This window comes from Tenacibaculum sp. M341 (assembly GCF_004337695.1).
Lineage (GTDB): Bacteria > Bacteroidota > Bacteroidia > Flavobacteriales > Flavobacteriaceae > Polaribacter.
On the sequence record NZ_SJXJ01000012.1, the window covers coordinates 57672 to 115342 of the forward strand.

A 57671-nucleotide genomic window follows, 5' to 3' on the forward strand; every position below is an offset into this window, starting at 1 on the left:
TGTAGAAGATGTTCCCTCAGGTTTACCATCGTTTTCTATTCCTGAGTTTGATATAGGTTCTATTAAAGAATTAATGACCATAGCTTTCACATTGGTAATGGTTGGGTATTTAGAAACTATTTCAATAGGAAAATCATTAGAGGCAGAACAAGATGAATATAGAATAGATCCAAATCAAGAATTAATTGCTTTGGGATTGAGTAATATTGTTGGATCTTTTTTTAAATCATATCCATCAACTTCTAGTTTTTCACGTTCAGCAATAAATGCCGAGGCAGGAGCAAAGACAGGAGTTTCAGCTTTATTGTCTTCAATAATGGTGGTTATAACATTACTGTATTTAACACCTGTTTTTTACTTTTTACCAAAAACAGTTTTAGCTGCAATTATAGTAGTAGCAGTATTTAGGTTAGTAAATGTAAAAGAAGCGGTGTTTTTATGGAAAGCAAATATTTTAGATTTTTGGCTTTTAATAGCAACTTTTATATCAACATTAGTTTTTGGTATAGAGTATGGCATTCTAATAGGAGTGAGTTTGTCTTTAATAGTACTAATATTTAGAACGTCAAGACCTCATGTAACTGAATTAGGAAAAGTGCCGAATTCAGATTTTTATAGAAATAAAAATAGATTTAAAGAGGTAGAATTAGACAAAGAAGTATTAGTATTTCGATTTGATGCTCAACTTTTTTATGCGAATGCAAGTTATTTTAGAGAGCAATTAGAATTAATGGTTGAAGAGAAAGGTGAAGAATTAAAATTGATCGTATTAGATGCTGAAAGTATTAATAGAGTTGATAGTACAGGAATTGAAATGCTAAAACAGCAGATCGATTTTTATAAGAAAAAAGGAATTATATTTTATTTAGCAGGAGTAAAAGGACCTGTTAGAGATGATTTATTTAGAGGACGTTTGTTAGAAATTATTGATATTAATCATTTTTTTATGAAAGCAAACGGCGCAGTTACATATTTTAAAACAGGAGATAACGAAAATCAAAAAAAATACGCACAATACATACATCAGGCGTATAATTAAAAATAATAGAAGATAATGAAGATTGAACAGATTTATACAAATTGCTTATCGCAGGGAGCATATTATATAGAAAGTAATGGAGAGGTTGCAATTATAGATCCTTTAAGAGAAGTACAACCATATATTGATATAGCTGAAAAAGATAAGGCTACAATTAAATATATTTTTGAAACTCATTTTCATGCTGATTTTGTTAGTGGTCATATTACACTAGCAGAAAAAACTGGGGCAAAGATTATTTATGGTCCAACGGCAGAAACTAATTTTGAATCATATATAGCAAAAGATAATGAATCTTTTAAGTTAGGAAATATTGAAATAATAGCGCTTCATACACCTGGGCATACTTTAGAAAGTACGACTTATTTGTTGAAAAATGAAGAAGGTAAAGATTATGCTATTTTTAGTGGAGATACATTGTTTATAGGAGATGTTGGAAGACCTGATTTAGCTCAAAAAGGAAACATAACACAAGAAGATTTAGCAGGAAAACTTTATGATAGTTTAAGAACTAAAATTATGGTACTTAATGATGATGTTATTGTATATCCTGCCCATGGTGCAGGTTCGGCTTGTGGTAAACATATGAGTAAAGAAACTGTAAGTACATTAGGAGCACAAAAAGAATCTAATTATGCTTTAAGAGAGAGTTTAACCAAAGAACAATTTATTAAAGAGGTAACAGATGGATTATTGCCACCTCCAGATTATTTTCCTTTAAATGTAAAGTTAAATAAAGAAGGATATGATTCAATTGATGCTATCTTAGAAAAAGGAACAAAAGCGTTATCTGTACAAGAATTTGAAGAAAAAGCAAATGCATCTGGGGCGTTAATTTTAGATGTACGCCATCAATTTGATTTTGTAAAAGGTTTTATCCCTCAGTCAATTTTTATAGGTTTAAATGGAACTTTTGCACCGTGGGTTGGTGCGCTTATTAAAGACACTGAGCAGCCTATTTTATTAGTAACTCCTGTAGGTAAAGAGGAAGAAACAATTACAAGGTTAGCAAGAGTAGGTTTTGATAACGTGTTGGGATATTTAAAAGGAGGTTTTGAAAGTTGGTTAGAAACTAAAAAAGAAATAGATACGTTATTATCAGTAGAAGCTACTGTTTTAGAAACGGCTATTCTAAATGAAGCTACTGTTTTTGACGTAAGAAAACCAACAGAATATGACGCAGAACATATAAAAGATGTAAAAAATGTTCCATTAGATTATTTAAATGATTATATTAGTGTGTTCCCTAAAAATACAGATTTTTACATTCATTGTGCTGGAGGTTATCGTTCAGTGATAGCTGCTTCAATTTTAAAATCTAGAGGATATCATAATGTCATTGATGTGGCAGGTGGATACAAAGCTATTAAACAAACAGGCATAAAAAGAGTACAGCTAGTAGTTTAAAAACATACTTATGGGGTATCGTATCATTTTAAAATTATTTACTATTATAATTTTACTTTCATGTGTAAAACATGATGAGAGGGTGAAAGATATAACCATTGAAGAGTTAAAATTAGTTTTAAAGGATAATAAAAATATTCAATTACTAGATGTTAGAACTACTTCTGAAGCAGCTGAAGGAATCATTTTTGATGCTAAGCAAGTCAATTTAATTTCTAATTCTTTTGAACAAGAAGCAATTGATGTATTGGATAAAACCCAACCAGTATATGTTTATTGCAGATCGGGTAGAAGAAGTAAAATAGCCGCAAATGTTCTAGTTGAAAATGGATACGAAGTATATAATGTAAAAGGAGGATATTTGGAGTGGGAGAAAAAAAATAAAGATAATGACTAGAGAGATTAATATAGAAAATTTGAAATGCGGAGGCTGTGCAAACACTATTACTAGAGAACTATCAGCAATGAAAGGAGTAGATGAAGTGAGTGTAGATGTAGAGAATTCTTTGGTGAAATTTAGTGCACCCGAAACTATTTTCAATTTAGTAAAAGAAAAATTATCAAAATTAGGTTATCCAGAAGTAGGATCTGCAAATAATGTGCTGCATAAAGCAAAATCATTTGTGAGTTGTGCTGTAGGAAGAATCAAATAGATATTCAATAAAAAACCGAGTTTATATAAACTCGGTTTTTTATTGAATATTCATTTTTAAATTAGAACTTTAAAGTAGCTCCAATTAAAAAGTTTCTTGTAGCTTGCGGATAAAAACCAGCACCATCAACGGTAGTTGTAGTACCAGGAGTAGTCCAAGTATCGTCAAAGAAGAAATAATATCCTCTGTCAACATATTCTCTATCAAAAATATTATTTACCAATCCGGTAAGTACAATAGATTTAAATATTTTATTAGTTTTAATTTCATAAACAATATTTAAATCACTAGTAAAATAACTATCTAATTTTTCATTATCAGAAATTCTACCACCTAAATTCCCCATAAACTGCTCGCCTACAAATTTTGATAAAAAGGCAAACTGTATATTTTCTGTAGGTTGATACACTAATGAATTACCAAGAATCACGTTAGGAGAAAAAGAAATATCAGTATTACCTAAATTCTCAAGAGTTCCATCAATAGAAGCATTAAAATCTCTGTTCTTATTAATACTAAAAGCTGCGTTTGGTTTTAAAGAAAGTTTTTCAGTTATAGAAATATCAGCATCAATTTCTAAACCAAATCTAAAACTATTTCCACTAGTTTCTCTAATAGGTTCACCTACGTCATTAATAGCTCCAGATAATACTAGTTGATTGGTATAATCCATGTAAAATAAGTTGGTGTTTAACTTAATATTTTCAGAATCATAACGCCATCCTAATTCAAAATCATCTAAAGTTTCGTGTTGAGAATTCCCTCCTTCAAAATCATTTCTATTAGGTTCTCTATTAGCACGTGCATATGAAACATAAAAAATATTACTATTATTTAAGTTATAAGTTAACCCTGCTTTTGGATTAAAGAAATTAAAATCTTTATCAACATTTAACGGAGCTCTGTCAGAAGTTAAACCTTGAGTTCTATAGCTTACAAATCTACCTTGAATATCTACATAAGCAGACAGTTGATCATTAACTTTAATATTTGTTTTAATAAACGAACTTAAATCATGTTTTTTTGCATCGCTAAAATAGTAACGATCTCTAATATTAGTGTTAGCAGCTAAATCGCTTCCCCAAATTACTTCTCCATAATGATCATTACTATAATTACTGTAAGAACCACCAGCTATAATTTCAAAACCATCTAATTTATAGGTTGCTGAAGCGTTTATAACATAAAAATGATTATCTAACCAACGTCTTCTTATAACATCTGTAATAGGAATAAGAGTTACACCATCATCATCTAATTTAGTGTCTGTAGCGGTAACAATACCATTATATAAAGAAATCTCATCTGTATCATCTTCAAACTGCTCAAAATATCCTTTACCACGAGTATAATTTAATCCGATAGTAGTAGAAAGCTTATCGCTGAACTTCTCATTCCAGTGTAATTGATAATGATCTTGCCAGTAATTATCAGTTTCGTTATCGTATAAATAATGATTATACCTTCTATCAGAGTTTCTAAGATTATCTGCTTGTGCTGGTGTTAAACCATTATTAATAATAAAATCTTCTATTCCTTGCTTATCTCCAGTTAAACGTGCTTTAGGTGTGCCAAACCATGCTTGATATGTTTTTTCTGAACCACCAAAAGCAAGTGCTTTTATAAGTGTATTTTCGTCAGTATAACTTCCCTGTAAAAAGTATGATTTTAAATCTGTAAAAGCTCTGTCAACATATCCATCTGAATAAATATTTGATAAACGTCCAGAAAACTCAAAATGATCATTTAACTTACCTGAAGTAAATTTAACAGTATGCTTGCGAGTACCAAAAGAACCAAAAGAATTTGATATTTCACCTCCCGCTTCTTCAGAAATAGCATCAGTTAAAATATTTAAACTAGCACCAAAAGCTCCAGAACCATTAGTTGAAGTTCCAACACCACGCTGTAATTGTAAACTTTGAGTAGAAGAAGCAAAATCACCTAAATTCACCCAAAAAGTTCCTTGGCTTTCTGCATCGTTGTAAGGAATACCGTTAATAGTAACATTTACTCTAGAAGCATCTGAACCTCTAACACGCATGTAAGTATATCCTACACCAGCACCAGCATCAGAAGAAGAGATAACAGAAGGTAAATAATTTAAAAGAACAGGAATATCTTGTCCTAAATTACGTTTTGCTATTTCTTTTTTAGTAAGATTAGAATAGGTAACAGGAGTGTTTTTGTTTGCTCTAATAGAAGAAACAAGTACTTCATCTAATACATTATCTTCAGAAGTTAATTGTATGATTAAATTAGAAGTATTGGTGTTAATTTGTTTTTTAACAGTTCTGTAGCCAACAAAAGAAACTTCTACCAAATGTTTGCCAGTAGGAACTTTAATCTTAAAGTTCCCATCAAAATCAGTAGTAGAACCTTTTCTTAAATCGCGAATAATAACCGTAGCACCTACAAGAGGTTCTTTGTTATCGTTAACTACTTGTCCTGATAAAATAACAGATTGTGCATTTACGAGTAAGGTTGTAAATAATACCATTAAAAAAGCTACTTTCTTCACTTTTTCAATAAAAGACATTGGTCTCATTTTTTAGTTTAACAGAATAAAAAGAGGTAATTATTCTTCTATTTTTCAATAATTAATTAAAATATATCAAAGCAGTTAACTTTGATATTTATTTTCCCTAAACAGCATTATCTGTTCTAGGTTCAATGGGTATGATCTCAGCTTTTATAATTACGAATTGAGATTTCTCTAAAATTTATAATCAATTGAAGCACCCCTTTATGAGAACATTGCAAAATTACGTTCAAAATTTAGAATAGCCATAGAAAAAAGGAGTATACTATCATATAAGACCATGCATTTAATAATTGATGTAGAAAAGTGTAAATCACGTTACTAATAAGAAAATTAATTTTAATAATTTAGCACAACCAATTTAAGTAATTTTATGAGTAAAACATACAAAGCAAAAGTGAATCAGACTCATGATTTCAGTTTTGATGAGAATAAAATTTCTGCCTTAAACTCAATAGAAAAATTAAACGATTCATATCATGTTTTACATGACAATACATCTTTTAAAGCTAAAGTAGTTACGGCTAATTTTAATGAGAAAAAATATGTAGTTCAAGTAAACGGAAATGATTATGAAGTTAATATTTCTAATGAACTAGATAGTTTAATAGCAGAGTTAGGTTTGGAAGCTTCTGTAGGAAAAAAAGAAAACGATGTAAAAGCACCTATGCCAGGTTTAGTTGTTGCAGTAAACGTTGAAGTTGGACAAGAAGTGAAAGAAGGAGAAGGTGTTTTAGTATTGGAAGCAATGAAAATGGAAAACACTTTATTAGCTCCTAAAGACGGAGTAGTTAAGTCTATTGTGGTACAAGGAGGAGATAAAGTAGAGAAAAATGAACTATTAATTGAAATTGAGTAATCGATGAAAAAAATATTAGTAGCCAATAGAGGAGAAATAGCGTTGCGTGTAATGCGTACAGCTAAAAAAATGGGTATTAAAACAGTTGCTGTGTATTCTGATGTGGATAGAAATTCACCTCATGTTGCCTTTGCAGATGAAGCTGTATGTATTGGAGAAGCACCTTCTAATCAATCGTACCTATTAGGAGATAAAATTATTGAAGTTGCGAAAACGTTATCGGTAGATGGAATTCATCCTGGATATGGGTTTTTGAGTGAAAATGCTGCCTTTTCTGAAAAAGTAGCAGCAAGCGGAATTACTTTTATAGGACCCAAAGCTCATGCTATTGAAGTAATGGGAAGCAAATTAGCAGCAAAGGATACCGTAAAAGCGTACGATATTCCTATGGTACCAGGTATTGATGAAGCGGTTACAGATGTTGCTTATGCTGAAAAAGTAGCCAATGAAATTGGGTATCCGATTTTAATTAAAGCTTCTGCTGGAGGTGGTGGAAAAGGAATGCGTGTTGTTGAGAAAGCAGAAGATATTAGAGAACAAATGGAAAGAGCTATTTCTGAAGCAGTTTCTGCTTTTGGAGATGGATCTGTTTTTATAGAGAAATATGTAGGTTCACCAAGACATATTGAAATACAAGTTTTAGCAGACAGTCATGGAAATACTGTACATTTATTTGAAAGAGAATGTAGTGTACAAAGACGTCATCAAAAAGTTGTAGAAGAAGCTCCTTCTAGTGTTTTAACTGATGAAATTAGAGCTAAAATGGGAGAGGCTGCTGTAAGAGTAGCAAAGTCTTGTGATTATTTAGGAGCTGGTACGGTAGAATTTTTATTAGATGAAAATAAAAACTTCTATTTCTTAGAAATGAATACTCGTTTACAAGTTGAGCACCCTGTTACGGAAATGATTACAGGAATTGACTTGGTAGAGCAGCAAATTAGAATTGCTAGAGGAGAGAAGTTATCTTTTTCTCAAGAGGATTTAAAAATTAAAGGTCACGCTTTAGAGTTACGTGTATATGCAGAAGATCCGTTAAGTGATTTTATGCCTAGTATTGGAACTTTAGAAGTATACAGAGCTCCAGAAGGAGAAGGTATTAGAGTAGATGATGGATTTGAAGAAGGAATGGAGATTCCTATTTATTATGATCCTATGATTTCAAAGCTAATTACTTACGGTAACTCAAGAGAAGAAGCTATTGAATTAATGAAACAAGCAATTAATAAATACCAAATAAAAGGAATTGAAACAACACTTTCTTTTGGTCAGTTTGTTTGTGATCATGAAGCGTTTATATCGGGGAATTTTGATACGCATTTTGTAAAGAAATACTATTCACCTGAAGCAATAGAAGCTACTTACAAAGTTGAAGCAGAAATAGCAGCCAAAGTAGCATTACAACAATATTTAAAAGAACAACAAATACTAAAGGTACCAAGTAGTGAATTCTAAAATACAAAAACTAGAAAGTAAGATAGCTGAAGCCAAGTTAGGTGGAGGTCAGAAAAGAATAGATCGTCAACATGAAAAAGGTAAATTAACCGCTAGAGAACGTATTGATTATTTACTAGATGAAGGATCTTTTGAAGAGATAGGTATCTTGGTAACTCATAGAACTACTGATTTCGGAATGGAGAATCAAAAGTTTTATGGTGATGGAGTTGTTACTGGGTATGGAACAGTAAATGGAAGGTTAATTTATGTATTTGCTCAAGATTTTACAGTTTTTGGAGGTTCTTTATCAGAAACTCATGCTGAGAAGATTTGTAAAATTATGGACATGGCAGTAAGAGTGGGAGCACCTTTAATTGGATTAAATGATTCAGGTGGAGCTCGTATTCAAGAAGGAGTTCGTTCATTAGGAGGTTATGCTGATATTTTTTACAGAAATGTTCAGGCTTCTGGAGTAATTCCTCAAATTTCAGCAATTATGGGACCTTGTGCTGGTGGAGCGGTTTATTCTCCTGCAATGACTGATTTTACTGTAATGGTAGAGAATTCTAGTTATATGTTTGTAACAGGACCAAACGTTGTTAAAACAGTAACTAATGAAGAAGTTACTTCAGAAGAATTAGGAGGAGCTAGTACTCATGCTACAAAATCTGGGGTTACACATTTAACTTCTGAGAATGATGTACAGTGTTTAGAAGATATTAAAACATTGTTGAGTTATATGCCTCAAAATAATCAAGAGGTAACTAAAAAGCTTCCTTACGAATTGCAAGATGAGTTTAGAGAAGAATTAGAGAGTATTGTTCCTGAAAATGCGAATAAGCCTTATGATATGCGTTCAGTGATTAATGGTATTGCTGATACTGATTCTTTCTTTGAAATACACAAAGATTATGCTGATAATATTGTAGTAGGTTTTGCTCGTTTAGCTGGTAGAAGTATTGGAATTGTTGCTAATCAACCAATGAGTTTAGCTGGTTGTTTAGATGTTAATAGTTCAAAAAAAGCAGCTCGTTTTACGCGTTTTTGTGATTGTTTTAATATTCCTTTATTGGTGTTAGTAGATGTACCAGGGTTTTTACCAGGAACAGATCAAGAATGGAATGCAATCATTACCAACGGAGCAAAATTATTATATGCATTAAGTGAAGCAACTGTACCAAGAGTAAGTGTTATAACACGTAAAGCGTATGGTGGAGCGTATGATGTAATGAACTCTAAACACATTGGTTCTGATATGAATTTTGCTTGGCCAAGTGCAGAAATTGCCGTAATGGGAGCTAAAGGAGCAAGTGAAATTATTTTTAAGAAAGAAATTTCTGAAGCAGATGATAAAGAAGCTAAATTAGCTGAGAAGGAAGCTGAGTATGCAGATTTATTTGCGAATCCATATACTGCTGCTGAACGAGGTTTTGTAGACGAGGTAATTTTACCTAAAGAAACTAGAAGAAAGTTAATTAAAGCTTTTGCCATGTTAGAAAATAAAAAGGTAGAAAGACCAAATAGAAAACACGGAAATATTCCATTATAATATAGATGTAACAAGGGGATGATTCCCCTTGTTTTTCTTTAAAAAACAAAAGAGAATGAAAAATACACACAAGTTATTTGAGGCATTTGGAGAGTTGCTATATGTGGTAGCTATAGCAGATGGGGCTATTCAAAAAGAAGAATTAGCTGTAATTGAAGAAAGATTATCAAATCATAAGTGGGGAAAAGACATCAAATGGTCTTTTGATTATGAGATGAGTAAAGAAAATTCTTTAGAGTTTTTATATAAGAAAGTAGTTGCATATTGTGAAGATCATGGACCAGATGAGGAATATGATTTTTTAGTTGAATTACTGAATGAAGTAGCAAAGTCTAGTAATGGAATAGAAAAAGAAGAGAAAGAAAGAATTGAAGGTTTTGTAAATGACTTAACGCAAAAGTTTAGAGAAGATTTAGATCGGATTAATAAACAGTATTAAATTCTAATAATTTAGCTTATTAAGTTTTGAAAAAAGAGGTAATCATATTTTTATTAATATTAATCTATTCTTGTAAAGGAGTTGAAAAAGAGAAAATACAGGCTATGAAAATAGAAAAAGAATTGAATCATAAAAAACATATAATATTACCAAATAATTTAAAAATTCAATTGAAAAGTAAAGATGGAAAAAATATAGAAAAAGAGAATATTCTTTGTCATCTTAATATTTATATTGATTCTACAAGTTATTATACTTACTCTTTTATACCTACAAATTCCAAAGGAATAGTCAATTTGACAAAAGAAGAGATAGTTCAGAACACTGAACTAAAACATTATTATGATGAAAGTTTGCCTTTAGACTTTAGACCTGTAAAATTTGATTTTTTTGTAATGGATAAAGCCATGATTGATAATTTAATTTCTACCATGAAAAATTATTTAGATCAAGACATAGAGTCGATTAAATATAATTTAAAAAATAATGGATTCACAGAGGAGCAAATTCGAAAGCAAGTTGTATTAATTGAAGAAAAATTAGAACTAGATAAAAAGCTGTACGAGCTTTTAAAGAAAAATCTAATTATCAATATAATTTAAACTAATCAATCTTAGGTTTCTTTCGAAGTGCTTTTTTTAAGCTGTTTTTTCGTTTGTTTTCTGCTTTCTTTTTTACAGAACTTCGAGTAGGTTTGGTTTGAATTCGATATTTTTTTCGTGTTAAATTTTCTTTTAATAAATTAAAAAAACGTTGAATTACTATTTCTTTATTTTTATGTTGAGAGCGAGTTTCTTGGGATGTTAAAATAAGTATACTTCCTTTAGCTATTCTGTTTGTTAATTTGTCAATAAGCATAATTTTTTCTTTTTCAGACAAACCGTTAGAAGCAAGAATATCAAAAGCTAATTCTATTTTAGAAGAAACTTTATTAACATGTTGTCCGCCAGCACCAGAACTTCTAGTTGCTTTAAACAGCAATTCATTTTTGATAATACTAAAATTCATAATTATAGCATAAAGCTATTAGCATCTATGTTTTGATGTAAAAAATGAAAATCTAAATCGATAAGTATATCTGAATAAGAGTATAAATTATCTTTTTTAGCAATTAAATCATCAATAATACTTGTAGCCTTTTTAAAACGAGTTTCTTTATCTCCTTTTAAAAGTATGTATGGTTTATTATATTTTTCAAGAGTGTTTTTAAAGGCGTTAAACATCTCTTCTCGTTGTTCTGGTCTATCTCTTAAATCATCTTCTTCCCAAGGAGTATCTATATAAGTTAAAAAATAGATGTCGTAATTATTCTTTACAGCAGCTTCATCTAGTTTAGGATCTACAAATCCTCCATAATATTCTTCAGAATATACTTTAGTTTCTAATAAATCAGTATCACAAATGAGTAGTTTATCAGCTTTTTTAGCCAAACTGTTTTCAAGATTCATTTGTCCTTCAGCAATCGGAATTAAATCATGTTGTTCACATGTTTTACGCTCATTATTCCATTTGTCTTGTAAATATTCTCTTGCATATTCTGGAGCCCAAACAGTATTGTAATGTCTGGCTAATTGACGAGAAAGTGTTGTTTTACCTGTGCTTTCAGGACCAAATAAAACTACTTTTACTAAGTTAATTGGTTGTTGTGTAAGTGTTTTTTCCATGCTAAACATCCTAGAATAGCTATAAAGGTAAATATAAAATATTGGAAACTAGTAAAAGTAAATCCTTTATAAAAGTATAAAGGAGCAGAAATAATGTCTCCAATAATCCAATAAATCCAATTTTCAATTTTTCTTTTTGCCATTAGCCACATTCCAACAAAGAAAATAGCTGTAGTAAATGTATCTACATAAGCTACCCAACTAGTCCATTTACCAAAACTTACGTACACTACGTAAACAAAAAGAAGTGTAGCTAAAAAAATGAAAGCACTTATTTTATGTTCTTTTAAAGTAGTTTTAGAAATAGGAGTTACAATATCTCCATCTATTTTATGAGTCCAGATATACCAACCATAAACACTCATAATAAAGTAATACGCATTAATCATCATATCACCTAATAACTCCCATTTTAATAGCAGATATACAAAAATAAGAGTACTTATCATTCCTGTAGGAAAGACAAGTACATTATTCTTTTTAGAAAACCAGACAGACAAAAAACCAAAGACAACAGCTATAATTTCAAGCCAAATGTCTAAAGGGGAATAGCCAGAATATTGACCGAATAAAAAATCAAAAATTTGGAGCATAATTACTTCTATCAGATTTTACAATTTTAAGTAAAATTAGTCCTTTATCTATTAATTCAAAAACATCTTTAATTTCATTAGTTAATAAGTCCATTACTTTATCGTATTCGCCATATACTTGTGTACTTAATGGATTTTCAAGAACAGTTAATCCTGAGTTTCTTAATTTTTTAATGAAATTGATAATTGGTTGCTCAAAATCGTCTTGAAGAGGTGTTAATGTTAATTCAACAGAAATTTTCATTTAAAAAGTAGTTTGGTTCAGAAAACAAATAAAGTGTAATCATTCTACTTTATCAAATATTTTTTTGATGCCCTCTTTTGAGATCTTTTTTAGGTTTAATTTGAGTTTTGAGTTGTGTAATGCTTTATTTAATTCAATTTGATCATAAAATATTCCATTCTTATTTTCTCCTATAACAGTTATTTTGACTTTTCCTTTAATAGGAATGTCATAAAAAAATAGATTATTATTAGTAATTGGATAATATAAGAAAGAGCTTAAATCTTGGTATGTTATGTATGTATTAAAACCAGAAAACTCTTTTTTATCATTATATAATTCAAAATTAATTTTAGAAGTAGTGTTAACTATTCGATCAATATTAATCCACTTTGAATTAATGTTTTGAAGGATGAATAAATTACTTTTTCTGATTAATTCGTTTTTTACAAGATCTTCTTTTTTAAGTTGATTATTGTATTTTTTTTGTTGTTGAATGTAATAATCTAAAGAATCTCTAGGAATTGTAATTAGTACTGTTATACCTCCGCCTTTGTATACATCAAAATTAATGTAATTCTGATTCGTAATTTTCCATTTGATTTTTTCTAAAGAGTCTAGTTCAGATAAAAAAATGTCGTTATTTCCTAGTTTTCCTTCAGGAGTTTCTATCATTAACTTTTTTCCTTTTTTAAGTTGTATTTCTTTTCCATCAACAGTGAATTTTATTTTTAATACTCCTGATGATTCTAGTAATTTATTATCGGTAGTTAATGTTTGAATGTTTTGATATAAAATTTCTTTAAAATCATATAATTCAATTAGCTCTAATTGAATTTTAGCATTTTCTTCTATATCAAATAAATCTCTATTGAAATTAATTTTTGTTCCATGTTTACCTTTTATTTTTTCAAAAGAAATTGTGTCTAAATCAAATATTTGTGATTTTTCAGTTTGAAATTCAGCTAAATGATTTTTAGGAATAAAAGGAGTTACAATTTCAGGTTTACAGTTAAATAAAAGAGCAGTAAGTATTAGAGTAAAAAATAAGTAATGTATTTTCATAGCCTTGTTAAGTTTTGATTTATGATGTGAAGTTTATCAAAAGACATACCAAATTTCGACTTCACTCTTTTTAAATTATCATTTATTGGTTATCAATTATCCGAGTAAAAATGAATTAAATAAAGTCGAAAAGGTGAAGCTTTATAAAATATCTTTTTGAGGTTTAAATTTTAGTATTTTTAATGTCAATTATCAACCTCAAACCTTTTGCCTTCTGCTCAAAAAAATAATATTTAATTTCGTACTTCTATTACTCATTCAAAACTCAACTAAATAGCATATACACAAGTAAAACCCTCAATTTCTAAAAAGTGAACATTGTGATTAGAAGTATGACCTTCATAAATGATTTTACCCGTAGTTTTATTAGTTTCAAAAGAGAAATCATCAATGTAAATATGATCTAAAAACAATAATTTTTTCTTACCATAAATTTTATATAAACTTTCTTTAGCTCCCCACACGATGGTTAATTTACTAACTAAAGCATCATGATTAGCAATAGATTTGTATTCTTCAATAGGCGTAAACTTATGAGCGATTTTTAAAATTTTATCACGACGTTTTTCAATATCAATACCCACTTCTTTATCTGAAGAAATAATTAATCCAGAGAAAATAAAAGAATGCGTAATTGAAATAAAATTACCATCTTTTAAATGAGGTTTACCAAACTCATCATATATCAAATCAAAATCGGAATAACCAGCCTCTTTTAATAAATGACGAACACTTAAAAAACCACGTTGGTGTAAGTCAGATCGCATAGAATTCACTCTTTCTAAACTGTTTTCAGAAAGACGAACACCTTCAAGTAGGTGTTCTAAAGATTCTTCAATCTTCCAAATCAACACTTTAGTGTTTTTATTAACCGTTAATGTTTTGTAAAGAGGCATGTATTAGAAAGTTATTTTGTAATTTTGCAACTCGAAATTTAAGAAAAATAAAGATACAAAAATATGAGCACAAAATCAGCTACGTATGTTCCTTACAAAGTTAAAGATATTTCTTTAGCAGATTGGGGAAGAAAAGAAATTGAGTTGGCAGAAGCAGAAATGCCAGGTTTAATGAGTTTACGTGAAGAATATAAAGATGAGCAACCATTAAAAGGCGCTCGTATTGCAGGTTGTTTACACATGACTATTCAAACAGCTGTATTAATTGAAACTTTACAAGCTTTAGGTGCTGAGGTAACTTGGAGTTCTTGTAATATTTTCTCTACTCAAGATCAAGCTGCTGCTGCAATTGCTGCTGCTGGTACTCCAGTATATGCTTGGAAGGGGATGAACGAGGAAGAGTTTGACTGGTGTATTGAGCAAACTTTATTCTTTGGTGAAGATAAGAAGCCATTAAACATGATTTTAGATGATGGTGGTGATTTAACAAACATGGTATTAGATAAATATCCAGAGTTAGCTGAAGGAATCAATGGATTATCTGAAGAAACTACTACTGGAGTTCACCGTTTATACGAACGTGTTAAAAACGGAACATTACCAATGCCAGCAATCAATGTAAATGATTCTGTAACTAAATCTAAGTTCGATAACAAATACGGATGTAAAGAATCTGCAGTGGATGCTATCCGTAGAGCTACTGATGTAATGTTAGCAGGAAAAAGAGTTGTAGTTTGTGGATATGGAGATGTTGGTAAAGGTACTGCAGCTTCTTTCCGTGGAGCTGGATCTATTGTAACTGTAACAGAAATCGATCCAATATGTGCTTTACAAGCTGCAATGGATGGTTTTGAAGTTAAAAAATTAGAAACTGTTGTTGGTAACGCTGATATCGTAATTACTACTACAGGAAACAAAGATATCGTTCAAGGTCAGCATTTTGAAGCATTAAAAGATAAAGCGATTGTTTGTAACATTGGTCACTTCGATAACGAGATTGACATGGCTTGGTTAAACGAAAAGTATGGAGATACTAAAGTTGAAATCAAACCTCAGGTAGATAAGTACAATGTTAATGGAAATGATGTTATTATTTTAGCAGAAGGGCGTTTAGTAAACTTAGGTTGTGCAACTGGTCACCCAAGTTTTGTAATGTCTAACTCATTTACAAACCAAACTTTAGCTCAAATAGAGTTATGGAACAATGTAGAAGCATATAAGAATGATGTATACATGTTACCAAAGCATTTAGATGAAAAAGTAGCAAAATTACATTTAGCTAAAATTGGTGTTGAATTAACAGAATTACGTCAAGACCAAGCAGAATATATTGGTGTTACTGTAGAAGGACCATACAAGCCAGAGCACTACAGATACTAGTAAAGAAACTTATCAATTTGATAACTAGATAAAAAACTCGCAATTTGCGAGTTTTTTTATTGTTAAATATTTACATTTGCAGCAAATTTGCTATTTATGGAAAAGAATTTTCCTGATTTAGCTATGTTTAATCACAATCAATTATTACAATTTTATATAAAGAAGTTATTTTTAGGATTAATGTTGTTATTTGGAGCAACAATATCTTTTTATGGACAAGAAAATCATTTTGAATGGGATAAAAGTTTAGGAAGGTTTCAAAATGGATTAGAAGATCAAGTAGCATATATCAATTTTGGTGATGCTAAACTTTGGGGATATATAGAAGTAACTATTACAGGTGGTTATGGATATAGATTAACTACAGGTAAATATACTAAACGTTTTCAGGTAGCTAAAAATCCTGGAAGTGGATATTTTTCTCAGTCTTCTGAAGTACCTGCAAGTTTCGGACATATTGGAGCGGAATGGAAAATTGGAGAACTTGAATTTGTTGACGGTAATTTAAGAATACCAGTTTATCATCTTTTGAGTACAGGTAATACTCCACATGTACATATCGAAGGGGTAACAGTAGCTTCTTATGACACCAATAATATTACTATTACTGCACCAGTAACAATTCCTAATGATGAAGTGAGAGATTATGTTAAAGTTAGTAATAGAATAAATTTTGAAAATGCTATAAATTTTAAACCTTTGCAGAGCACTTGGATTACAGGGAAGAATGATTACAGAGGAATTAATGCAACACAACAAAAACAAGGACATTATCAATCTTTAATAAGGCAAAAAACTGCTAGCGGTCATGTTGTAAACATTGGAGGTATAGGAGATCTTTTTGGTTTTTGGGGTTTTGATAAAAATAGAACAGCGAATGCAACAGATTACCAAATGATAATGGACTTAAAAAATGGAAATGTAGGTATTGGAACTTTTACACCGGGGGCTAAGTTGCATATCAATAACGGTAATAATAGCTATGGCGCTATTTTAGCGAATGCTGATGAATCAAAATTCTCCTTATATACAAAAACCTTATCTACTCAACCAGCAAATATAGAGGCTTTTAGATTAGGATTAAAATATGATACAAACGAAAACAATGGATTCATTTCTTTTTATAGAGGTTCAAGTTCAGGGGATGGTTATTTAGGTTTTTCTACAAGTGGTAAGGAGAGAATTAGAATTGATAAATTAGGAAATGTAGATATAGGTACTCAAACAACAGGGGTTAAATTGGAAGTGAAGGGTTCTATGAAACTAAATACAGGTACTTCTGATTTATTATTATATAGAGATAATGATGTAGGAAATTGGTCTTTACTGAGAAGTAATACAGGGGAAGGAATTGCTATTATAGGACAACCAGATAGAGTTGCTTTATCTGTGTCAAGAAGTATAGGTAATGTTGGAATTGGAACCAAAGTTGTACCAGCTGGTTTTAAGCTCGGAGTAAATGGAAAAATGGCTGCTACAGAAGTAAAAGTAGCTACATATGAAAATTGGGCAGATTTTGTTTTTGAAGAAGATTATGCTTTACCAACATTGAAAGAAGTAGAAAAGCATATTGAAGAAAAAGGACACTTAGAAAACATTCCTAGTGCTGAGGAGGTAAAAAAGGATGGTTTCTTTTTAGGTGAAATGGACGCTAAATTATTACGTAAAATAGAGGAATTAACGCTGTATACAATTCAACAAGAGAAAGATTTAGAGAGTCAAGAATCAAGAATAAAGAATCAAGAAGAGAAAATACAAATTCAAAAAGAAGAATTAGAAAAAACAAATTCAAACAATAGTAAACTACTTTCCATTATTGAAAAGTTAGAGAAAAGAATAGAAAAGTTGGAAAGTAAGTAAACTTATTCAGTTGAAGATTAGAATAAAAAAACTCGCAATTAGCGAGTTTTTTTGTTGTTAAATATTTACATTTGTCGGAAAATTGCTAATTATGGAAAAAGACTTTCCTGCTTTAGCTATGTTTAATTACAAATTATTTAAAATTTTATTTTTATGAAGAAGTTATTATTAATTGCTTTATTCCTTTCTGGGTTGATGGGAAATGCGCAGAATTACAATCCTATTATTAATTATGAGTTCAACGGAACTCCTACCAAAGGTATCAAAATAAAAACAAATATTCCTTACGCTAACGGATATCAAATGCCAACATTGATTATCGAAGGATACCAATATGGAGGTAAAAGAACTATAGGTTTATTGTTAAATTGGTATATTTATAATAGTAATTTTTATAACCCAACGCTTTCATCACATGGTGGTTATACACCAGAAATAAAGTTGTATAATGAAAATGGAAAGGTTGTTGTTTTTATTAATGACAAACAATATTATAATAGATTTTCTATAAGAGGGTATTCAGGAGGGTTACGATTAACAGATGCTCATTTTCAAAATTGGTCAATATCAGATGAATTGCCAACAGGAACAAATGAAGTGTTAGTTCCTTACAGAAATAAATTTGCTGGAGATGTTGAATTTACTAATGGTATTTGGGATAAAGATGGAAACGTAGGTATTGGAACTACTACACCTAAAGAAAAGCTACATATTGCTGGTTCTCTAAGAGGGAATTTAGGAGGTGGAGCTTTGAGAGTAAAAACAGATCATGGTTACTTAGATTTAGGAGCACAAAATACTGAATGGGCACATATTTATACTGATAGAAAAGCAGTTATTTTTAATAAGGATGTATATACTACTACTAATGCATTTTCTTCTTATAACAATAGTTTATTATTTAAAGTTAGAGGTACAGAAAAATTAAGAATTGAAAATAATGGAAACGTAGGTATTGGAACTACTACACCTAAAGAAAAGCTACATATTGCTGGTTCTCTGAGAGGGAATTTAGGAGGTGGAGCTTTGAGAGTAAAAACAGATCATGGTTATTTAGATTTAGGAGCACAAAATACTGAATGGGCACATATTTATACTGATAGAAAAGCAGTTATTTTTAATAAAGATGTATATACTACTACTAATTCTTTTTCATCATATAATAATAGTTTACTTTTTAAAGTTAAAGGAACTGAAAGACTTAGGATTGAAGATAATGGAAATGTAGGAATTGGAACCTCCAACACCAAAGGTTTCAAATTAGGAGTAAACGGAAGAATTGCTGCTACAGAAGTGAAAGTAGCTAAATACGAACATTGGGCAGACTTTGTTTTTGAAGACGATTATGCTTTACCAACATTAAAAGAAGTAGAAAAGCATATTGAAGAAAAAGGACATTTAGAAAACATTCCTAGTGCTGAAGAAGTAAAAAAGGATGGTTTCTTTTTAGGAGAAATGGATGCTAAATTATTACGTAAAATAGAAGAGTTAACATTGTATACAATTCAGCAAGAAAAAGAATTAAAAAAGGCGTCTTCAAATAATGAAAAGTTACTTTCTATTATTGAAAAGTTAGAGAAAAGAATAGAAAAGTTGGAAAGTAAGTAAACTTATTCAGTTGAAAATTAGAATAAAAAACTCGCAATTTGCGAGTTTTTTATTGTTAAATATTTACATTTGCAGCAAATTTGCTAATTATGGAAAAGAACTTTCCCGCTTTAGCTATGTTTAATTACAATCAATTATTACAATTTTATATGAAGAAGTTATTGTTTACAATTACAATGTTTTTAATGAATTTAATTGTGTTTTCTCAAGTAGTAACAACAAATACAAATGCTGTTGGTATGGAACATAATATGTTATTTAATGCTCAAAGTAGATATAAGGTAGAACAAACAGGTGATGCCAAAGTTAATTTAAATATGATCTTTGACGGTAAAATGGTCCCATCCTATCCAAGTTTAGCTCCTTCAAAAAGCTCTCCAACAGTTATTACAATTTCAAACTTACCAGCAGTTCATACACAAATTGGAGGTTGGATTGGTTGGGCAACTAGATATTGGGAAGCAAGACATTTCAAAATTAGAGGATATAATACTTATGGCGGAGCTAATGAATGGGTTGTATTTGCTGACTATGAAAATACCGCACATCCTACTGGAAGTAGAAGTTTTCATATTAAAGTACCAGGGGGAAGTTATACAAAATTAGAATTTACATTCTACGAAGCTAATGGAACTAACGGTAGACTAGGTATTTCTGAATTATTCTTTTTACACCCAGAAGCAACTACACCATATAAAGGTCTTCTTGGAAAAGAAGTTTGGAACTCTAATGGAGATAATATTAGTTTTCAAAATGGAAGTGTAGGAATTCGTACAAATACACCTGGGGCTGTTTTAGATGTTAATGGTAGTCTAAGAGCAGGAGATGGTAACTGGGGAATAATGACTGTTAATGGAAAAGATAAAAATGACTGGGCATTTAATGCTCATAGTGATGGAAAATCTTTTCATATTAGAAGTCAAACTGATGGAGGTACTGTAAATAGTAGACTTGTTATGACTATGGATCGTTTAACAGGTAATATAGGAATTAACAGCCCTACTCCTAAAAGTAAGCTTCATGTGAGAAATGGAACTTCAGGTGCAATTCCTCATGATTATTCGGATTTAACTATTGAAGACTCTAGTCATGGAATGATATCTATACTAACACCAAATGATAAAAAAGCTTATTTTGGTTTTGCAGACCCACAGGATAATTATGTGGGAGGAATGGAATATGAACACAGTAATGATCGTTTAATTTTTAGATCAAATAATCACAACGCAGATATGGTTATTGATAAAAATGGTGATGTTGCCATCGGAACCACAGATACCCAAGGTTTCAAATTAGGAGTAAATGGAAGGATAGCAGCTACAGAAGTAAAAGTAGCTAAATATGAACATTGGGCAGATTTTGTTTTTGAAGAAGATTATGATTTACCAACGTTAAAAGAAGTAGAGAAACATATTGAAGAAAAAGGATACTTAGAAAACATTCCTAGTGCTGAAGAGATAAAAAAGGATGGTTTCTTTTTAGGTGAAATGGATGCTAAATTATTACGTAAAATAGAGGAATTAACACTATATACAATTCAGCAAGAAAAAAAGTTAACAGAGCAAGATGAGGAATTGAAAAAGACATCTTCAAATAATGAAAAGTTACTTTCTATTATTGAAAAATTAGAAAAGAGAATAGAAAAGCTAGAGAGTAAATAAACTTATACTGCTGGAAATTAGAATAAAAAAACTCGCAACTAGTGAGTTTTTTGTTTTTAAATATTTACATTTGCCGGCAAAATTGACTATTTAAGAAAGAGTTTTTTTAATTAGTTATGTATTATATCACAATCAATTATTAGAATTTATTATATGAAGAAGTATTTTTTATTATTAATGTTATTAGGGGGAACATTAATAACAAATGCTCAAGAATGGAAAAGTACTGGAGATAACAGTACAACAGGAAAAGTTACTGCTAAAGAGTATAACTTCCCATTAGTTAGGTATGATTTTTCAAAAATGCCAAGAACACAATTAAATCCAATGAGTATAAAGCTTTTTGATGATTATCATTCATTTAGACCAGGAGGAGTTTCACCGGATAATAATGCTTATGGAACATTGTTAGCTATTAATGGTTTTACCAATCATTGGGAGAATAACTTATATTTTGGAGCGCAAACAAATAAAATGTATTTTAGAATAAGCAGGTATCGCTTACATAATGCTGAAAATGGCGTGCAAGGAGACTTTAATGATTGGAGAACTCTGTTAGATAATAAAAGTGATGTAAAATCTTCTAAATTATTAAAAATAGAGGGAGATGGTAATCATTATATTTCTCAAGGAAGGTTAGGGCTTGGTACTAAGTCTCCAACTCAAAATTTAGAGATAGAAAGTGGTAGTAATGATGGAAGTAATGCACCTGTAATTAGGTTAACTAGTAAAGATGTTAATGCTGTTAATAATCAATTATTGGGAGAGATTCAATTTTACAATAAAGATGCTGATGGGGCGCATATAAGTTCATATATAAAAGGATTGGCTGCCGAAACTTATGGTAGACAAGGTCAATTAAGCTTCGGAACAACAGCAGGTAATAGTTCTAATGCTGTAGAAAGAATGAGAATTAATGATAAAGGAATTGTAGGAATAGGTACTATCACTCCCGGAATAGGAACTGCGCCAATGGATGATGTTAAATTACATGTAAATGGAGGAGCTACAGTAAGTTCTGGTAAACGAATTTCTTTGGATCATAATTACTTTGTTCATGCATATATGCAATTTGATAGCTCATTACCTAAAGCACGTTTTAAACATTCAGGATATTATGGACATCGTTTTGATGATAATGGAGGTACTAGAATGGTTATTCAGCAAGGAGGTAATGTGGGGATTGGTATTGCAACTCCAGAGGCTGGTCTAGATCTGAGAAGTGTAGAAAGAAAGGCCTTTAGAATTTATAAGAAAGGTTTAACAGATAAGTATTTGAGTGTTTGGCATGGTACTTCAGGAGCTGTTATTGAACCAATAAAAACAAATGGAACATTATCTCATCTTTATTTAGGAGGATATGATAATCCAACAAATGTGTATTTGTCTAATAAAGCAGGAGGAACTGTTGGTATAGGAACCACAAATACACAAGGTTTTAAATTAGGAGTAAATGGAAAAATAGCAGCTACAGAAGTAAAAATAGCTAAATACGAACATTGGGCAGACTTTGTTTTTGAAGAAGATTATGATTTACCAACGTTAAAAGAAGTAGAGAAACATATTGAAGAAAAAGGACACTTAGAAAACATTCCTAGTGCTGAAGAGGTAAAAAAGGATGGTTTCTTTTTAGGTGAAATGGATGCTAAATTATTACGTAAAATAGAGGAACTGATGTTATATACAATCGAGCAGGAGAAAGAGTTGAAGAAGCAAGAAGTTAGAGCTAAGAGTCAACAAGAAAAAATGGAGCAACTCGAAAAAGAGAATGTAGTACTGAAAAATAGACTTGATAAGATTGAAGAATTACTTAAAAAGTTAAAGAATAATTAGTAAAGAAAAGCTCGCCAATGGCGAGCTTTTTTATTGGTATTATTCATAAAGTTAATGTTTCCAGAGACTAACCTTGTTATTAAAAGATATTGAATTTTTATAGGTTGATTGATTTATGGATAGATCTTCAAAAATGAGCTAAAAAAGAATTTCTTACATTTATGTCAACCAAAATAGATATAAATGAAACCCTTATTAGTAATAAGTGTCATAGTGCTTATGTGTTCTTGTAATAAAAAAGAAGAAACTAAAAAAACAACAGATTCAACTAAAGAAAGTGTAGTTGAAGTAGTGAAAATTGATAAACTGAATTTAGCACAAGCTAATAAATTAGCAACGTTACCTGTGGGTTGTATTACTGTAGAATATCCAAATAAATTAAACCAAACTATTGGAGGTGGAGAAGATTTGAAATCTCCAAAAGAGTTGCATCCTGCTTTTTATGGTTGTTTTGATTGGCACTCATCTGTACATGGGCATTGGAGTTTAGTGTCTTTGTTAAAACAGTTTCCTAATTTAAATAATGCAGAAGTTGTAAAATCTCAATTACTTCAAAATATATCTAAAGAGAATATAGAGAAAGAAGTAGCTTATTTTCATGGAAAACATAATAAAAGTTATGAGCGTACTTATGGTTGGGCTTGGTTGTTAAAATTGGCAGAAGAACTACATACCTGGGATTCGGAGACCGCAAGACAATTGGAAAATAACTTACAACCATTAACAGATTTAATAGTTCAAAAGTATATTGATTTTTTACCAAAACTTCGTTATCCAATTCGTGTAGGAGAGCATACAAATACGGCTTTTGGATTAACCTTTGCGTGGGATTATGCCATTACAGTGAAAAACTCAGAACTTAAAAGCTTAATACAGAAAAGTGCAGAACGTTTTTATTTAAATGATGTAAGTTGTCCGTTGTCTTGGGAACCAAGTGGATATGATTTTTTATCACCTTGTTTGCAAGAAGCAGCAATTATGAAAAGAGTATTGCATAAAGAAGAATTTAAAAAATGGTTAGCAGAATTTCTTCCGCAGCTAAAGAATAAAAATTTTCAATTTCCTGTAGGAGAAGTATCAGATAGAAAAGATGGTAAACTAGTGCATTTAGATGGAGTTAACTTTTCTAGAGCTTGGGCAATTAATAAAATTATTAAAGATTTACCAGAGTACAATCATTTACAAAATATAGCAAATCAACATATACAATATTCATTACCTAATTTAGTAGGAGATAGTTATGAAGGCGGACATTGGTTAGGGAGTTTTGCTATTTATGCTTTAAATTCATTACCGAATGATTAAATGGTTTAAAAACTTAGGACCTGGAACTTTAGTCGCAGCAGCATTTATTGGTCCGGGTACCGTTACTATATGTACTTTAGCAGGAGTAAACTTTGGATTCAATTTGTTGTGGGCGATGTTATTATCGATTGTCGCAACCATTGTTTTACAAGAAATGGTAGCTCGTTTAGGAATTATTTCTCAGAAAGGATTATCAGAAGTTATTAGAAATGAAATTAAAAATCCTGTTGTTAAACAGTTGTGTATTGCGCTAATTTTAGTAGCTATTGTTATAGGGAACTCATTGTATGAAGCAGGAAATATTGGAGGTGGAATTTTAGGTTTAGAAACTGTTTTTGGAAAACATACGGTTTCTGTGTCTGGCTTTTCTATGAATCTTTTGAGTTTGCTTGTTGGGGGGATTGCTTTCGTTTTATTATACATTGGTAATTATAAATTTATAGAAAAGGTATTGGTAAGTTTAGTATTAGTAATGAGTGTATCGTTTTTAATAACTGCTTTAGTTACAAAACCTAACATACTAGAAATATTAAAAGGGTTATTAGTGCCTAAATCTCCTGAAGGAAGTTTATTAACAATTATAGGATTAATTGGAACAACAGTAGTACCATATAATTTGTTTTTACATGCTTCTTTAGTAAAAGAAAAATGGAAGTCAGAGGATGATTTATCTTTAGTAAGAAAAGATACAATTATATCAATATTACTCGGAGGATTAGTTTCTATGGCAATTATTATTTCAGCAGCAGCTATTTCATCAACAAACATAAATAATGCAGCAGATTTAGCAGAAAGTTTAGTGCCTTTATATGGTAGTTTTGCTAAATACTTTTTAGCGTTAGGTTTGTTTGCAGCAGGAATTACATCTGCAATTACAGCTCCTTTAGCGGCTGCTTACGTAGCAAAAGGCTGTTTAGGTTGGAAAGGGGAAATGAAATCTAGAAGCTTTAGAATGGTTTGGATGTTTATTTTATTATTAGGTGTGTTGTTTTCATCTTTCGGTATAAAGCCAATTCAAATTATAAAAATAGCGCAAATTGCAAATGGACTTTTATTGCCTTTGATAGCGGGAATTTTATTGTGGATAATGAATAATGAAAATGTATTAGGTAAATATAAAAATACCAAATGGCAAAACTTTATAGGGCTGTGCATTCTTACATTCAGTATTTTCTTAGGATTAAAAAGTGTTTTAAAAGTATTTAATGTTTTCTAAATATAGTATTGATATTAACTGTGATGTAGCAGAAGGTGTGGGGAATGAAGCGCTTTTAATGCCTTTTTTATCATCGTGTAATATAGCATGTGCAGCTCATGCAGGAGATGTTGAAACGATAGATGAGGTGATTCGTTTAGCAAAATTACATCAAGTAAAAATAGGAGCACATCCGTCTTTTCCAGATAGAGAAAACTTTGGTAGAAAAATAATGCCTATATCTGATGAAGACCTACAAAAAAGCATTGAGAATCAAATTCAGTTATTAATTGATAGGGCTAGTGCTCAAAAAGTAAGTTTACATCATATAAAGTTACATGGAGCTTTATATAATTTAGCAGCAAAAGATCAGAAAACAGCTGAAATAGCAATTTCAGCTATTCAAAATGTAATAAAAGATGTAGTGTTATTTGTTCCTTATAATTCTCAAATAGCTCAGTTAGCTTTAAGTAGAGGTTATAATTTAATGTATGAAGCTTTTGCTGATAGAAATTATAATGACGATTTATCATTAGTTGCTAGATCATTGCCAAATTCAGTTCTTTCAAATAGAAAAGATGTATTAGCTCATGTTTTAAGAATAGTGAAAGAAAAAAAAGTACTTACAATCTCAGGAAAAGAATTCAATATTCAATCAGATACACTTTGTGTACATGGAGATCATAAAAATTCAGTTGAAATTTTGGAATACTTATACGAAGGGTTAAGGAATAATGAAGTTGAAATAAAGTAAGCTTTTGAAAAAATATTAGAATTTTGAGTATCCAAACATCAAAAAAAATAACATACAAGCCTTACGGAAGCTCAGCTATATTGATAGAATGGGAAGCAAAAATAGATTTAGAAATCAATAAAGAAATTGTTTCTTTTAAAAATAAAATTTTAGAATATAAAGGAGAAGAAATTGAGGATGTAATTATTGGGTATCACTCTATTTTACTAAAGTTTAAAGAAGCGCTAAAAAGCTTTTTAAATGAAAAAGAGTTATTACAAGAAATTTATAAGAATTCAAGTGTTTTAAAAATATCTAACAATTACTTATGGGAAATACCTGTTTGCTATGATGTAACGTTTGGAGTGGATTTAATAGAAATGTCTAAAAAACTTAATCTAACTCCAGATGAAATTATTCAAAAACATTCTGAGTCAGTTTATACAGTTTATTTTATAGGTTTTTTACCTGGTTTTTTATATTTAGGAGGATTGGATGAATTATTACACATTCCTAGAAAAGCTACGCCTAGGTTAAAAGTACCAAAAGGATCTGTAGCTATTGGAGGTGCTCAAACAGGAGTGTATCCACAGGAAAGTGCGGGTGGTTGGAATCTTATAGGGAATACACCAATATCGTTTTTTGATATCACTAAAGAACAACCTTGCTTTGCTAATTCAGGAGACCAAATTCAGTTCAAACCAATTTCTAAATCAATGTATTTTGAAATGAAAGAGCAAGTGAATTTAGAACCAACTAAAACGATGATTTAAAGTAGTATGATAAAAGTAATTTCATCGGGTATTTATACTTCTATTCAAGATTTAGGAAGAAAAGGTTTTGCATCTATGGGAATTCCTTTAGCTGGTGTTATGGATAGTTATGCTGCTAAATTTTCGAATTTATTGTTACATAATAATGAGAATGACGCAGTAGTAGAAATTACTTTTGGAGCCTCGAAGTTTGAGTTTTTAGAAGATACTGTTATTTGTATTTCAGGAGCAGATTTTTCGCCTCAATTAAATTCTGAAGATATAAGTATGAATAGTTTATTGGCGGTGAAAAAAGGGAGTGTTTTAACTTTTGGAAAAAGAAAATATGGTGTAAGATCTTACTTAGCAATTAAAGGAGGTTTTGTGGCAGAAACGGTTTTGAAAAGTAAAAGTTACTCTAAAGGAATTACAGAAAAAGTAGTTTTAAAAAAAGGAGATATTATTTTTTCTAATACGAATAGATCTATTGTAAATAACAACAACGCTAAAGTTCGATTTCAAAAAGAGTATTTAGAAACCAAAACTTTGGAAGTTAGTGTTGGGCCTGAATATGAATTGCTTTCAGAAAAACAAAGAACATCAATAGAAAATAGCATGTTTACTATTTCGTCATCAAGTAGTAGAATGGGGTACATTTTAGAAGAAAAATTAGAAAATGATTTTTTGTCAATGTATTCATCAGGAGTGTTACCAGGTACAGTTCAATTAACTCCTTCTGGTAAATTAATAGTATTAATGAGAGATTGTCAAGTTACAGGAGGGTATCCTAGAGTATTGCAATTATCAGAACAAGCAATTAATACTTTATCACAAAAAACAACAGGAGAAAAAATACAATTTAAAATAAAAATGCTCTATAAAATATAGAGCAGTAGATATTGTATTTAAATTTTTAAAGAATCAAATAGTTCAATCAGTAGAGGATTTGATGGAGAAGGAGCATCTGGTGTTACAATATTCCCATCCGGATCAATTAAAATAAAACGAGGTATGCTATTAACAGCGTATGCACTCGTAAATTCAGTATCTCTATTTGCATATAGTTGAATACCTGTAAGTTCTTTGTCTTTAACCATGTTTTTCCATGCATCATGATCTTCTTTATCGTCTATAGAAATACTTACAAATTCAATGTTTTTATCATGATACTTTTTTTCAACTTCTTTTAAAGAAGGTATTTCAGATAAGCAAGGATTACACCATGTAGCCCAAAAATCAATGTATACATATTTGCCTTTAAAATCATCTAAAGAACTTTTTGTTCCGTCAAAGTTTTCATAATTCACAAACTTAGGAGATGCTGTTCCTTTCTCTAATTTTAGTAAAGGAGTTATGCTAGCGTCAAAAAATAATTTGGCTTCTTCAGCAAATTTTTTCATTTTTTCTTTTTCAGAAGTAATGAATTGAGCGTCTAAATTTTCATTTGTTAACATTTCATCTACTTTAGCCATATAAGTGTTTATTTTATCAGTAAAAGCAGCTTCTGTAATTCCATTCATAGTAGTTTGTAAATCTTCAAAGAAAACACCTTCGTTAGAAATAAAATCTTGTAAATATTGGTTTTCGTGTTTTCCATCTCCTAAAAACTGAATAGTTTCAGTAAAGTTTTGAACATCAAAATTCATTTTAGAGTTAAAACCATTTTTTAGGTATATCATATTAGAAGCTCCCTCTGTAGCATAATGAAAATTACCTGTTTCAATTTTTAAAGTGTCTTTGAAACTACCATCCTTATTAATTATAATAACCTTTCTGTAACTATCGTCAGCATTTACAATAAGAAGAGAATCTGAAGTATTGTTAGTGATTTTTCCAGAAAGTGTAACATAGTCCTTTTTTTTACAAGAAATAACAGCAAAACTTATAAAGAGTACATAAAATATTTTTTTCATTGTATTAGTTTTTGAAATGAGGGGTCAAAACTAATACAAGTCTTTAAATCAATTGATTAATAGTTTCTTAAAACAATCGTAATAAATTATTAAAGGAGGTTAAAAAGTTTTTATCAACGTTAAATTGTAAAGCTTTTTACAAAAAAAGCGCTCTATTTTAAAATAGAGCGCTTTACTTTAATTTTATATTTATTTTCTAAATTTCTAAAGAATCAAATAATTCAACTAATTTAGGGTCAGAAGGTCTTGGTGCTTCAGAGCTTACAATATTTCCTTCTGGATCTACTAAAATAAAACGAGGAATTTCACTAATTCTGTATGCTTTAGTAAAGCTTTTATCATCATTAGCATATAATTGAATTCCGCTTAATTGCTTTTCTTCTACCATATCACTCCAAGTAAAATAATCATCTTTAGAATCGATAGAAATACTTACAAACTCAATGTTTTTATCATGATAGTCCGCTTCAACTTTTTGTAAGAAAGGAATCTCTTTTTTACAAGGAGGACACCAAGTAGCCCAAACATCTATATATACATACTTTCCTTTTAAGTCATCTAAAGAAACAGTTTCTCTGTCTGGTTTCTCATAGTTAACAAATTTAGGAGAAGGCATTCCTTTTGCAAGTTGAGTTTTTACATATAATTTTTCAGCATGCATTTTTTTGATTTGCTCTTCAAAACGTGAAATTCCAGTTTTTTGAATAGCAACAAAAGCAGTATCAAGCTCTTTATTGTTTAATCTTACGTTAAACTCAGCTACATAAGCACTTATTTTAGAATCGAATTCTTCTTTAGGAAGATCATATAAATCCTTTTGGCTAATAAGTTTTTGTTGGTTTTCTTTAGTTACTAATAAAAAGTTGTTTTTGGCAGCACCTTTACCAGAAAAAGAAAGACTTTTATCAAAATCATTAGCGTCAAAATTAATTACAATTTCATCGCTGTTATTTAAGTTAATAGTAGCTCTATTTTTATTGTCAGAAAGAAAAAAGTAACCATTTTCAACCTTTAAAGTATCTTTAAAATTACCATTTTCATCAACATTAATAACTCTTTCAAATCCTTTTTGAGGGTGAAAAATAACGAGTGAATCAGAAAACTTATTTGCTATTTTTCCAGATACAGTTACGTAATCTTTTTTCTTACATGAAACTACTAAAACAGTAATTATAAGTAGATAAACTAATTTTTTCATGGTGGTTATTGGGGTTTAAAATTCCAGCAATTTAATAAAATAATATTAGAGCAACGATATTTAGTATTAAGAAGTTTAGACTTATAAACATGAAATACTGTTTTTTAGATGAAAGTAATTGATGTTAGAAGTTTTAGGGTAGCGTAAATATGTTATAAGATAAATGAAGATTGAAAAAGAAACATATTTATTAATCGTTCTCAATTACGAATTTAAATGAAGAAGGTTAAATGAGCTGTTAGTAACTTGTCTTCAATAATAGATTTAAAAATTGTAAATTTACAACCTGAAAAAATCACAACAATTTTAGCGGAATGTACTTAATTTTTGATACCGAGACTACAGGTTTACCTAAGAGTTGGAACGCGCCTATTACCGATACTGATAACTGGCCAAGAGCTATACAAATTGCTTGGCAGTTACATGATGAGCTAGGGAATTTAGTAGAGCATAACGACTTTTTAATTCAGCCAGAAGGATTTAATATTCCTTATGATGCTGAAAGGATTCATGGTATTTCTACTGCATTAGCAGAAGAACAAGGAATTAAGCTAGATGAAGGTTTACAACTTTTTAATGAAGCTTTAGCTAAAACAAAGTTTGTGGTTGGTCAAAATGTTGGATTTGATGTCAACATTATGGCTTGTGAATTTCATAGATTAGGTGTTGAAAATAACCTAACAGAGTTACCTGTATTAGATACCTGTACCGAGGCAACAGCTAGCATGTGTCAAATACCAGGAGGTAGAGGAGGAAAATTTAAGTTACCTACACTTACAGAATTACACAAGCATTTATTTGGAGCAGATTTTGCAGAAGCTCATAATGCAACAGCCGATGTAGAGGCAACAACAAGATGTTTTTTAGAATTAATTCGTTTAAAACATTATACCGTTGAACAGTTAGATGTAGCTGAAGATTATCACCAACGCTATTCAGAAAATAACCCAATGCCAATTAAATTAATTGGGTTAAAACATTTGAATTTAAAAGCAGAGAGTGATAAAATAAAAAAACGTTCATCTCAAGCTTCGGGTGCTGCAACTGCTAAATCAACATCAGAAGGTTTAGAAGCGTTAGAAAATGTACAGTTTGCACATTTACATAATCACTCTCAATTTTCGGTATTACAGTCTACCATTCAAATTAACGGATTGGTAAGTGCAGCAGCAAAAGACAATATGAGTGCTGTTGCAATAACAGATACTGGTAATATGATGGCTGCTTTTCACTTTACAGCAGCAGTTGCCAATCATAATAAATCAGCCGAAAATCAATTAAAACCTATCGTAGGTTGTGAGTTTTTTATCTGTGAAGATCACATGGATAAAACCAAAAAAGACAACGGATACCAAGTTGTTTTATTAGCAAAAAATAAAAGAGGGTATCATAATTTAGCAAAAATGTCGTCTAAGGCATTCGTTGATGGGTTTTATTATGTACCAAGGATAGATAAAGAAGTTGTTAAGCAATACAAAGAAGATGTAATTGTTTTAACAGGAAACTTATATGGAGAAGTACCAAACAAAATATTAAATGTAGGAGAAAAACAAGCAGAGGAAGCCTTGTTGTGGTGGAAAGAAGAGTTTGGTGATGATTTGTATATCGAATTAATGCGTCATGGTCAAGAAGATGAAGATGTTGTAAACAAAACATTGTTGGAGTTTTCTGCAAAGCATGATGTAAAAATAGTAGCGACTAATAACACATTTTATTTAGGTAAAGAAGAAGCCAATGCACACGATATTTTATTGTGTGTAAAAGATGGAGAAAAACAAGCTACACCAAAAGGTAGAGGTAGAGGATATCGTTACGGATTACCAAATGACGAATACTATTTCAAATCTTCAGAAGAAATGAAAAAACTGTTTGCTGATATTCCAGAAGCAATCAGTAATATTCAGGAAATAGTAGATAAAATTGAAGCCTTTACTTTAGCCAGAGACGTACTATTACCAGCCTTTGAGATTGGAGAAGAGTTTCAAGACGCACAAGATGAAGTTGATGGAGGAAAAAGAGGGGAGAATAACTATCTACGTCATATTACCTATGAAGGAGCTAAAAAACGTTATGGCGAATTAACAGAAAAGATTACAGAACGATTAGATTTTGAGTTAGATGTAATTGCAAAAACAGGATATCCAGGTTATTTCTTAATTGTAGAAGATTTTATTAGAGAAGCCAGAAAAATGGATGTATCTGTTGGACCCGGACGTGGATCGGCAGCAGGGTCGGTGGTTGCTTACTGTTTATGGATTACAAATATTGATCCTATTAAGTATGACCTCCTTTTTGAGCGTTTCTTAAATCCTGAACGTGTATCCATGCCCGATATCGATATCGACTTTGATGATGAAGGAAGAGGTCGTGTAATGGATTATGTAATTGAAAAATATGGAGCCAACCAGGTAGCACAAATTATTACCTATGGTACCATGGCAGCTAAATCATCTATTAGAGATACTGCTCGTGTACTAGATTTACCATTATTTGAAGCAGATCGAATTTCAAAATTAATTCCAGGAATAAAGCTTAAAAATATTTTTGGAGACGATGATAAGAGTAGAGGAAAAGTAGCAGGATTACGTGCTGAAGAAAAGGTAAATGTAGAAGAATTAAGAAGTATAGCGCAAGGTGCAGGTTTAGAGGCAAATACTATTAACCAAGCCGTAGTTTTAGAAGGTTCGGTTCGTAATACCGGTATTCATGCCTGTGGGGTAATTATTACTCCAGACGATATTACCAATTTCGTTCCTGTTTCTGTAGCTAAAGATTCTGACATGTATGTTACCCAGTTTGATAACTCGGTAGTAGAAAGTGCAGGATTACTAAAAATGGATTTCTTGGGGTTAAAAACATTAACCCTTATTAAAGATACTGTTAAAATTGTAAAGGGAAGACATGGAGTAGAGTTAGATCCTGAAAACTTTCCTATAGATGATGAAGAAACCTATAAGCTGTTCCAGAGAGGAGAAACCGTTGGTATATTCCAGTATGAATCTCCAGGGATGCAGAAATACATGCGAGAGCTAAAACCAACAGTTTTTGCCGATTTAATTGCCATGAACGCATTGTATAGACCAGGACCGTTAGAATACATTCCATCGTTTATTAGAAGAAAACACGGAGAAGAAGAAATTACATATGATTTACCTGCTTTAGAGGAGTATTTAGCAGAAACCTACGGAATTACAGTATATCAGGAGCAAGTAATGTTACTATCTCAAAAGTTAGCTGACTTTACCAAAGGTGAGGCCGATGTATTACGTAAGGCAATGGGTAAAAAACAAATTGCAGTACTAGAAAAAATGAAGCCTAAGTTTGTAGATCAAGCTAAAGCAAATGGGCACGACGAGAAAGCTTTAGAGAAAATTTGGAAAGACTGGGAGGCTTTTGCATCGTATGCCTTTAACAAATCTCACTCTACATGTTATGCTTGGATTGCTTATCAAACGGCATATTTAAAAGCACATTATCCAGCAGAATACATGGCAGCCGTACTTTCCAATAACATGAACGATATAAAATCGGTATCGTTTTTTATGGAAGAGTGTAAGCGAATGGGCTTAGAAGTATTAGGTCCAGATGTAAATGAATCGTATTCTAAATTTTCGGTAAACAATGAAGGCGCTGTACGTTTTGGTATGGCAGCGATTAAAGGTGTTGGAGGTTCTGCTGTAAATGCAATTATTGAAGAACGAAAAGAAAACGGACCGTATTCATCTATCTTTGATGTTGCTAAGCGTGTAGATTTGCGTGTGGCAAACAAGAAAGCTTTTGAAGGTTTAGTGTTAGCAGGAGGTTTTGATTCTTTCAAACAAACACATAGGGCTCAGTATTATGTAAAAGATGAAAAAGAACAGACGTTCTTAGAAAAAGCGATTCGTTTTGGGAATAAATTCCAGGAAAATCAAAACTCATCGCAAGTTTCATTATTTGGTGAAGCAAGTGAGGTAGATTTACCAGAACCGTTAGTTCCTGAATGTGATACTTGGGGAACTATGGAATTGTTAGCTAAAGAGAAAGAAGTAGTAGGAATGTATATTTCTGCGCATCCTTTAGATGATTTTAAAAATGAATTAAAGTTTTGTAATGCTTCTCTTGGTCATTTTAAAGATTTGCAAAAATATGAAGGAATGGCATTGGCTATTGGAGGTATTGTTACCAATGTAGAACATAGGGTTTCTAAAGCAGGAAAAGGTTGGGGTACTTTTACAATTGAAGATTATAACGAAAGTTTTGAGTTTAGAATTTTCGGAGAGGAGTATTTAAAGTTTAAACATTTCTTAGTTCCTAATTCTTTCTTGTATATAAAAACTGTTGTTAAGCCAGGTTGGGTGAATAAAGAAGGTAAAAAAGGAGATCCAAGAGTTGGGTTTACAGAGTTTTTACTATTGCACGACATCATGGAAAAAATGTGTAAAAAGATCACTATTCAGTTACCTTTAAAAGATGTAAAAGAAGAGAAAATTAAAGATTTACAGCATTTATTTGTGACCAATTCAGGTTCACACAGTTTACGTTTTGTAATTTACGATGTAGAGGAAAAACTAGAGCTAGATGCACCAAGTAGAACTACTAAAGTGAAAATTTCTAATGAGTTTTTAGCAAAGTTAGATGATCAGCATATAAGTTATAAGTTGAATTAATCGTAGAACGATAGTCAAGTGTTTGGGCGTTCCCTAAAGGTCGGGCTTTACGCAGTCGCTTTTAAAATGTACTTACCATACATTTAAAAGAGCTCCAACAAATGCTCCAATCCCTAACGCAAATCTTAAACTCAATAAAAAAATAAATTTAACAAATTAAAAAAGCCATAACATTATTACGATGTTATGGCTTTTTAAGTTCTAATTGAGTAAAATCTCAAAGTGTTTTATTTCTCAATATTATAAAATACTTTATAATACTTCATTTTTTTATCCTCGTCATACCCTTGTTCTAAATATTCTGAAGAAGCATCCGGAGCATCAACATCAATTTTAATTTGAATATTGGTATCTAACTTTATCTCTGTTTTTAATTTTGGTTTTTCCTTTTTTAATACAATATCAGAAACCTCAAAATTATTACGAACAAGTACATCATTTAGTTTTTCAAAGTGTTTTTTATAATCTTCAAACATATCTTTATGCTTGTCTTCTTGAAAAACTTCATCTTTAAAATTATGGTAATCTACACTTTCGTGTTCTTTAAAATAATCTACGGTATTTGCTAAAAAGTTACTTTGTTCGTGCTTTCCAAATTCAGGTTTAATAACTTCTTCAGAAAAATCTCTACACATCTCTAAATAATTTTGAGTGTGTAAATTTCTATCATCAGCATATTTTACACTTAAGAAATTTTTAATCCAATATTGAGCATCATAATTATTATTATCAACAGATAAAACAACAGTTCCTTCAGTATCAGAAGTATTTAAAATTAAACATCCTTTGTCTAATTTTTTAGTAGAAATTCCCTTTTGAACCACTACATCAAAACTATCATCATCTAAATAAGTTTGAAAGAAATCTACTTTACTTTCAATTTTATAAATACCAACAGCCTCCGTTAGCATGTCTTTATATTCAATACCTTCAAATAATACGACTAAAACATCTCCAGATTTAATGTTTGCCGAATTAGATTGCTCGTATAAGTGATTTACAATGTTTTTTGAATGTTCTAAAAATGTTTCTTCATCTTCAAAAATATCTGAAGAATATTTGTTTAACTCGTTTAATCGAACATCAGCATGATGACTAAATCGATAACTCTGAGTTACAGAACCAAATGGTTTTAATAAAAAAGGTAATAGTAGTTCGTAACTCTCCTCATCAAAACGAACTAAGTTTTCTGATAATGCATTTTTTCCGCTATTGTACTTATTAGCTACTTTGTGAATAATACATTTTGATAATTCTACTCGGGTTCTTTTAATCATTTTTCTAAAAATTAGGTCACAAAAATACGTATTTTAGTGTCGTTTAAAATATTGAAATATGAAATTATTAGGTATCGGTTCTAGAATTAACCACCCTGAATATGGTTTTGGAGTAGTAACTAATGTAGATAGTAAGCATTATTGGGTTACTTTTCAAGAAAACGGATTGGAAACAATTCCTTTAAATGACGAGTTTGAAACAATTGAAGCAGTAGATGACGAGGTTGATTCGGTTAGTTTATATGAAGTGGAAAGTACGTTGCGTAATATTTTAAAAAAATGGAGTGATGTTTCTGAAGTAGTTCCTATTGCCGATAAATTTAAAGGAGGAAAATTAATTATTGAACCAGCTGATTCTAATTTAGCATCTAAAGAAATTCCTATTGATACTTTTTTTCATAAAATAGTAATGGTACGTGATAGAATTCGTGTAATGGAACAAAAAATAAATGCTAGTAAAACATTAGACGATCAAGATAAAATAGATTTACAACAATATATTACTCGTATTTATGGAAGTTTAACCACTTTTAATGTGTTGTTTAAATTAAAATCAGACAATTTTGTTGGTGTAAAATCAAAGTAATAAACACTTTTAGAAGTGTATAAAACAGAAAAGTGCGACAGTATCTTTAAAAAGGGAAAAGAGGAGTCGCACTTCTATCATTGGGGATTACGATAGGTTGTTGTTCTAAAATTGGCTGACTAAATTAGATCTATTATTTTAGAGTAATAAAATCGCAATGTTATGAAATGATTAACTTTTAAATTTTATAGATAATTGTTCGGGCAATAAACGAAAAGATTTTCTATGGTATTTTGTTGCTCCGTGTAATCGAATAGCTTCTCTGTGTTCTTTTGTAGGATATCCCTTGTTCTTTTTCCAATTATATTCTGGGAATTCTTCATGAATTTTCTCCATAAAATCATCACGATAAGTTTTTGCAAGTACAGAAGCTGCAGCAATGCTCATGTATTTAGCATCTCCTTTTACAATAGTTTCGTGAGGAATTTCATTATATGGTTTAAACTTATTTCCATCAACAATAATAAATTCAGGTTTGGTTTTTAATAAGTCTATAGATCGGTGCATTCCTGTAATAGATGCTTGTAAAACATTTAAAGAGTCTACTTCTTCATTATCTATAAAACAAACACCATAAGCGAGTGCATGCTCCTCTATGTATGGTCTTAATTCTTTTCTTTTTTTTTCTGATAATTGTTTAGAATCATTTAAAAATTCATGAGTAAAATTATCAGGTAAAATTACAGCCGCTGCAACAACAGGACCCGATAAACACCCTCTTCCAGCTTCATCAGTACCAGCTTCTAATGAAAAACCACTAAAATTTAATTGTAACATATAACAAATTAACAGTTTTCAAAGATATTATTCACAATTATTTTCGTTTTATTATTTTACATTTGTCGCTATGAAATATATTTTCTCTTTTATTTTAATTTGTATTTCTCTTAATATCAATTCTCAAATTGGTTCATTAGGTGGCGGCGGATTGGGTGGATTTAATAATTCTAACGGAGTAACCCGATTAGATTCTTTGTCTAATGATGAAATTAGTGTGAAGCTTAGTGGAAAAACAAAGTATACTGACTATAAAATTATCAGTCATTACAACGATACTACTTATGTTGATACGATTTTAAATATTAAAAAAGAGTATAAATTTAATTTTAGAAGAAAGGATAATTTTGAATTATTAGATTTTCACAATCAAGGACAAACATTTAATAATTTAGGATATAATTACAGAAATGTATCACAGTTTCCAGATATAGGTTTTAGAGCAAAACAATTTAATTATTTAAACTTTGATGAAATTAATTATTACAGAGTTGCCACGCCTACTACAGAAATAATGTATAAAACAGGTCAAGAACAAGGACAGGTTTTAGATGCATTATTTACCTTAAATTTTTCTAAGCGATTAAACTTTAGTATTGCTTACAGAGGTTTGCGTTCGTTAGGACAATATCGTAGATCTCTTTCTAGTACAGGTAATTTTAGAACTACTTTAAGTTATCGTACTCCTAAAAATCAATATGAAATAAGAACGCACATTGCAACACAAGATTTCACGAATCAAGAAAGTGGAGGTTTGCAAAGTGATGCTCTAACCAGCTTTTTAAACGATGATCCTAATTTTACAGACCGAGGAAGATTAGATGTAAACTTGGGAAATGCAGAAAGTGTATTGGAAGGAAGTCGTTTTTATTTAGATCATAGTTTTAAGCTTTTCGGAAGTAAAGACACCACAAATACGAAGAACTTTAGCAATTTAAAAGTTGGTCATATCCTTCACTACGAAACAAAAGAATATCAATTTACCCAAACAGGTATAGATACTGATTTTTTTGGAATAGCAAGTAGAACGTCTGGAGCTGTCAGTGAAAAAACAGATTATTCATTAACTAATAATCAAGGATATTTAGAATTTAATTCAAAATATATTTTAGGTAAACTGAAAGCTAAAATAAACTACACGTCTGTAAATTACGGATATGATGATATATACAATATTAATACAGACGTAAGAGATAATCGATTAAGAGGTACTGCGGTTTCAATAGGAGGAGAGTGGAATGGAAAAGTAGGAAACTTTAGAGTAAATGGTAGTGGTACTATAACTCCGGGAGGAGGACATTTAGCAGGTAATGATTTTAGAGGAACTGCTTCTTATAAAAAGGATAGTGTTTTTTCTGTAAAAGGAAGTTTGTTGTTAAATTCTAAAGCTCCAAATTTCAATAAACAATTATTTCATAGTGTATATGATGATTACATTTGGAAAAATAATTTTAGAAATGTGGATACTAGAAATATTGGTTTTTCTTTAAAGTCTAAATGGGGAGATGCAAGTTTGGACTTTACCAATATAGAAGACTTTGTGTATTTTGATACAGATAACAGTCCAAAGCAATATGGAGGTTCTATTACTTATTTAAAATTAAAAGTGAGTAAAGAATTTAAGTTTTTCAAAAAGTTTGCTTTAGATAATACAATAATGTACCAAAATGTTTCTAGTGGAAGCGAAGTATATAGAGTACCAAAGTTTGTAACTAGAAATACATTGTATTACATGGATCATTGGTTTAAAGGAGATCCTATTTTAGTACAAATTGGAGGGACTTTTAAATTTTTTACAGATTATTATGCAAATGCCTATAATCCTTTATTAGCAGAATTTACTTTGCAGAATTCTACTGAAATTGGATATCCTACATTAGATGTTTTCTTTAATGCTAGAGTAAAAAGAACACGTATCTTTTTTAAGATAGATAACATAAGTTCTAGTTTTTTACCTAACAAAAATTATTTTTCAGCACCTAATTATCCTTACAGAGATTTGTCTATTCGATTTGGTTTGGTTTGGGATTGGTTTATTTAGAAAAAGGGAATATTTAGTAGAACTTTAAATACTCTACAATTAACTAATACCTATGTTTTAGTTATGCTTTTTTTAATTAATAGTTAAGAGTTTTAATTTTCAATTAACATTTTTAAAGCAGTAAATACCAGTATTTCTTTTTTATAGATTCGTAGCTTTTAAAAATCAAAGCAACCTATTAAATAATGAAGAAAATATACTTTCTTCTGTTGATTTTATGTTTTAAAATTAACAGTAATGCATCCAACGATAAATACAGATTAACTTTAAGAAACAATCCAGCTACTTCTATTGTTATTGGATGGAATCAAATTTTAGGAACCAATCCAAAAGTATACTACGGTACAAAAGATAATGGTGTAAATTATAATCTTTATACAAATTCAAAAACACCAGATAGAATTGTTTCTTACAAAGGAATGAACAACCATTTTGTTCGCTTAACCAATTTACAACCTAATACATCTTATTATTTTGTAATTAAAGACAGTGAAGGAACTAGTAGAAGATTGTGGTTTAAAACTGCTCCGGCTAATAATGATAGAATGTCTTTTATAGCAGGAGGAGATTCAAGAAACAACAGAGAGCCTAGGCAAAATGCGAATCGTTTGGTAGCTAAATTAAAACCACACGCAGTGCTTTTTGGTGGAGATATGACTGATGATGATACAAACAGTCAATGGCAAAACTGGTTTAACGATTGGCAGTTAACCATAGCTAACGATGGAAGAATGTTTCCAATAGTTGCGGCTAGAGGTAATCACGAAGATAGTAACAATACTATTTATAATTTGTTTGATGTTCCTTCAAGTAGAGTTTATTACGCAATTACTTTTGGTGAAAATTTAGTGAGAGCTTATACGCTAAATACAGAGATTTCAATTTCAGGAGATCAAACAAATTGGTTACGTAACGATTTAACTGCTAATGAAAGTACAATTTGGAAAATAGCTCAGTATCATAAACCAATGAGACCTCATACTTTTTTTAAGTTAGACGGATTTAGTCAATACAGTAATTGGGCGTCTCTTTTTTATGAAAAAGATGTGAAATTGGTAGTAGAGTGTGATGCACATACAGTAAAAACTACTTGGCCGGTAAAACCAAGTTATGCTTCAGGTAATGAAGAAGGGTTTATAAGAGATGATAAAAATGGTACTGTATATGTTGGTGAAGGTTGTTGGGGAGCACCATTGCGTTCTAATGACGATGTGAAAAAATGGACTCGCAGTTCTGGAAGATTTAATCAGTTTAAGTGGATTTTTATAGATGAAGATAAAATAGAAACAAGAACAATTCAGGTGGATAATGCATTGGAGGTTGGAGAAGTTTCTAATAATAATGTTTTTCAAATTCCTACAAATTTAGATGTTTGGAATCCTGCTAACGGTAGCGTCGTTACAATAAATAAAGAAGGAAATGTAGATACTACTCCAGATGTAAAAACAATTGAAATAACTATTTCAAATGGAAGAGATGATGTAGAAGAAAATAAAAATGGAAATGTATATACTTATAGTTCAGATTTAGAATTAGTATATGATAGCAGAAACAAAGATAGTTATCAAACCATTGGATTGCGTTACAGAAATGTATCATTGCCTAAAAATGTAACAATTACCAATGCATATATACAATTTACAGCTGATGAGAGTAATACTGAAAGTACAGAGTTAGAAATTGCTTTAGAAAATACAGCAAGTGCAGCAGGTTATTCAAATTCAAATAATGTATCTAGAAGAAACTTCTTTACTAATAGAGTAAATTGGAAGCCTGCAGCTTGGGAAGGGGGACAAACAGGAAGTGCTCAGAAAACACCTAACTTAAAGAATTTGATTCAGGAATTAGTAAATAAAAATGATTGGAATCAAGGAAATAGTTTAAGTTTTGCTATTCTAGGTAAAGGAAATAGTCTTACTAGTAAGTCAGCAAAACGTGTAGCAGATTCATATGAAAGAAGTGCTAGTAAAGCTCCAAAATTAATTGTATCATACACTACAAAATCTGGTAATATATGTAATGGTGTGCAAAATTGGCAAAGTAATGTCAATTATACAGAAGGACAAAAAGTTGTGTATGAAGGGAATTTATTTGAAAGAACAGCTTCTGAGTGGAATTTTTTAGGCGCTTGTTCAAATATCGCTTCTAAGAACTCAGAAGTATCTTTAGTAAATGTGCCTCCAATTTTTAGTGAAAATGATTTAGAAGTGTATCCTAATCCTTTTATTGATCAAATAAACATCACAGTAAATAATAATTATTTCAATAAACCATTAACAATTGAGTTATTTAATATTAACGGACAACAGGTATATAAAGAGGTTTTTAAAGTAAAGGAAGCTAGTGGAAAAATAATTAACCCAGCTATTTTAGCTAAAGGAATGTATTTCTTAACAATAAAATCTGATGAAAAAATAATTAAGCAATCACAATTAATCAAAGAGTAATTGTTAAATCATATAAAAACAAACCGTCCAACCTATTTTAAAGATTGGACGGTTTATTTTTGTAAAAGGATTATTATTTTTTTCTTCTCTTTTCAATGAAAATTGAAATTATCAAGCTTACTCCAATAATAATTTCAGGTAAAACATCTAAAAATTTTTGTCCTCTCATTATTCCTATCAGAGAAACTAATATACAGGCAATACCTAGCCCAATTAAAAAGTATTGTAGTGTTTTACTCATTTTATTTTTTTATGATTTGTCTGATTTTAATTCTAAAAGCGGCAAAAATTAATGTCATAAACGGACTCAACCAGTTGAATACTGCATAAAAAGCATAATCAACAACAGGCACGCCTAAAACTCCTGAATGATACGCTCCACAAGTATTCCATGGGATAAGAACAGAGGTAACTGTTCCTGAATCTTCTAAAGTTCTACTTAAGTTTTCAGGAGCAAGTCCTTTATCTTTATAAGCCTTTGCGTACATTTTCCCTGGTACTACTAAAGCTAAATACTGATCAGAAGCAGTAACATTTAATCCAATACAAGTACATACAGTACTAGCAAATAGTCCAAATACACTGTCGAATAAATTCAACATAAAACTACTTATTTTAGCTAAAGCTCCAATAGCATCCATAATTCCTCCAAAAACCATTGCACATAAGATTAGCCAAATAGTATTTAACATTTTTACCATTCCACCAGCAGTAAATAAATCCTTCAACACTTCATTTTCGGTAGCTACAGAAGTTTTCACCGTAATGGCTTTCATTATCCCTTTGTAGGCTGCATTAAAACTTAAATTTTCTGGTTTTACACCTGCAATTTGAGCAACAACATGTGGTTGAAAAATTAATGCAAATATTCCTCCTAAAATGGTTCCTGCTAGTAAAGCAATTAAAGGTGGTGTTTTTTTAACGATTAAGGCTATAACAATAATTGGAACTATAAATAACCAAGGTGTAATATGAAAAGCTTTTTCTATATCAGCTAACATTTCTGCTGTGTTAGCATTTCCTGTGCTTGTTTGTGTAAAGCCTAAAACTATAAATACAATTAAAGTAACAATAAATGTAGGTATTGTTGTATAGGTCATGTATCTAATATGCGTAAACAAGTCAGTACCTGCCATTGCAGGAGCTAAGTTAGTAGTGTCAGACATCGGCGACATTTTATCTCCAAAATAAGCACCAGATAGAACAGCTCCGGCTGTCATACCTAATGAAATACCTAAAGCATCACTAATACCTATCAAGGCAATTCCTACAGTAGCAGCTGTTGTCCAAGAACTACCTGTAGCAACAGAAATAACAGCACAAATAATTAAACAAGCGGCTAAAAATATAGTTGGATTTAGTATTTGTAAGCCGTAATAAATCATTGAAGGAATAATTCCACTAATTAACCAGGTTCCAGCTAAGGCTCCAACCATTAATAAAATTAAAATAGCGCTAGAAGTAGATTTTATGTTTTCGGCAACTTCATCCATCATTAACTTATAGCTTACTTTGTTTTTAAAGCCCACTAAAGCAGCTACAGTTCCTCCTAATAATAGTACAAATTGATTACTCCCACTTAAAGCGTCATCTCCAAAAACATAAACATTATACGCTAACATTCCAATTAAAGCCACTACTGGTATTAAAGCTTCCCAAATAGATAAGTTGGCATTTTGTTGTATTTTTTGGTCTTGAATATTTATTTCAGATTTTTGATTGCTTTCTTGCATTGTGTAGTTGTCTTTTTTTCGGTTTGTAATGTTACGATTTTGTAAAGAAATATACAAATGATTGTCTTTTCAAGATGTTATCAAAAGCTAAAAATAAAATGAAGAATAGTAATTAATAATTTTATTAGTTTAGTACAACATTAACAATGTTCTTTAAAAAGAATTCTATGAAGAAAACTAAATGGTTTTTATTACTATTGATTTTAGTAATTAATGGATGTGAGAAAAAAAGTTCTTTAAGTGAAATAGTTTTAAAAAGAGCTATTTTATCTAATGAGTTCAATAATTACTTCAAGATATCCAAAAGGAGAAGTAAAATATTATATGTCTACAATAATGTGAATAATACTACTTTCACTGTAAAGAATACATATAATCAAGAAATTAAATTTAAAAAAGTTGATTTTGAATTTAATATAACCTCTTCAAGTGAAAGGCAATATAAAGGTGTACTTCTGTACAAGTATACAGTTGAAAAAGGGGATGTTGAATTAGGTTTTGTTGATTTGCAGTCAAACGCTAATTTGAGGTTAAAATTTGACGACAATTTTAATTTAATAGAAACAAGACGAGGAGTTTTTTAATAATTAACCATTCGTTACTTTTGCTACTTATGGATTCATTAACTCAAATTGTTTTAGGAGCTGCTTGCGGAGAAATAGCACTAGGAAAAAAGATAGGAAACAAAGCATTATTGTTTGGTGCAATAGGAGGAACAATACCTGATCTAGATGTTTTTTTGGGAAGTTTTTTTTATTCTAACTCTATCGATCAATTGATATTTCACCGAGGATTTATGCATTCTGTTGTGTTTGCAATATTAGGAGCATTTGCTTTTGGTTACCTTACTTTTTGGTTATACGATACAAAAAAAAGAAAAGGAACTACCTTGAGAAAAGATTGGATTTGGCTCTTTTTCTTGTCCATTTTTACACATCCACTTTTGGATTCTTTTACTCCTTATGGAACCCAGTTATTTCTACCTTTTTCTGATTACAGAGTTGCATTTAATAATATAGCTGTAGCAGATCCTTTTTATACATTACCATTTTTAATTAGTTTGATTGTTTTGATGTTTTATAAAAGAAATAGTTTACAAAGAAAGAAATGGTTAAGAATAGGTTTGTATGTAAGTTCTTTTTACATGTTGTTTACCATAGGAAACAAATTGTATGTAAATTCTGTATTTAAAAAATCATTTGACACAGCAGGAATTAAATATACTAGATTTACAGTGCAGCCATCAATATTAAATAATATTTTGTGGTATGGAGTTGCTGAAACAGAGGAAGATTATAAAGTAGCATACTATTCTTTATTGGATAAAAATGGTATTGCAAGTGAATTTTTTAGCATTCCCAAAAATCACAGCTTAATTGATATGAATGATCCAGATTTACATAAGCTTTCTTGGTTTAGTAATGATTATTATAATTTAGTTTCTTTAGAAAGTGGAGAAGTGAGATATAATGATTTACGTTATCCTTTAATTCAGAAAAATAACCCTAATGCCTCTGTTTTTGGTTTTCGTTTGTATAAAAAAGGCAATCGTTGGGATTATAGAAATGATACAGAAAGATTTAAAGATAGTTCTCCTTCTGAAATGTTTAGTGAAATGTGGGAACGTTTGAAAGGTATTGATTAGAGTTTGAATAAAAAAACCTTCACGGATTTTAAAAATCGGTGAAGGCTCAATATTTTTTTATGTTTAAATACTAAACTAATGTTTCTTTAAAAATACCAACTTCTTCCATACAAGCTTTCATCATTTCATAAGTACGCTCTATATCATTATCTAAACCAATAGAAAAACGAATTAAACCATCAGTAAGTCCCATTTCTTTTTGTTCTTCTTCGCTAATTTCAGAAGATGTAGATGTACCAGGAGCAGAGAATAAAGTTTTATAAAAACCTAAACTAACAGCTAAGTACCCTAGATTTTTATTTTGCATTAATTCCATTAATTCATTGGCTTTTTCTAAAGAACCAACATCAATAGTTAACATACCACCAAAACCGTATTCTTCATTCATCATCGATTTAAATAATTCGTGAGAAGGATGAGATTTTAAACCAGGGTATACCGTTTTTAAACCGTCAGCTTCAAATTTTCCAGCTAAAAAAGCAGCATTTTTGCTATGTTGTTTCATACGGATGTGCAAAGTTCTCATATTTTTTAAAATAGAAGAAGCTCTTAAGCTATCCATTGTAGAACCTAATAACATACTTGCACCATCATTAACATTTCTTAAAGAGTCAATAAACTCTTGTGTACCGCAAACAACACCACCAACAGTATCAGAAGAACCATTGATGAATTTAGTTAAACTATGAACAACGATATCAGCTCCTAATTGAGAAGGAGTAATAGATAGTGGAGAAAAAGTATTATCAACTACTAGTTTTAAATTATATTTTTTAGCTAGTTCAGATAACGCTTTAATATCAGCAACTTCTAATAAAGGATTACTTACACTCTCGCAGTATAATACTTTTGTGTTTTCATTAATAGCTGCTTCAACAGTATCTAATTTTGTAATATCAACGAAAGTAGTTTCAATATTTAATTTAGGTGTAAAATTCTTTAAGAAAGCATAAGTTCCTCCATAGATAGTTCTACTAGAAACAATATGATCACCAGCGCTACACAATTGTAATAAAACAGGAGTAATAGCTCCCATACCAGATCCGGCAACATTAGCTGTTTCAGTACCCTCCATTTCAGCTAAAGCTTCACCTAAATATAAGTTTGAAGGAGAAGTATGACGAGAATATAAATAACATCCATCTGCATTACCTTCAAAAGTGTCAAACATGGTTTTTGCTGATAAAAATGTGTATGTAGAAGAGTCTGAAATAGATGGGTTTACACCTCCAAATTCTCCAAAGTACTGTAAATCTTGAATTCTATTCGCTGGTTTAAATTTTTTCATAATATAATAGTATGCTTGTTTAAGACAAAGTAATAGTAGTGTTGAGTAAAAATCAATGAAAAAATGTATATGTAGATTTTAAAACTGATTTTTGTTATTTTTGTGGTTTTAAAAACTGGTTTAAAGGTTTTGGTTAATTATTTTTAGAATTATTTTCAGAATGGAATTAGATAATATTGACAAAAAGCTGATTAATTTACTTCAAAACAATAGTAAACAGACAACCAAACAGTTATCTCTTCAGTTGGGGTTGTCAGTAACGGCTGTTTATGAACGTGTTAAAAAGTTAGAAAGAGAGAAGATTATAGCTAATTATGTAGCTATCATTGATCCGAAAAAAGTAAACAAAGCCTTTTTGGTTTTTTGTCAAGTGAAATTAGTACAGCATTCAAGAGAATATCTATCTGTTTTTGAAAAAGAAATTTTAAAATTACCAGAAGTAGCAGAGTGTTTTCATATTAGTGGAGATTATGATTATATCTTAAAAATTTATGTAAAAGATATGGAAGAGTATAGAGAGTTTATGGTTAATAAACTAACCTCTATAAAACACATTGGTAGTACTCAAAGTTCTTTTACAATTGGAGGAATAAAAAATTCAACAACATTATCACTATAAAAAACACCAGTAATAATTTTACTGGTGTTTTGGATAATAATAATGTATGTTGTTTTAATCTTTTGTTTCTACAACAACAGTTTTTTTAATTTCACCTTTTTCAGAATCTATTTTATAATGATGTTTACCATGAATACCATCACCTTTTAAGTTTTTAAGTTTAGTTTGTACTTCTTCTAAAGTTCCTTCAATAATTTCTTTTTTCTCTTTTTCTACACCGTCAGCGTCTTTGTATGTGGTGGTAATAGTTGCTATTGCAGGTTTTTCTTTCATAGAGTTAATGTCAAGATTTATCTCTTTATTTATAAGATTAGTAGCATGTCCTTCCACAGAATGTTCTCCTAAAATAGGAGCAATCACTAAACCTACTAAACAAGTTAATTTAATAAGAATATTCATTGAAGGTCCAGAAGTATCTTTAAAAGGATCCCCAACAGTATCACCAGTTACGGCTGCTTTGTGAGCGTCAGATCCTTTGTAAGTCATTTCTCCATTTATTTCTACACCAGCCTCAAAAGATTTTTTAGCATTATCCCAAGCACCTCCAGCATTATTTTGAAAAATAGCCCACATTACTCCAGAAACACATACACCAGCCATGTAGCCACCTAAAGGTTCAGCACCAAAAACAAGTCCGATTATAATAGGAGTAATAATAGTAATTAGACCAGGTAAAATCATTTCTTTTAGAGCTGCTTTTGTTGAAATGTCAACACATTTTGCATATTCAGGAGTACCGGTGCCTTCCATAATTCCAGGAATTTCTCTAAACTGACGACGTACTTCATGTACCATTTCCATGGCAGCTTTTCCTACAGATTGCATTGCAAGAGCTGAAAATATCACAGGTATCATCCCTCCAACAAACAACATAGCAAGTACATTTGCTTTAAAGATGTTGATACCTTCAATACCTGTAAAAGTTACGTAGGCAGCAAATAAAGCTAACGCAGTTAAAGCAGCAGATGCAATTGCAAAACCTTTTCCTACAGCAGCTGTTGTATTTCCAACAGAATCTAAAATATCAGTTCGTTCACGAACATGTTCTTCTAGTTCACTCATTTCGGCAACCCCACCAGCATTATCAGCAATAGGACCAAAGCCATCAATAGCTAATTGCATTGCTGTAGTTGCCATCATAGCAGAAGCAGCCAAAGCCACCCCATAAAAACCAGCTAAAGTATATGAACCATAAATAGCAGCAGCAAATAAAATAACAGATAAAAATGTAGATTTCATACCTACAGCTAAACCAGCAATAATATTAGTACCAGCACCAGTAGCACTATTTTGTACAATGTCTAATACAGGTTTTTTACCTAAACTTGTATAATAAGAAGTGACCATAGAAATTAAAGCACCAACGGCTAAACCAATCATACAAGTATAAAAAACATGTCGAGAAGGAATACTTTTTACACCTTCACCAAAGAAATCCATTAGTAAAGTTTCAGGAAGCATCCATTTAATTAAAAACCAACTTACTACTAATGTGATGATCATGGAAGCCCAGTTTCCTAAATCTAAAGCTTTTTGAACTTGCGGTTCTTTAGCGCTATTATCTTTAATTTTAACTAGAAAGGTTCCTATGATAGAAGCTAAAATACCAACACCAGCAATTACCAATGGTAATAGTATTGGTCCCATTCCGTTAAAAGCATCTGTAAATTGAGATGAAGCAGACATATCTCTTACTACATAATTTCCTAATACCATTGCAGCTAAAACTGTAGCTACATATGAACCAAATAAATCAGCACCCATTCCAGCAACATCACCAACATTATCACCAACATTATCTGCAATAGTTGCAGGGTTACGCGGATCATCTTCAGGAATACCAGCTTCTACTTTCCCAACTAAGTCTGCACCAACATCGGCAGCTTTGGTGTAAATTCCGCCACCAACTCTGGCAAATAATGCAATAGATTCAGCACCTAAAGAAAATCCAGCTAAAGCTTCTAAAACAATAGTCATATTATTATAGAAAGAACCTTCGCTTCCCATGAATTGACTAGTAAAAAAGATGAAAAATAAGCTTAACCCTAAAACAGCTAAACCAGCAACACCTAATCCCATAACAGTTCCACCACTGAAAGATACTTTTAAAGCTTCAGGCAAACTTGTTTTAGCGGCTTCTGCAGTTCTTGCGTTGGCATCGGTAGCAATTCGCATACCGATATTACCAGCTAATGCAGAAAAAATGGCTCCTATGATAAATGCTGGTACGATCATCCAGCTTGTTGTGTCTACTATAGTTGAAATTACAAAAAGAGCAACAGAAGCTATTAAAACGAAAATGAGAAGTAATCTGTATTCAGCTGCTAAAAAGGCTAGGGCACCTTCTTTGATACTTTTTGATATGGATTTCATTTTTTCATCTCCCGCGTCTTGTTTTTTTACCCAAGACATCTTTATCATCATAAAAATTAATCCCAATATTGCCAAAATCACTGGCAAATACACAATGTTTGATTCCATATTTAGTTAAATTGATTAGTTAATTATGTTTATAAATATAACAAAATCAATAACTAAACAAAAAAAAGCCATTCAGATTATTCTGAATGACTTTTAGTTTTTGTAGCTATTATTTAGACCTTAGATTTTAAAATCTCCACGCTCTTGGTGCTCGCTATCCTTATATCTAGCGATACATTTGTCTAATATTTCATATGCTTCATCAGCGTTCCCCCAGTCTCCAATATCTACTTTTTTCTTTTCTAAGTCTTTATATACTTGGAAAAAGTGAGTAATTTCTTGTTGACGGTGTGGATTTAAGTCTGATAAGTCGTTGTATTTGTTCCAAATTGGATCAGAAACAGGTACACATACTATTTTTTCATCTGGTCCTTTTTCATCAGCCATATGGAAAACCCCAATTGGTTTTACCTCCATAACACACATAGGAAAAGTAGGTTCTGCTCCTAATACTAAAACATCTAAAGGATCTCCGTCTAATGCTAAAGTTTCAGGAATAAATCCATAATCACCAGGATACATCATTGATGAGAATAACATTCTATCAAAACGGATTTTACCTAAATCAAAATCATATTCGTATTTATTTCTACTCCCTTTAGGAATTTCAATTAATACATCAACGGTTTGTTTTTCTTTTGCTGTCATATATTATTGTTTCGTTTCAAAAATCGGTTAGCAAAACTACGGATATTTTGCAGTTTACCAGCATATTTGCGACGTTATTTTTAAGTTAATTATAAATCAGGTTTTATACCTATTCTAAGCGCGAATTTAGGTGTTGGAACTGCGATACTATTACCAGGAGCAGCATAGTCACTTCTCCAAATAGCATCAATTCTTAAAAAACGTAAGTTTCCATATCCAATATTTTCAATACCAAAACCATATTCGTAGTATACTTTATTAGGTACGTTGTATAAAATATTACGAGTTCCTCTGCTATTTGTTACAGCATCATTAATGCTTCTGTTTTCATCTGAAATGGTACCGTAAGCAGCTCTAAACGTAGCTAAACTTCTTAATTTTAATTTTTTTAATAACGGAATTCTATTCAGTAAAAAACCATTAAAATGATGTTCAAAATGTGTAGATACATATTGATCAGTTACAAAATCATAGAAATTTAACAATGAAAATGTATTTGGTACAAGTGAGTATGATTGGTTTGCAGGAATAGCACTTAATAATGAAGAAGGCACTTTTCCGAAAGTTTTTCCACCTTCAACCGTAGCGTCTAATAATCCAAATTTACCTAATAAAATAGGTTGATTGTATCTAAACTGAATTTTATCATAATCATGAGTCCCGTTTAAAAAACCTTTGTAACCATGGCGGTAGTTGAATACTAATGAAGGGAAAATATTTCTTCCAAAACGTTGTTGTACCCCTAAACCATATACAAAACGACCAGGTGTAAAGCTGATATAAATATCAGAAGCAACATCTGTTACAGTAGATTGAAGGTTCCCTAAATCATCGAAATAACTAGCAGAAAAGTTTTCAGGGCTAGCAGAACGTATTCTTGAGTGAGATAAGTTAAAGCCTACATGGAAATTGTTGTGTATAGCATAATCAAAATTAGTGGCTAATTTTTCTATGTTTGATAAAAAGAAATTGTTTCCTCTAGAGAATAAAGCACTAGTACCAAAAGTACTACCTAATAATTGATTGGTGTTAAATAAGGTACTACCTAATTGTTCAATGTCTTTTTGATAAGCAAGGCTAGTAGTGATTCTTGGTTTGTATGATAATAGATATTGGGCTTCAGCACCGTATTTAATTTCTTTATCTTTAAAACCATAAGCAATATGACCCGATAATCTAAAGCGATCATCTTTAGTAGTGAACGTACGGAAGCCTAATCGAGCTCGAATTCCCTCTACTTCATTACTAGCAAGAGCAGTCCAAAATGGTCCTAGTTGTATGCCTAAGGCGTCAATATTGATAAAACCACTAGAAACAGTATTAATTAAACCTGTTAATTTTTTAATTTGTTTTTTACTCTTTACGGTGGCTATTAAGTTATATGTTTCTTTATTTTCATCAGTATTTTTAGCTTGCCAATATTCCTCAGATTTTTCATATTGATCAGGTCTAATTTTGGTGTTAGACTTCAGATAATAATCATCAGGATATGCCTTTTCTAAAATATAGTTATCGTAATTGATTGTTTTCTTTATGGTAAGTCCTTTATTAGCTTCGTTTTTATCTAAGAAAGTAAAATCTCCTTCATATGCATTTTTAGTAGGAATGTATATACTGTCTTTTCTTACTTCAAATTCTTTTTCAAATGTTAAGCCACGAACAAAGTTTAAATTAGCACCTTTGGCTACTTCCATTCGTAACTTCTTTATAGAAAAAGCTTTATCTGCTATCCATACATTCCCTTTAAAAGCTAAATCTTCATCTCTAATAGGGAAGAAGTATATGTTGTATAATTTTTTATTGTTTTCTACTATACTATCGTATAGTACATAATCGTAAGTAGCAAAACCATCAGTAGATAAAGGGCTCACAAACGATTTGCGAAGTAATGTTATATTGTTTCTAAAAACATCTACATTTTGAAAGGTGTTAGACATTCTGTCAAATACAAAACCTTGAGCACCTAAACCAGCTTGTTTTTCTGCCTCAATATCTTCACGCTCTGTATTTGTTTTGTTGTTACCATATACGTTGGCTATTTGTTCACTAAGAAAAATAGGGATATAGTAGTTTATTCCATCACTATCATATTTGATTTCACTACTAACATCTTTGTATTCATCTTTAAATAAAGTTTTAACAAAAGATGAGTCTAGGTTGTTTAATCCAATTTCAATAGCAGTGTGTTTCTTGTATTGATAATGTTTTACTAAATCAAGACCATTTTTTCTTTTTCGTTTCCATACTTCTTTTAAAATTTTATAAGCAGGATTCTCTTTCTTTTTGAGTCTTTTCTTAGGTTTACTAACTACAATAACTTCTTCTAAAACATCAGTTCCTTCTTTCAAAACGATATTAAGGAACGTAACTTTAGGAGAAATTTTAATTGTTTGAGTTTGGAATCCCATCAAAGAGATTTCTAAGGTTCCTTTTTTCTCAGGAATCGTAAAAGCAAACCTTCCATCATCATCAGTAGTAGTTCCATTCGAAGTACCTTGTACAAATACGTTTACAAACGGAATAGGAGTTTCAAACTCATCTACTACTTTTCCTCTAACTGTAAGTTGAGCATTTAGATACATGCTTATACAACTCAACAAAACAAAAAACTTAATTCTCATAGGTTTATTCATACCAAAATCCTTCTGGTTATTATACCAAAAGGATTTTAGTTAGTTATAATTATTTAATTTTTAATACATTACTTAATGTACATTACCTCCTTTACAGCTGTAACTACATCGTTCGCATTAGGCAACCATTTCTCTAGTAATACTGGAGAATATGGAGCTGGCGTATCAGCTGTTGTGATTCTTTTGATAGGAGCATCTAAATAGTCAAATGCTTCATCTTGTACTCTAAATGTTATTTCTGAAGAAACACTACCAAATGGCCAAGCCTCTTCTAAAATAACTAATCTATTCGTTTTTTTAACAGATTCTAAGATTGTATTGTGATCCATTGGACGCACTGTTCTTAAATCTATTACTTCAACAGATATACCTTCTTCTGCTAATGCATCAGCAGCTTTATATGCTTCCTTTATGATTTTACCAAAAGATACTACAGTAACATCGGTACCTGTTCTTTTGATTTCTGCAACTCCAATTGGAATTATATATTCTCCCTCAGGAATTTCCATTTTATCTCCATACATCTGCTCAGACTCCATGAAAATAACTGGATCATCATCTCTAATTGCTGCTTTTAATAATCCTTTAGCATCATATGGATTAGATGGTACTATTACCTTTAAACCAGGGCAATTAGCATACCAACTTTCAAAAGCTTGTGAGTGTGTTGCTGCAAGCTGACCAGCAGAAGCAGTTGGACCTCTAAATACAATAGGACAGTTAAATTGTCCTCCACTCATTTGACGTATTTTAGCAGCATTGTTAATAATTTGATCTATACCAACTAAAGAAAAGTTGAAGGTCATATACTCTACTATAGGTCTATTGCCGTTCATTGCAGAACCTACAGCTATTCCTCCAAAACCTAATTCAGCAATAGGAGTATCAATAACTCTCTTAGCACCAAATTCGTCTAACATTCCTTTACTCGCCTTGTAAGCACCATTATATTCCGCAACTTCTTCCCCCATTAAATAGATGCTCTCATCGCGACGCATTTCTTCACTCATTGCTTCGCAAATCGCTTCTCTAAATTGAACTGTTTTCATACGTTTTATTAAAAGTCGTTGTTTATTTGATTTGCAAAAGTAAAAAATTAAAAACTAAGTGAATGATTTGAATGTTAAAAAGCATATAAAAAGCACTCTTTTTGCATAAAATTTATTATGCATGCATAATAAATCAAAAAAAATCCGTAAATTCGTGGCACTAAAATAAGCGTTCAAAAACATCAATATATGAAAATATTAGTTTGTATCAGCCATGTGCCAGATACCACTTCAAAAATTAATTTCACCGAAAACGATACGAAGTTTGATACTAACGGTGTTCAGTTTGTTATAAATCCTTACGATGAGTTTAGTTTAACTCGTGCTATGTGGTTTAAAGAGAAGCAAGGTGCTTCTGTAACAGTTGTAAATGTTGGAGGTGCTGAAACTGAACCAACTTTACGTAAAGCATTAGCTATTGGTGCTGATGATGCTATTCGTGTTAACGCTGAGCCAACTGATGGTTTCTTAGTTGCAAAAGAATTAGCTGAGGTTGTTAAAAATGGTGGATACGATTTAGTATTAGCTGGTAAAGAGTCTGCAGATTATAATGGACAAATGGTTCCAGGGATGTTAGCTTCATTATTAGATTTCAATTTTGTAAATGGATGTGTTGGTGTTGAAGTTGATGGTACTAATGTTACCTTAGAAAGAGAGATTGATGGTGGTGAAGAAAAAGTTTCTTCAACATTACCAATGGTTGTTGCAGGACAAAAAGGAATTGTAGAGGAAAAAGATTTACGTATTCCTAATATGCGTGGAATTATGATGGCTCGTAAAAAGCCTTTAAGTGTAGTAGAACCAGCTGGAGCAAGTGCTGCAACAGGTACTAAAACGTTTGAGAAACCAGCTCCTAAAGGAGATGTGAAGTTAGTAGATAATGTTGATGATTTAATCAATTTATTACATAACGAAGCAAAAGCAATTTAATTAAAAAACTCATTTTGAGTAGACGTATTTATTCGATCTATTCAAATAAAAAATAAAAATATTATGTCTGTATTAGTTTTTGCCGATTCGTCGGAAGGAAAATTCAAAAAAACAGCTTTCGAAGTTGTTTCTTACGGAAAAAAAGTAGCAGAACAATTAGGTACTAATGTTGTTGCTTTAACTATAAATGGAGGTGATGCTGCTGAATTATATACTTATGGTGCAGAGAAAGTTGTAGAAGTTAAGAATGATTTGTCTTCTTTTAACGCTAAAGCATATGCAGCTATCATTAAGCAAGTAGCAGAGCAGCAATCTGCTGATACTGTAATTGTAGATTCTAGTGTTGATGGATTAACAGTAGGACCTTTAGTAGCTGTAAATTTAGAGGCTGGTTATGCTTCTAATGTAGTTGCTTTACCAGAAAGTACAAGTCCATTTGTTGTAAAGCGTAAAGCTTTTTCAAATAAAGGATTTAACAACACTGAAATTTCTTCAGCTAATAAAGTAATTGGTGTTGCTAAAAATTCATATGGAGCACATGAAAATGCTGTTAGCGGAGCTGCTGAAAGTTTTGACGCTACGTTACCTGAATTAGGGGTAAGTTCTGTGTCAATTGATAAAGCAACAGGTACAGTAACAATTGCTGATGCTGATGTTGTTGTTTCTGCAGGACGTGGATTAAAAGGACCTGAAAACTGGGGAATGGTAGAGGAGTTAGCTGATGTTTTAGGTGCAGCAACTGCTTGTTCTAAACCAGTTTCTGATTTAGGTTGGAGACCTCACAGTGAGCACGTAGGGCAAACAGGAAAGCCAGTAGCATCTAACTTATACATTGCAATTGGTATTTCTGGAGCTATTCAACACTTAGCGGGTGTAAATGCTTCTAAAGTAAAAGTAGTTATCAATAATGACCCTGAAGCTCCTTTCTTTAAAGCTGCTGATTATGGTATTGTTGGAGATGCTTTTGAAGTAGTACCTCAATTAATTGAAAAATTAAAGGATTTCAAAAAAGCATAATTCTTTAGATTAAATATTATGTAAAACCTCGAAAAAAACATCGGGGTTTTATTTTTTACAAGAAACACTTTACGTACACATATTTTTATTAAATTGTGGCACCTTAAAAGCGGTCTATAAAAGACAGCTTTTTTTGTGAAGATAGATACATGAGCTTAATAAGACTAACAATAAAAGGAATTTCTTACAGCCAAACTCAAAGCGGTGCTTATGCCCTTGTTTTGAGTGAAGTAGAAGGAAGTAAAACGTTACCTATTATTATAGGTGCTTTTGAAGCGCAATCAATAGCTATTGCGTTAGAAAAGGAAATTAGACCTCCAAGACCTTTAACACATGATTTGTTTAAATCGTTTGCAGAAAGGTTCGAAATACAAGTTAAACAAGTAATTATCCATAAGCTAGTGGATGGTGTGTTCTTTTCAAGTTTAATTTGTGAGCAAAATGGCGTAGAGGAAGTAATAGATACTAGAACTTCAGATGCTATTGCGCTAGCAGTTCGTTTTCAAGCTCCTATTTTTACATATAAAAATATACTAGATAAAGCAGGAATTTACCTTAAGTCTGATGAGCATTTAGAAATGCAAGAAGATAGTGAGGTTGATAGCATTGAATTGATTGCTGAATCAGAAGATGATTACGCAAAAGGGAACAATTATTCGGAACTTTCACTAAGTGAATTAGAAGAACAATTAAATGACGCTGTAAATAATGAAGATTACGAATCTGCAGCTAAAATAAGAGACGAAATAAGCAAACGCTCTTCATAAAAAATATATACGCTCTTTCTTATATTATGAAAAAAATTATTTTATTTTTTTTTATAGGGATTTCTACGTTTTTATTCGGTCAAAATATTGAAAAAAACTGGAAGTTTACAGCTATAGAAAATACAAAAGGTGAAGCATTAGTAACTATCAATAAAGGAGATTTCTTTAAATTAGATAAAGGTAATTTTAATTATTTTCTTGAAGCTAAAGATAGTTTATTAGCTAAAGGTAGTTACATTCATCAAAACAACTTACTTATATTTAACTACAGTCAACCAACAGATACAGTACGTTACTATAATATTGTAGCTATAGATGATAATCAGTTGACAATTTCAGAGAAAAATGTATTGTATAAGTTTTCCTCAGAAACACAGGAAGTAGTTACGCCTGTTGAAGCTGAAAAAACGACTGCTGTAACTAAAGCGAATACAAATCAAATTGTAGCAAGTCAAGGTTTTACTTTTACAAGTTTATGGCGAGGGGTTTTAGGAATGATTTCGCTATTAATTGTTGCTTTTTTATTTAGTAGCAATAAAAAAGCAATTGATTGGAAAACGGTTGGTTTAGGTTTAGGTTTTCAACTTTTCATAGCAATTGGAGTTTTAAAAATTCCATTTATACAAAAGATTTTTGAAGGTATAGGAAGTTTATTTGTAAGTGTATTAGATTTTACTAGAGCTGGAAGTAAGTTTCTTTTTGAAGGATTAGTAGTTGATATGGATACTTTTGGGTTCATCTTTGCTTTTCAAGTATTACCAACGATCATCTTCTTTTCTGCATTAACATCTTTACTGTTTTATTTAGGAATTATTCAAAAGGTAGTAAAAGTATTAGCTTGGACACTTTCTAAAATTTTAAAAATTTCTGGAGCAGAAAGCTTATCTGTAGCAGGTAATATTTTCTTAGGACAAACCGAAGCACCGTTATTGATTAAGGCATATTTAGAAAAAATGAACCGATCTGAAATATTATTAGTGATGATTGGTGGTATGGCAACAGTAGCAGGAGCGGTTTTAGCGGCTTACATAGGCTTTTTAGGAGGAGATGATCCTGCATTACGTTTACAATTTGCAAAACACTTATTAGCAGCCTCTGTAATGGCAGCACCAGGAGCGATTGTAATTTCTAAGATTTTATATCCACAAACAGAAGATGTAAATACAGATGTTCAAGTATCATCTGAAAAATTAGGATCTAATATTTTGGATGCTATTGCTAATGGAACAACAGAAGGATTACAATTGGCAATGAATGTAGGAGCAATGCTATTGGTATTTGTA

48 protein-coding genes (2 of these 48 cut by a window edge) are annotated in these 57671 nt (G+C 30.9%); 30 read left to right on the top strand and 18 right to left on the bottom strand.

Going from position 1 to position 57671, the window contains the following annotated elements; genetic code table 11:
• The 4 genes in view from EYW44_RS14505 to EYW44_RS14520 are tightly spaced (at most 15 nt apart) and all read left to right on the top strand, a layout consistent with a single transcriptional unit that may run on beyond the window.
• Positions 1–1039: the 3' portion of a SulP family inorganic anion transporter gene (locus tag EYW44_RS14505; protein WP_132724392.1), read on the top strand. 689 nt of this gene lie to the left of the window's left edge; the window shows 1039 of its 1728 coding nt (coding positions 690–1728); its start codon lies beyond the left edge, outside the window; its stop codon occupies positions 1037–1039.
• A 15-nt stretch (positions 1040–1054) separates the two neighbouring features.
• Positions 1055–2446: an MBL fold metallo-hydrolase gene (locus tag EYW44_RS14510; RefSeq protein ID WP_132724393.1), complete on the top strand. Its 1392-nt coding sequence runs from the start codon at positions 1055–1057 to the stop codon at positions 2444–2446.
• Positions 2447–2456: 10 nt separating this feature from the next.
• Positions 2457–2843, top strand: coding sequence for a rhodanese-like domain-containing protein (locus EYW44_RS14515; protein WP_132724394.1), 387 nt, complete (start codon positions 2457–2459; stop codon positions 2841–2843).
• Entirely contained in the window at positions 2836–3099 is a 264-nt protein-coding gene (locus EYW44_RS14520) for a heavy-metal-associated domain-containing protein (RefSeq protein WP_132724395.1), read from the top strand. Before EYW44_RS14515 ends, EYW44_RS14520 begins: the two co-directional genes overlap by 8 nt.
• A gap of 61 nt (positions 3100–3160) precedes the next feature.
• Here EYW44_RS14520 and EYW44_RS14525 read toward each other — a convergent pair whose 3' ends face one another.
• Positions 3161–5638: a TonB-dependent receptor gene (locus tag EYW44_RS14525; protein ID WP_243643672.1), complete on the bottom strand. Its 2478-nt coding sequence runs from the start codon at positions 5636–5638 to the stop codon at positions 3161–3163.
• Positions 5639–6014: 376 nt separating this feature from the next.
• Between EYW44_RS14525 and EYW44_RS14530 the strand changes: the two genes are divergently transcribed.
• From EYW44_RS14530 to EYW44_RS14550, 5 genes are read left to right on the top strand one after another with little or no spacing between them, the layout of a single operon-like run.
• Complete coding sequence (locus tag EYW44_RS14530; protein ID WP_132724396.1) at positions 6015–6500, top strand: biotin/lipoyl-containing protein; 486 nt, start codon at positions 6015–6017, stop codon at positions 6498–6500.
• A 3-nt stretch (positions 6501–6503) separates the two neighbouring features.
• Positions 6504–7952: an acetyl-CoA carboxylase biotin carboxylase subunit gene (accC, locus tag EYW44_RS14535; RefSeq protein WP_132724397.1), complete on the top strand. Its 1449-nt coding sequence runs from the start codon at positions 6504–6506 to the stop codon at positions 7950–7952.
• Positions 7942–9483 carry an acyl-CoA carboxylase subunit beta gene (locus tag EYW44_RS14540; RefSeq protein ID WP_132724398.1) on the top strand — a complete coding sequence of 514 codons (1542 nt, stop codon included), beginning with the start codon at positions 7942–7944 and terminating at the stop codon, positions 9481–9483. Before accC ends, EYW44_RS14540 begins: the two co-directional genes overlap by 11 nt.
• Before the next feature lie 55 nt (positions 9484–9538).
• Positions 9539–9922, top strand: coding sequence for a TerB family tellurite resistance protein (locus tag EYW44_RS14545; RefSeq protein ID WP_132724399.1), 384 nt, complete (start codon positions 9539–9541; stop codon positions 9920–9922).
• A 26-nt stretch (positions 9923–9948) separates the two neighbouring features.
• A complete protein-coding gene (locus tag EYW44_RS14550; protein WP_132724400.1) occupies positions 9949–10524 on the top strand; it encodes a hypothetical protein in 576 nt (191 codons plus the stop codon).
• A 1-nt stretch (position 10525) separates the two neighbouring features.
• Here the strand turns inward: EYW44_RS14550 and arfB are convergent, their stop codons facing one another.
• The 6 genes from arfB to EYW44_RS14580 form a co-directional block, all read right to left on the bottom strand.
• The gene (arfB, locus tag EYW44_RS14555; protein ID WP_132724401.1) at positions 10526–10930 is read right to left on the bottom strand and encodes an alternative ribosome rescue aminoacyl-tRNA hydrolase ArfB; all 405 of its coding nucleotides are present in this window, start codon (positions 10928–10930) and stop codon (positions 10526–10528) included.
• Positions 10931–10932: 2 nt separating this feature from the next.
• Positions 10933–11586, bottom strand: coding sequence for an AAA family ATPase (locus EYW44_RS14560; protein ID WP_132724402.1), 654 nt, complete (start codon positions 11584–11586; stop codon positions 10933–10935).
• Positions 11550–12179: a nicotinamide riboside transporter PnuC gene (gene pnuC, locus EYW44_RS14565; RefSeq protein ID WP_132724403.1), complete on the bottom strand. Its 630-nt coding sequence runs from the start codon at positions 12177–12179 to the stop codon at positions 11550–11552. The genes EYW44_RS14560 and pnuC overlap by 37 nt, the downstream gene beginning before the upstream one ends.
• The gene (locus EYW44_RS14570; RefSeq protein WP_132724404.1) at positions 12163–12423 is read right to left on the bottom strand and encodes a hypothetical protein; all 261 of its coding nucleotides are present in this window, start codon (positions 12421–12423) and stop codon (positions 12163–12165) included. Before EYW44_RS14570 ends, pnuC begins: the two co-directional genes overlap by 17 nt.
• Positions 12424–12462: 39 nt before the next feature.
• A complete protein-coding gene (locus EYW44_RS14575; RefSeq protein WP_132724405.1) occupies positions 12463–13467 on the bottom strand; it encodes a hypothetical protein in 1005 nt (334 codons plus the stop codon).
• Between the two features lie 269 nt (positions 13468–13736).
• On the bottom strand, positions 13737–14363 hold the full coding sequence (locus EYW44_RS14580) for a 4'-phosphopantetheinyl transferase family protein (RefSeq protein WP_132724406.1): 627 nt from the start codon (positions 14361–14363) through the stop codon (positions 13737–13739).
• Positions 14364–14426: 63 nt separating this feature from the next.
• Between EYW44_RS14580 and ahcY the strand changes: the two genes are divergently transcribed.
• The 10 genes from ahcY (at position 14427) to EYW44_RS14630 (ending at position 27578) form a co-directional block, all read left to right on the top strand.
• A complete protein-coding gene (gene ahcY, locus EYW44_RS14585; RefSeq protein WP_132724407.1) occupies positions 14427–15743 on the top strand; it encodes an adenosylhomocysteinase in 1317 nt (438 codons plus the stop codon).
• A gap of 96 nt (positions 15744–15839) precedes the next feature.
• The gene (locus EYW44_RS14590; RefSeq protein WP_132724408.1) at positions 15840–17603 is read left to right on the top strand and encodes a hypothetical protein; all 1764 of its coding nucleotides are present in this window, start codon (positions 15840–15842) and stop codon (positions 17601–17603) included.
• A gap of 153 nt (positions 17604–17756) precedes the next feature.
• Entirely contained in the window at positions 17757–19211 is a 1455-nt protein-coding gene (locus EYW44_RS14595; RefSeq protein ID WP_132724409.1) for a DUF4200 domain-containing protein, read from the top strand.
• A gap of 89 nt (positions 19212–19300) precedes the next feature.
• Positions 19301–20872, top strand: coding sequence for a DUF4200 domain-containing protein (locus tag EYW44_RS14600; RefSeq protein WP_132724410.1), 1572 nt, complete (start codon positions 19301–19303; stop codon positions 20870–20872).
• Between the two features lie 153 nt (positions 20873–21025).
• A complete protein-coding gene (locus EYW44_RS14605; protein WP_132724411.1) occupies positions 21026–22705 on the top strand; it encodes a hypothetical protein in 1680 nt (559 codons plus the stop codon).
• Positions 22706–22888: 183 nt separating this feature from the next.
• Complete coding sequence (locus EYW44_RS14610) at positions 22889–24010, top strand: DUF2891 domain-containing protein (RefSeq protein WP_132724412.1); 1122 nt, start codon at positions 22889–22891, stop codon at positions 24008–24010.
• Positions 24003–25226 (top strand): Nramp family divalent metal transporter, encoded by a 1224-nt coding sequence (locus EYW44_RS14615; RefSeq protein WP_132724413.1) that lies wholly within the window; start codon positions 24003–24005, stop codon positions 25224–25226. The genes EYW44_RS14610 and EYW44_RS14615 overlap by 8 nt, the downstream gene beginning before the upstream one ends.
• Positions 25216–25959, top strand: a complete 744-nt coding sequence (gene pxpA / locus EYW44_RS14620; RefSeq protein ID WP_132724414.1) for a 5-oxoprolinase subunit PxpA — start codon at positions 25216–25218, stop codon at positions 25957–25959. Before EYW44_RS14615 ends, pxpA begins: the two co-directional genes overlap by 11 nt.
• Positions 25960–25982: 23 nt before the next feature.
• A complete protein-coding gene (gene pxpB / locus EYW44_RS14625; protein ID WP_243643673.1) occupies positions 25983–26711 on the top strand; it encodes a 5-oxoprolinase subunit PxpB in 729 nt (242 codons plus the stop codon).
• 6 nt (positions 26712–26717) lie between these two features.
• Positions 26718–27578, top strand: coding sequence for a biotin-dependent carboxyltransferase family protein (locus EYW44_RS14630; RefSeq protein WP_132724415.1), 861 nt, complete (start codon positions 26718–26720; stop codon positions 27576–27578).
• Between the two features lie 17 nt (positions 27579–27595).
• Here the strand turns inward: EYW44_RS14630 and EYW44_RS14635 are convergent, their stop codons facing one another.
• Both EYW44_RS14635 and EYW44_RS14640 read right to left on the bottom strand, forming a co-directional pair.
• Complete coding sequence (locus tag EYW44_RS14635; RefSeq protein ID WP_132724416.1) at positions 27596–28603, bottom strand: TlpA family protein disulfide reductase; 1008 nt, start codon at positions 28601–28603, stop codon at positions 27596–27598.
• Between the two features lie 196 nt (positions 28604–28799).
• Positions 28800–29801 (bottom strand): TlpA family protein disulfide reductase, encoded by a 1002-nt coding sequence (locus EYW44_RS14640; protein ID WP_132724417.1) that lies wholly within the window; start codon positions 29799–29801, stop codon positions 28800–28802.
• 314 nt (positions 29802–30115) lie between these two features.
• Here EYW44_RS14640 and dnaE point away from each other — a divergent pair, with 314 nt between their 5' ends.
• Positions 30116–34450 (top strand): DNA polymerase III subunit alpha, encoded by a 4335-nt coding sequence (dnaE, locus tag EYW44_RS14645; protein ID WP_132724418.1) that lies wholly within the window; start codon positions 30116–30118, stop codon positions 34448–34450.
• A gap of 227 nt (positions 34451–34677) precedes the next feature.
• On the opposite strand, the gene EYW44_RS14650 is transcribed toward dnaE, so the two are convergent.
• Entirely contained in the window at positions 34678–35727 is a 1050-nt protein-coding gene (locus EYW44_RS14650; protein WP_132724419.1) for a nucleoid-associated protein, read from the bottom strand.
• A 58-nt stretch (positions 35728–35785) separates the two neighbouring features.
• On the opposite strand from EYW44_RS14650, the gene EYW44_RS14655 reads away from it, so the two are divergent.
• On the top strand, positions 35786–36313 hold the full coding sequence (locus tag EYW44_RS14655; RefSeq protein ID WP_132724420.1) for a hypothetical protein: 528 nt from the start codon (positions 35786–35788) through the stop codon (positions 36311–36313).
• A gap of 171 nt (positions 36314–36484) precedes the next feature.
• Here the strand turns inward: EYW44_RS14655 and EYW44_RS14660 are convergent, their stop codons facing one another.
• Positions 36485–37090 carry a ribonuclease HII gene (locus EYW44_RS14660; protein WP_132724421.1) on the bottom strand — a complete coding sequence of 202 codons (606 nt, stop codon included), beginning with the start codon at positions 37088–37090 and terminating at the stop codon, positions 36485–36487.
• Between the two features lie 70 nt (positions 37091–37160).
• On the opposite strand from EYW44_RS14660, the gene EYW44_RS14665 reads away from it, so the two are divergent.
• Entirely contained in the window at positions 37161–39131 is a 1971-nt protein-coding gene (locus EYW44_RS14665) for a putative porin (RefSeq protein WP_132724422.1), read from the top strand.
• Positions 39132–39316: 185 nt separating this feature from the next.
• Positions 39317–41578: a fibronectin type III domain-containing protein gene (locus EYW44_RS14670; protein ID WP_132724423.1), complete on the top strand. Its 2262-nt coding sequence runs from the start codon at positions 39317–39319 to the stop codon at positions 41576–41578.
• Positions 41579–41651: 73 nt separating this feature from the next.
• On the opposite strand, the gene EYW44_RS22265 is transcribed toward EYW44_RS14670, so the two are convergent.
• Positions 41652–41819, bottom strand: coding sequence for a hypothetical protein (locus EYW44_RS22265; protein ID WP_165872233.1), 168 nt, complete (start codon positions 41817–41819; stop codon positions 41652–41654).
• 1 nt (position 41820) lies between these two features.
• Positions 41821–43311: a Na+/H+ antiporter NhaC gene (gene nhaC, locus EYW44_RS14675; protein ID WP_132724424.1), complete on the bottom strand. Its 1491-nt coding sequence runs from the start codon at positions 43309–43311 to the stop codon at positions 41821–41823.
• Between the two features lie 167 nt (positions 43312–43478).
• Between nhaC and EYW44_RS14680 the strand changes: the two genes are divergently transcribed.
• Both EYW44_RS14680 and EYW44_RS14685 read left to right on the top strand, forming a co-directional pair.
• The gene (locus EYW44_RS14680) at positions 43479–43895 is read left to right on the top strand and encodes a hypothetical protein (protein ID WP_132724425.1); all 417 of its coding nucleotides are present in this window, start codon (positions 43479–43481) and stop codon (positions 43893–43895) included.
• 29 nt (positions 43896–43924) lie between these two features.
• Positions 43925–44956, top strand: a complete 1032-nt coding sequence (locus tag EYW44_RS14685; RefSeq protein ID WP_132724426.1) for a metal-dependent hydrolase — start codon at positions 43925–43927, stop codon at positions 44954–44956.
• 70 nt (positions 44957–45026) lie between these two features.
• Here EYW44_RS14685 and EYW44_RS14690 read toward each other — a convergent pair whose 3' ends face one another.
• Positions 45027–46244 (bottom strand): aminotransferase class I/II-fold pyridoxal phosphate-dependent enzyme, encoded by a 1218-nt coding sequence (locus tag EYW44_RS14690; protein WP_132724427.1) that lies wholly within the window; start codon positions 46242–46244, stop codon positions 45027–45029.
• A gap of 160 nt (positions 46245–46404) precedes the next feature.
• Between EYW44_RS14690 and EYW44_RS14695 the strand changes: the two genes are divergently transcribed.
• The gene (locus EYW44_RS14695; protein WP_132724428.1) at positions 46405–46863 is read left to right on the top strand and encodes an Lrp/AsnC family transcriptional regulator; all 459 of its coding nucleotides are present in this window, start codon (positions 46405–46407) and stop codon (positions 46861–46863) included.
• A 54-nt stretch (positions 46864–46917) separates the two neighbouring features.
• Here the strand turns inward: EYW44_RS14695 and EYW44_RS14700 are convergent, their stop codons facing one another.
• The 4 genes from EYW44_RS14700 to EYW44_RS14715 form a co-directional block, all read right to left on the bottom strand.
• Entirely contained in the window at positions 46918–49344 is a 2427-nt protein-coding gene (locus EYW44_RS14700; protein ID WP_132724429.1) for a sodium-translocating pyrophosphatase, read from the bottom strand.
• Between the two features lie 120 nt (positions 49345–49464).
• Complete coding sequence (locus EYW44_RS14705) at positions 49465–49992, bottom strand: inorganic diphosphatase (RefSeq protein ID WP_132724430.1); 528 nt, start codon at positions 49990–49992, stop codon at positions 49465–49467.
• An 89-nt stretch (positions 49993–50081) separates the two neighbouring features.
• Complete coding sequence (locus tag EYW44_RS14710) at positions 50082–52625, bottom strand: DUF5686 family protein (RefSeq protein WP_132724431.1); 2544 nt, start codon at positions 52623–52625, stop codon at positions 50082–50084.
• Between the two features lie 68 nt (positions 52626–52693).
• Positions 52694–53674: a pyruvate dehydrogenase complex E1 component subunit beta gene (locus EYW44_RS14715; RefSeq protein WP_132724432.1), complete on the bottom strand. Its 981-nt coding sequence runs from the start codon at positions 53672–53674 to the stop codon at positions 52694–52696.
• Positions 53675–53863: 189 nt separating this feature from the next.
• Here EYW44_RS14715 and EYW44_RS14720 point away from each other — a divergent pair, with 189 nt between their 5' ends.
• The 4 genes from EYW44_RS14720 to EYW44_RS14735 form a co-directional block, all read left to right on the top strand.
• Positions 53864–54604 carry an electron transfer flavoprotein subunit beta/FixA family protein gene (locus tag EYW44_RS14720; protein WP_132724433.1) on the top strand — a complete coding sequence of 247 codons (741 nt, stop codon included), beginning with the start codon at positions 53864–53866 and terminating at the stop codon, positions 54602–54604.
• 63 nt (positions 54605–54667) lie between these two features.
• Positions 54668–55621: an electron transfer flavoprotein subunit alpha/FixB family protein gene (locus EYW44_RS14725; RefSeq protein WP_132724434.1), complete on the top strand. Its 954-nt coding sequence runs from the start codon at positions 54668–54670 to the stop codon at positions 55619–55621.
• Positions 55622–55770: 149 nt separating this feature from the next.
• Complete coding sequence (locus tag EYW44_RS14730; RefSeq protein WP_132724435.1) at positions 55771–56388, top strand: bifunctional nuclease family protein; 618 nt, start codon at positions 55771–55773, stop codon at positions 56386–56388.
• 26 nt (positions 56389–56414) lie between these two features.
• Positions 56415–57671, top strand: the 5' portion of a protein-coding gene (locus EYW44_RS14735; protein ID WP_132724436.1) for a NupC/NupG family nucleoside CNT transporter. Its footprint extends 474 nt past the window's final position; only the first 1257 of its 1731 coding nucleotides appear in the window; its start codon is at positions 56415–56417; the stop codon falls past the right edge of the window.

Coding starts and splice junctions, on each gene's coding strand:
- EYW44_RS14510 (WP_132724393.1), top strand. CDS start 1,055: ATGAAGATTGAACAGATTTATACAAATTGCTTATCGCAGGGAGCATAT.
- EYW44_RS14515 (WP_132724394.1), top strand. CDS start 2,457: ATGGGGTATCGTATCATTTTAAAATTATTTACTATTATAATTTTACTT.
- EYW44_RS14520 (WP_132724395.1), top strand. CDS start 2,836: ATGACTAGAGAGATTAATATAGAAAATTTGAAATGCGGAGGCTGTGCA.
- EYW44_RS14525 (WP_243643672.1), bottom strand. CDS start 5,638: ATGTCTTTTATTGAAAAAGTGAAGAAAGTAGCTTTTTTAATGGTATTA.
- EYW44_RS14530 (WP_132724396.1), top strand. CDS start 6,015: ATGAGTAAAACATACAAAGCAAAAGTGAATCAGACTCATGATTTCAGT.
- accC (WP_132724397.1), top strand. CDS start 6,504: ATGAAAAAAATATTAGTAGCCAATAGAGGAGAAATAGCGTTGCGTGTA.
- EYW44_RS14545 (WP_132724399.1), top strand. CDS start 9,539: ATGAAAAATACACACAAGTTATTTGAGGCATTTGGAGAGTTGCTATAT.
- arfB (WP_132724401.1), bottom strand. CDS start 10,930: ATGAATTTTAGTATTATCAAAAATGAATTGCTGTTTAAAGCAACTAGA.
- EYW44_RS14560 (WP_132724402.1), bottom strand. CDS start 11,586: ATGGAAAAAACACTTACACAACAACCAATTAACTTAGTAAAAGTAGTT.
- pnuC (WP_132724403.1), bottom strand. CDS start 12,179: ATGCTCCAAATTTTTGATTTTTTATTCGGTCAATATTCTGGCTATTCC.
- EYW44_RS14570 (WP_132724404.1), bottom strand. CDS start 12,423: ATGAAAATTTCTGTTGAATTAACATTAACACCTCTTCAAGACGATTTT.
- EYW44_RS14575 (WP_132724405.1), bottom strand. CDS start 13,467: ATGAAAATACATTACTTATTTTTTACTCTAATACTTACTGCTCTTTTA.
- EYW44_RS14580 (WP_132724406.1), bottom strand. CDS start 14,363: ATGCCTCTTTACAAAACATTAACGGTTAATAAAAACACTAAAGTGTTG.
- ahcY (WP_132724407.1), top strand. CDS start 14,427: ATGAGCACAAAATCAGCTACGTATGTTCCTTACAAAGTTAAAGATATT.
- EYW44_RS14590 (WP_132724408.1), top strand. CDS start 15,840: ATGGAAAAGAATTTTCCTGATTTAGCTATGTTTAATCACAATCAATTA.
- EYW44_RS14595 (WP_132724409.1), top strand. CDS start 17,757: ATGAAGAAGTTATTATTAATTGCTTTATTCCTTTCTGGGTTGATGGGA.
- EYW44_RS14600 (WP_132724410.1), top strand. CDS start 19,301: ATGGAAAAGAACTTTCCCGCTTTAGCTATGTTTAATTACAATCAATTA.
- EYW44_RS14605 (WP_132724411.1), top strand. CDS start 21,026: ATGAAGAAGTATTTTTTATTATTAATGTTATTAGGGGGAACATTAATA.
- EYW44_RS14610 (WP_132724412.1), top strand. CDS start 22,889: ATGAAACCCTTATTAGTAATAAGTGTCATAGTGCTTATGTGTTCTTGT.
- EYW44_RS14615 (WP_132724413.1), top strand. CDS start 24,003: ATGATTAAATGGTTTAAAAACTTAGGACCTGGAACTTTAGTCGCAGCA.
- pxpA (WP_132724414.1), top strand. CDS start 25,216: ATGTTTTCTAAATATAGTATTGATATTAACTGTGATGTAGCAGAAGGT.
- EYW44_RS14630 (WP_132724415.1), top strand. CDS start 26,718: ATGATAAAAGTAATTTCATCGGGTATTTATACTTCTATTCAAGATTTA.
- EYW44_RS14635 (WP_132724416.1), bottom strand. CDS start 28,603: ATGAAAAAAATATTTTATGTACTCTTTATAAGTTTTGCTGTTATTTCT.
- EYW44_RS14640 (WP_132724417.1), bottom strand. CDS start 29,801: ATGAAAAAATTAGTTTATCTACTTATAATTACTGTTTTAGTAGTTTCA.
- dnaE (WP_132724418.1), top strand. CDS start 30,116: ATGTACTTAATTTTTGATACCGAGACTACAGGTTTACCTAAGAGTTGG.
- EYW44_RS14650 (WP_132724419.1), bottom strand. CDS start 35,727: ATGATTAAAAGAACCCGAGTAGAATTATCAAAATGTATTATTCACAAA.
- EYW44_RS14655 (WP_132724420.1), top strand. CDS start 35,786: ATGAAATTATTAGGTATCGGTTCTAGAATTAACCACCCTGAATATGGT.
- EYW44_RS14660 (WP_132724421.1), bottom strand. CDS start 37,090: ATGTTACAATTAAATTTTAGTGGTTTTTCATTAGAAGCTGGTACTGAT.
- EYW44_RS14665 (WP_132724422.1), top strand. CDS start 37,161: ATGAAATATATTTTCTCTTTTATTTTAATTTGTATTTCTCTTAATATC.
- EYW44_RS14670 (WP_132724423.1), top strand. CDS start 39,317: ATGAAGAAAATATACTTTCTTCTGTTGATTTTATGTTTTAAAATTAAC.
- EYW44_RS22265 (WP_165872233.1), bottom strand. CDS start 41,819: ATGAGTAAAACACTACAATACTTTTTAATTGGGCTAGGTATTGCCTGT.
- nhaC (WP_132724424.1), bottom strand. CDS start 43,311: ATGCAAGAAAGCAATCAAAAATCTGAAATAAATATTCAAGACCAAAAA.
- EYW44_RS14680 (WP_132724425.1), top strand. CDS start 43,479: ATGAAGAAAACTAAATGGTTTTTATTACTATTGATTTTAGTAATTAAT.
- EYW44_RS14685 (WP_132724426.1), top strand. CDS start 43,925: ATGGATTCATTAACTCAAATTGTTTTAGGAGCTGCTTGCGGAGAAATA.
- EYW44_RS14690 (WP_132724427.1), bottom strand. CDS start 46,244: ATGAAAAAATTTAAACCAGCGAATAGAATTCAAGATTTACAGTACTTT.
- EYW44_RS14695 (WP_132724428.1), top strand. CDS start 46,405: ATGGAATTAGATAATATTGACAAAAAGCTGATTAATTTACTTCAAAAC.
- EYW44_RS14700 (WP_132724429.1), bottom strand. CDS start 49,344: ATGGAATCAAACATTGTGTATTTGCCAGTGATTTTGGCAATATTGGGA.
- EYW44_RS14705 (WP_132724430.1), bottom strand. CDS start 49,992: ATGACAGCAAAAGAAAAACAAACCGTTGATGTATTAATTGAAATTCCT.
- EYW44_RS14710 (WP_132724431.1), bottom strand. CDS start 52,625: ATGAATAAACCTATGAGAATTAAGTTTTTTGTTTTGTTGAGTTGTATA.
- EYW44_RS14715 (WP_132724432.1), bottom strand. CDS start 53,674: ATGAAAACAGTTCAATTTAGAGAAGCGATTTGCGAAGCAATGAGTGAA.
- EYW44_RS14720 (WP_132724433.1), top strand. CDS start 53,864: ATGAAAATATTAGTTTGTATCAGCCATGTGCCAGATACCACTTCAAAA.
- EYW44_RS14725 (WP_132724434.1), top strand. CDS start 54,668: ATGTCTGTATTAGTTTTTGCCGATTCGTCGGAAGGAAAATTCAAAAAA.
- EYW44_RS14730 (WP_132724435.1), top strand. CDS start 55,771: ATGAGCTTAATAAGACTAACAATAAAAGGAATTTCTTACAGCCAAACT.